This is a genomic window from Marilutibacter aestuarii, assembly GCF_006546775.1.
Taxonomy (GTDB): domain Bacteria; phylum Pseudomonadota; class Gammaproteobacteria; order Xanthomonadales; family Xanthomonadaceae; genus Marilutibacter; species Marilutibacter aestuarii.
The window spans coordinates 1-48,574 of sequence record NZ_VICE01000012.1 but is presented as its reverse complement, the minus strand read 5'-3'; the positions used below and the strand labels follow the sequence as shown (position 1 = coordinate 48,574).

Here is a 48,574-nt window from a genome sequence, read left to right as displayed (position 1 = left end):
GGCCGCGGCCAGTGCCGCCGCCGCCGCCGCCGCGGCTTCGCAGGTCGCCTACGGCGGCACGCTCGACGGCGCCGTGATCTACAACAACCTGTGCACCGGCTGCCACACCTCCGGTGCCGGCGGCGCCCCGACGCTGGACCACAGCCACTGGGACGCCCGCCTCGCCAAGGGCACCGACACGCTGCACAAGCACGCCATCGAAGGCTTCACCGGCGAAGCCGGCCTCATGCCGGCCAAGGGCGGCAACCCGGCCCTGACCGACGAGCAGGTCGTCGCGGCAGTGGACTGGATGCTGGACAACCTGAAGTAAGCCACTGCAAGCTGAATGCACGACGCCGCCTCCGGGCGGCGTTGTCGTTTCCGCGCCCCGGCTGTCGATAATGGGGTGATGTCGCCGAGGTACCGAATGCCCAACTCCCATCGCCGCAGCGCCGGCACGGCCCCGCTCCTCGCATGCGTGCTTGTACTTGCACTGGTGGCCTGCGACGGCCCCCCCGCCACGCAGGACGCCAGCCAGCCCAGGCCGAGCGACGCCAGCCTGCCCGAGTCGCTGATCGGCGAGCTGCAGGGCGAGCGTGGTCGCAGCCCGATGCTCGATCGCGAGGTGATCGTCAAGGGCGTGGTGACCGCGGACTTCAGCGACCACGAGGGGCTGGGGGGCGTCTACCTGCAGGACAGCGGGGACGGCGACCCGGGCACCTCCGATGCGATCTTCGTGCCGGTGGCGACCGCCGCGTCCTTTCGCGACGCCATGCGCCAGGGCGCGCGCCTGCGCATCCGTGGCCGGGTTGCCGAACTCGACGGCGGCGGGGGCGTGCGCCTGACCGCCCTCGTACCGGACGAGGTCGAGCAGCTCGGCCTGGGCGAGGTCGGCATCACCGAACTGCGCACCCCGCCGGTGGACTGGGAGCCCTTCGAAGGCATGTGGGTACGCATCGACGCACCACTGACCGTTGGCAGCGTCGCCGACCTCGGGCGGTACGGCGAGGTCCTGGCCAGTTTCGACGGTCGCATGTGGCAGCCCGCCGAGCGCGCCGAGCCCGGCAGTGACGCCGCGCGGGCCATCGCGGCCGACAACGCGCGTCGCCGCCTCGTGCTCGACGATGGCCGCAGCGGCGACGACCATCCGCTCGACAGCGGGGTCTGGCCGAAGGCCACGGCCCTGCTGCGCAGCGGCAGCCTCGTGGAATCGGCCGAAGGGATCCTCGACCATCGCCATGGCAGCTTCCGCCTGCAGCTGACCGTGCCGCCGGTGCTGGTGCCGCAGGCCCGTCCCGCGGCGCCCCGCGTGGCCGGCTCGTTGCGGGTGGCGTCGTTCAACCTGGAGAACCTGTTCAACGGCGACGGCAAGGGCGGTGGGTTCCCGACGCCGCGCGGCGCGCGCGATCCCCGGCAACTGGAGGTCCAGCTCGCCAAGCTGGTCGGCACGGTCCAGGCCCTGGACCCCGACATCGCCGCGCTCATGGAACTGGAAAACGACGGCTACGGGCCGACGTCGAGCATCGCTACCCTGGTCGATGCCCTCAACCGCGCGGGCCCGGGTGAGTGGCGCTTCGTCGACGCCTGCGACCGCACGTGCCGTCGCAGCGGCAAGGGGCCGGGTGACGACGAGATCCGCGTGGGGCTGGTCTACCGCAGCGACCGCGTGCGGCCGGCCGGCAAGCCGGCGACGCTGGCCGGAGGCCCGTTCGGCCCCCGCAGCCGGGTGCCGCTTGCCCAGGCCTTCACGCCCCTGAGCGGTGACCAGACCCCGCTCGTCGTGGTCGCCAACCACCTCAAGTCCAAGGGCTGCGGCGAGGCCGAGGGCGCCAACCGCGACAACGGCGCCGGCTGCTGGAACGCGGCGCGCAGCGATTCCGCGCGCCGGCTGGCGACCTGGCTGGAAACCGACCCGACCCGGTCCGGCAGCGATCTTGCGGTCATCGTCGGCGACATGAACGCCTATGCCGGCGAGGAGCCGCTGCGCATCCTGCAGGCCGCCGGTTGGCAGGATGCTTTCGCCGTGGCCGGCGCGGTGGCGCCTTACAGCTACGTCTACAAGGGCGAAGCCGGTCGTCTCGACCATGCCCTGCTCAGTCCCGCGCTCGCCGCTCGCCTGCGCGGCGCGGCGGAATGGCACAGCAACGCCGACGAACCGCGCGAGGCCGGCTACGCCGGTCGCCTGCACGACGCCGGTCCTTGGCGCAGTTCAGACCACGACCCGCTGCTGCTCGGCTTCGACTGGACCGTCTCCGTCGCACCAGATGGCGAGACGACTGCTCTTTCGACAGGGAATTAACACCGTTCCGTATCATGGCCGGATGACCCGATCCCGACATGCCGCCCTGCCGACCTTCCCGACCGATGCGTCCGCGACCCTGGTCCTGCCCGGGCCGGCCGGCGAGATCGAACTGATCGCCGAACCCGCGGAAGGCACGCCGCGCCGCGCCACGGCCGTGGTCTGCCATCCCCTGCCCACCGAGGGCGGGACGATGCACAACAAGGTCGTCACGATGGCCGCGCGCGCGTTGCGCGAGTCGGGGATCGCCACGGTGCGCTTCAACACGCGCGGCACCGGCGCTTCGGAAGGGCGCTTCGACGAAGGCCGGGGCGAGCGCGAGGACCTGCGCGCGGTGGTCGACTGGGTGCGCCAGCAGCGCCCCGCGCACAGTCTCTGGCTGGCCGGTTTCAGTTTCGGCGCCTACGTCTCGCTGTCGATGGCAGCCGAGCTGGAACCCGGCATGCTGATCTCGATCGCGCCGCCTGCCGGCCGCAACTGGGATTTCGAGGCCATTACGCCGCCGGACTGCCCGTGGCTGGTGATCCAGGGCGACGCCGACGAGGTGGTCGACCCGGACGCGGTCTATGCCTGGCTCGACGGTCTGGAGGGCCTGCGAAACCCGCCGGAAGTGGTTCGCATGCCCGATACCAGCCATTTCTTCCATCGCCGCCTGATGGACCTGCGCGGCGCGATCAAGAACGGCATCCGCCCCTACCTGCCCGCCGAGATCGCACCGCCCAATGGCTGAACCGACGATGCCGGACGCGACGGCGGCGGGGCTGCCGTCGCGTCGATACGCCGAGGGCGTGGCCCGCGGCGACTGGAACGACGATCCGGCCCAGCGCCGGGTGCTGGTCGAACTCGACCGCCTGCACGGCGCGCTGGTCGACCCGCCGCGGCGGGGGCTGTTCGACGCCCTGCGCGGCAAGCCGGTCGAAGCCCCGCCCGGGCTGTACCTGTGGGGTGGCGTCGGCCGCGGCAAGACCTTCCTGATCGACCTGTTCTACGACGGCCTGCCAATCCGCGAGAAGCGGCGCACCCATTTCCACCGGTTCATGCGCGAGATCCACGCCCGCCTGCGCGAGCACAAAGGCGAGTCCGACCCGTTGCGAACGATCGCGCGGCAGTGGCGCGACGACCTGCGCGTGCTGGTGCTGGACGAGTTCTTCGTCAACGACATCGGCGACGCGATGCTGCTCGGGCGCCTGCTCGAACGCCTGTTCGCCGAGGGGGTGGCGCTGGTCACGACCTCCAACATCGAGCCGGCCGGGCTGTTCAAGGATGGCCTGCAACGCGAGCGCTTCCTGCCGGCGATCGCGCTGATCCAGGCGCATTGCCACGTGCTGTACGTGGACAGTGCCACCGACTATCGGCTGCGCGCACTGACCCAGTCGCCGGTCTATCGCAGTCCACTGGACGCGGAGTCGGAGGCCTGGCTGGCCGAACGCTGGCGGACCCTGACCGCCGCCTGCCCGCACGACGAGGCGCGGCTGGTGATCGACGGCCGCGAAATCCCCGTGCGCGGGCTCGCCGAGGGGCACGCCTGGTTCGATTTCGCCGCCCTGTGCGAAGGACCGCGCGCGGCCGGTGACTACATCGAGATCGCCACCGAGCACCACACCGTGCTGGTCGGCGGCATCCCGCGCTTCGACGGCGACAACGACGACCCGGCGCGTCGCTTCGTCCACCTGATCGACGAGCTCTACGACCGCCACGTCAACCTGGTCTGCACCGCGGCCACCGACCCGGTCTCGCTGTACACCGGCCGCAAGCTCGCGCACGCGTTCGAGCGCACCAGTTCGCGCCTGATCGAGATGCAGAGCGCGGACTACCTGGCGCTCGAGCACCGGGGCTGATCGCGGCACTTCGTGCCTGCGCGGCGTCAGTCGCGTTGCCAGCCCTGCCATGCGCGGGCGGTACGATGTCGCCCCGCCATCGAGGTCCGATTCCCGCCATGCGCCACGCCTTCGATCCCGCCGAGCGCGCCGCCGTCTACCGGGCGATCCACGAGCGCCGCGACATGCGCCACTTCGTGCCCGGCAACGTCGATCCGGCCGTGCTGGCACGCCTGCTCGACGCCGCCCACCACGCGCCCAGCGTCGGCTACATGCAACCGTGGCGCGTGGTCCGCGTCACCTCGTCCCGCACCCGCGAGGCCCTGCGCGGGATCGTCGAGCGCGAGCGCCTGGCGACCGCCGATGCGCTCGGCGAGCGACGCGAGGATTTCATGAAGCTCAAGGTCGAGGGCATGCGCGATTGCGGCGAGTTGCTGGTCATGGCCTTGATGGACGGACGCGAGCGGCATGTGTTCGGGCGCCGCACGATGCCCGAGATGGACCTCGCTTCGGTCGCCTGTGCGATCCAGAACCTCTGGCTCGCCGCGCGTGCCGAAGGCCTGGGCATGGGCTGGGTGTCGCTGTTCGACGTCGACCAGGTCCGGCGCCTGCTGGGCATGCCCGGGGGCGCGCGGCCGGTGGCCATCCTCTGCCTGGGCCATGTCGAGGCCTTCTATCCGCGGCCCATGCTCGAGAGCGAAGGCTGGGCGGCGCGGCAGGCCCTGCACCTGTACGAGGACCGCTGGCCGGCGCAGCCGTCGGCCGATGCCAGAACCGCTTCGAGCGAACCGCCGGAGTGAGCGAGGGGGGACTCGGGCCGCGCCGTCGGAGGTGGCCGGTTGGCGGATGGTCGGATGCGGCGAGGGGGGATCCCCGCTAGGATCGACGGGTCCTGAACCGGAGCCTGCCATGCGCGCCACCCCCGTGATCCCGCTTGCCCTGTCCGTCGCCCTTGCCCTCGCCGTGGCGGCGCCGGCGCGGGCACAGTCCGCGGGCGAACGCCCGGAGGTCACCGCCGCCGCGAAGGCGGTCGACGCCAAGGTCGTCGCGTGGCGCCGCGACATCCACGCCCATCCCGAACTTGGCAACCGCGAAACCCGCACTTCGGCCCTGGTCGCCGACCACCTGCGCGCGCTGGGCCTGGAGCCCCGCACCGGCATCGCGACCACCGGCGTCACCGCGGTCCTGAAGGGCGGCAAGCCCGGGCCGCGCATCGCGCTGCGCGCGGACATGGACGCGCTGCCGGTCACCGAGCGCGCCGACGTGCCGTTCGCCTCCAAGGTCACCACCACCTTCAACGGCCAGGAGACCGGCGTGATGCACGCCTGCGGCCACGACGCCCACACCAGCGTGCTGATGGGCGTCGCCGAGGCCCTGGTGGCGATGCAGGACGATCTGCCGGGCGAGGTGATGTTCATCTTCCAGCCGGCGGAGGAGGGGCCGCCCGACGGCGAGGAAGGCGGCGCCGAGGAAATGCTGGCGCAGGGGATCTTCAAGGATTTCAAGCCCGACGCCGTGTTCGGCATGCACGTCTTCAGCACGCTCAATGCCGGCCAGATCGGCGTCCACGCCGGACCGACGATGGCGGCCTCCGACCGCTTCAACATCGTCGTGAAGGGGCGCCAGACGCACGGCTCGGCGCCCTGGGGCGGCATCGACCCGGTGGTGGCCGCGGCCGACATCATCGGCAGCGCGCAGACCATCGTCAGCCGCCGCCAGAACATCGCCAAGCAGCCGGTGGTGGTCAGTTTCGGGGCCATCCACGGCGGCATCCGCTACAACATCATCCCCGACCAGGTCGAGATGATCGGCACCATCCGCACCTTCGACGAGGGCATGCGCCAGGCGGTCTTCAGCGAACTCACGACCATCGCCGAGAAGGTCGCCCAGGCGCATGGCGCCACCGCGGTGGCGCAGGTGCCCGACACCAAGGGCAACCCGGTGACGGTCAACGACCCCGCGCTGACCGCGCGCATGCTGCCCAGCCTGGAAAAGGTCGTCGGCGCCGACAACGTGGTCGACCCGGGCCTGACCATGGGCGCGGAGGATTTCTCCTTCTATGCCCAGCAGGTGCCGGGCGTGTTCTTCTTCGTCGGCGCCACGCCGGAGGGACGCGATCCGCGCACCGCGCCCAGCAACCATTCGCCGGAGTTCTACCTCGACGAGTCGGCGCTGGACATCGGCGTGCGCGCGATGCTCCAGGTCGCCCTGGACTACCTCAACGATCCGCCCCGCGGCTGAACCCCCGCGCGGGCCCGGCGTGGCGCCCCGGGCCCGCTAGAATGGGCGCATGGACCCTGTTTCGAACCCGCCGTCCCTGCCGCTCGGCCGCCACGTCGACTACCCGCGCCATTACGACGCGGGCCTGCTGTTTCCCATCGCCCGCGCAACCGGTCGCCGCGCGATCGGCCTGGATGGCGATGCCCTGCCCTTCGTCGGCGTCGACCGCTGGCATGCCTACGAACTGAGCTGGCTGGACCCGCGCGGCAAGCCCTGCATGGCCACGGCGACATTCGAGGTTCCGGCCGACTCGCCCTGCCTGGTCGAATCGAAGTCGCTCAAGCTCTACCTCAACTCCTTCAACGCGACCGCGTTCGACGACGCCGAGTCGGTGCGCGAACGCATCGCCAGCGACCTTTCCGCGACGGCCGGGGCACCGGTCGCGGTGGCCTTCGGGCTGCCGCCGCTGGTGGCCGATGGCGAGGGCGAGGACATCGACGCGATCGAGGTCGAGGTCGATGCCTACGGCCCGCCGGAGGCCGGCCTGCTGCGCGCCGATGCCGGGCACGAGGTGGCCGAGACCCTGCGCAGTGGCCTGCTCAAGTCCAACTGCCCGGTCACCGGCCAACCCGACTGGGCGACCGTCGTCATCGCCTACCGCGGACCGCGCCTGGACCGTGCCGCGCTCTTGCGCTACCTGGTGTCCTTCCGCGACCACGCCGAATTCCACGAGCAGTGCGTGGAGCGCATCTTCGCCGACCTGCTGGCGCGGACCCGTCCGGCGAGCCTCTCGGTCGAAGCGCGCTACACCCGGCGCGGCGGGCTGGACATCAATCCCTGGCGTGCCACGCCGGGGCGCGAACGCCCGACTGCGACGCGCGACACACGCCAGTAGCGCGCTGCGTTCAGGTTCTCGCCGGGTTTCGCGCGGGCTTTTACACCGGCGCGATATTTCCTTAACAGGTGCCATGCGACCTTGGGTCCCACGAACCCGATCGCCGAGGATGGCCCTGGATGAGCACCGACAAGAAGCCTGATTTCTCCAATGTGCAGAGCTCGGTGAAGAGCACGGAGGAGATCGTCGAAAAGCCGGATTTCAGCAACGTGCAGTCCTCGGTGCAGTCCACCGAGGAAATCATCGAGCCCGATCCGGTCGAGCAGGCGTATACCGTCGAGAAGGGCGACACGCTGTCCGCTATCGCCCAGCGGTTCTATGGCAAGGCCAGCCGTTGGCACGCGATCTTCGAGGCCAATCGCGACCAGCTCGACGATCCCGATCGCATCCACCCGGGACAGGTGCTGCGCATCCCGGCGCTCCCGGACGACGCCAGCTGACAACGGCACGTTCGCATTGGCGCGTGCGCGCCGCCCCCATTCCATTTCGAACCACGCAAGATTCAAGGAGAACTGCATGATCCGTAACCGCACGACGTACGCCGTCGCCGCTGCCCTGGTCGCCACCCTGGCCGTGGCCGGTTGCAAGAAGGACGAGCCGGCGGCGCCCGAGGCCACCACGGCCCCGCCACCGCCGACGCTCGAGCCGTCCACCGAGGCCGCGCCGATGGCGGCCAGCGCGGAGGTCACCGGCGTGGAGCTGGGTACCGCGGTTGGCCCGGACATGCGCGTCGCCACGCCTGCGACGGCGTTCGCACCCGCGGACACGATCCACGCCTCGGTGTCGACGATGACCACCGATCCGGCGGCCACCGTGCCGGCCAAGCTGGGCGTGAAGTGGACCTTCGGTGGCGACACGGTGGTCCACGAAGAGACCCAGGACGTCAACCTCAGCGGCAAGGGCGTGACCGCCTTCCAGATCAGCAAGCCCGACGGCTGGCCGGCAGGCAGCTACAAGCTGGACGTGATGCTCGACGGCAATGTCGTCCAGAGCCGCGATTTCGAAGTCAAGTAAACCCGCGCCGGCCTGCAAGGCGGCTCGCGTCATGCGTTGACGGAAGCTCGCGCGGCAGGCATCCACTTCTCTCCCTGGATGCCTGTCGCGCCCGCTCCGGATCGACTCTCTCCACCCTTTGGGTGGGCAAGCCCCGGCGCGACGGAAGTCGCGCCTTTTTTTTTCGTCCGCGTCTCCGCGGTCGCCCCGAATCACGAGGACGTAGGGTGGGGTTCGGCTGCAGCGTCGTCGTAGGGTGGGTCCGAGCCGAAGGCGAAACCCACCGTGGCGTGTTCGCATGGATGTTGAATGATGGGTTTTGCTTCGCGCTACCCATCCTACGGTGCTGGATCTGTAGCCAAGTACAAGTCAAAGGCTTTCGCCCGCTGCGCGTGCGAGTCCCTCTTGTCTTGTCAAAAGGAACCAAAACCGCGGGTGCCATCGGCCGCCGGTCCGGCTTCGCCGAACCGGTCCCCTGTGCTTCTCGGCCGTGGCGGCACGGCGCCCAAACTCGCTTCGCTCAAACAAGGGCGCCTCTCCGGCCGCCACGGCCTGCGGTGCTCGGCGGCCTCAAAGTCGCGAAGGTCAAGGTCAAGGTCAACAGCAACAGCAACAGCAACAGCCTCGTAGGGTGGGTAGAGCCGAAGGCGAAACCCACCGTGGCTCGCGGCCCGGGTCGGCCGTGCGCCATTCTCCCCTCGGTTGGGAGAAGCCCCTTTTTTTCCGTTTGCGTGCCGGGAGTCTCCAGCGCCGGGACGGCGGGCCTCAGGCGTCGTCGCAGTCCAGCGACGTGCCCGATGCGGACTGGCCGACCAGGACGAAGCCGGCGTCGGTCATCTCGTAGAAGCGGGTCGTGAACCCCGGGGGCTTGTCGGCCACGTCCGGCGCGATCGGGTCGAGCACCAGCAGGCGGCTGTCGAGCCGGTAGCAGGCGCCGTTGCGCGCCACGCCGTCGGCGGGCAGGTAGGTTGCGCCGGTCTCCACGTCGATCGCCGCGACTTGCTGGCAGGCCGTGCCGCAGCCATTGATCGCCAGCACGTAACGGCCGGCGAAGTCGGCAGGCCGCCCCACGGCGCGGTCGAGGAAGGGACTGTGTTCGGCGGCCGGCGGCACGACCCGCTGCAGGCTGCCGGTGGCGTACGTGGCGGCCGGGAAATCCTCGAAGGCCGGCTCGGCGGCCAGGCATGGGCCGGCCAGCAACAGGCCCAGGGCGGCGATGGCAAAGCTGCGGACAGGCATGGCGTTTCCCCCTCGAGCCATGGATGCCGCGGCTCGGGTCGCGACGGATCCATGGTGGCGCGCACGGCCCGTGGCGTCCAGCGCCGCCCGTGTCGCGCTCAGCCGGACGGAAACCGGCCGTCGACGTACAGCCAGTCGCCATCCATGCACTGGAAGCGGCTGATCTCGTGCAGCCGCACCGCGCGCTCGCCACCCACGCGGTAGCGCGCCACGAACTCGACGACCGCCGTGGTGCCGTCGCCCGGTGCATGCCGCTTCACGTCCAGGCCAAGCCAGCGCACGCCGGGGTCGAATTCCAGCGTCGTGGGGCGGGTATCGGGATGCCAAGTGGCGAGCAGGTAGGCCGCGTCGCCGCGCACGTAGGCGGTGTAGCGCGAACGCATCAGCGCCTCGGCATCCGGGGCGCTGCGCTCGCCCGCCAGCAGCGGGCCGCAGCACGTGGTGAAGTCGCGGAGAGGATCGCAGGGACAGGGCGTGGGCATGCGCGTATTGTCGGCGCGTTGCGGCCCGACGGGCTACCATGCGCGTCCCGACTCCGCGTGCCCCCACCATGACCGCTCCCGCCTATCTCGACGATGCCCGGATCGAACAGCTGGCCGAACTGCTCGAGCAGCGCGCCGTGCCGTTCAAGGGTTTCAACCTCGAAGCCCTCGACGGCTACCTCTCGGCCCTGGCCGTGGGGCCGGAGGACGTGCCCGCCAGCGAATGGATGCCCGCGGTGTGGGGCACGCCGCCGCGTTGGGCCGACGAGGCCGAGCGCGAGGCGGTGGAGTCGTTGTTGCTGGGCCACCGCAACATGGCCGCCGCCCGCGTGCGCCACGGCGGCGACGACCTGCCCGACCACCTGGCGCCGCTGCTGTGGCTGCCCGAGGATCCCGAGGAAGGCCTGCCCGAGGACATCGAGGACGACGAACTCGACGTCGGCTGCGACTGGGCGCTGGGCTTCTTCCGCGGCGTCGAGCTGCGCGAGGCCGCGTGGGAGCGCTGGCTCGACGAGAACGACTGGATCGACGAGATCTTCGTGCTCTTCGACCGGCTCGCCAGTGGCGAAGTGGTTGGCGACGACCCGACGGCGCCGGGCACGCCGGTGAGCTACCGCGAGCGCCTGGAGGTGATCGCCGGGCTCCCCGACATGCTGGCCGACCTGCATCACCACCGGATCGAGGCCCTCACGCCGCGCGAGCCGCTGCGGCGCGCGGACGTGCCCGAGCGCAATGCACCCTGTCCCTGCGGCAGCGGCAGGAAATACAAGAAGTGCTGCGGCGCCGCCGCGAACGACGACTGAGGGCCACGCCTCCCCCGATGTGCGACCATGCCGAGCGGCTGCCCCGGGCAGCCGCCGACGCAGGGAATGGAAGAAGGGGAGAGGGGATGGGAATCAAATGCACGCTGGCGGCGGGCCTGCTGGGCCTGGTCGCCGCCGCGAACGTCCAGGCGGGCGACTACCAGCAACGCCTGGGCGAGTGCCTGGTGGCCTCGTCCACCGAAGCCGACAAGCAGGCGCTGGTCCGCTGGATCTTCTACGCCATGTCGCGCCACCCCGGCGTGGCCGACCTGGTCGACATCGACGATGTCCACGGCGAGCGGCTGACGCGCGAGGCCGCCGCGGTGTTCGAGGACCTCATCGCCCAGCGCTGCGCGGCGCAAAGCCGCCAAGCGATCCTCAAGGAGGGCATGGCCGCTTTCCAGAGCGCATTCGGCACCCTCGGCGAGGTCGCCATGGGCGGCATCATCACCGCGCCGGAAGTGGCGCACGTGGTGGGCGGCCTGGCCCGTCATGCCGACGAGGAGCGGATCCTCAGGGCGCTGATGGGCGACGAAAAGCTCCGCAAGGACTGAGCAGCCGCTCCGGACTCAGGGCCGGTCAGGCCGGGTCAGGCGTTCCAGCTCCGCAAGCCCGGCCAAGGCCGACGCACGGTCGTCGCCGCACATGGACGGCGAGGGTCGCAAGGACGCGCAGAACGCCGGGCGCTCGGGCCGCCCGAACAGGCGACAGCGCAGGCGGTCGTCCAGTTGCACGCAGGGCATGCCGGCGGGCTTGCCATGCGGCATGCCGGGGATGGGCGAATGGATCGAGGGCGCGATGCAGCACGCCCCGCAGCCGCTCCGGCATTCCATCGGCGTGGCGTGAGCCCGGCCGGACTCAGTCGCCGGTCCGCAGTGACGTGTACGACTCGCGCAGCGCTGCGTAGACCGCGCTGGTGTCCGGGCGGACGCCGTGCCAGCGCTGGAAGGCTTCGGCGGCCTGTTCGACGAGCATGCCGAGACCGTCGACGACGACGTCGGCACCGGCGGCGCGTGCCCAGGCCAGGAAGGGGATCGCGACCTCGCCGTAGCTCAAGTCGACCGCATCGGCACGCGGCGCGACGAGCGAACTGGGCAGGAACGGCAGCGCGGCCTCGCGCGCGGCCGAGGTGGCGTTGACGATCAGGTCGAAGCCGCCGAGGTTGCCCAGGTCCTCGAAGTTGCGCGGGTGCACGCGGTCGGGCTCGCCCAGCACGTCGGCCAGGGCGTCGGTGCGGGCCGGGGTGCGGTTGACGATGAAGAGCGACTTGATGCCGGCGTCGAGCAGGGCGGGCGCGACGCCGCGGGCGGCACCGCCGGCACCGATCAGCAGCACCTTGCGGCCGCGCAGGTCCTGACCGTGGCGCTCGGTGAGGTCGCGCACCAGGCCCAGGCCGTCGGTGTTGTCGCCCAGCCAGCCGGTGTCGGTACGGATCAGCGTGTTGGCGGCGCCGCAGCGCTGGGCGCGCTCGGTCAGCGATTCGCAGACCGTGGCTGCGTACTGCTTGTGCGGCAGGGTGATGTTGGCGCCGGTGCCGCCCCCGGCGGCGAAGGCCGCGAGCGCGGCGTCGAACTGCTCGGGCGTGGCGTCGATGGCCGTGTACTCGAGCGCGATGCCCCGTTGCTTGCCGAACGCGGCGTGGATGCGCGGCGACAGGGAGTGCGCCACCGGGTGTCCGATGACGGCAAAGCGCTTGATGACGGTTTCGCTCATGGGGGCCTCGCTTAGACTGTTGGAAATCGTCCGGAGAACTCAGGATGCGCTCCTTCGTCGCCGTACTGGCGTTCAGTCTACTCCCGTGGCCGTCAATGGCGGGTGCCCAGGGCCTGTCGGAATACGGCATCGAAGGCATGCACGTGGTGTCCACCGCGGCGGGCGAAGGCCATGCCAGCGTCAGTGCCGATGGCCAGCGCATCGTCTGGGGTGCGATCGATCGCGAGGGCGGTGCCGGCGGCAAGGACCTGTGGCACGCGCGCTTGCGCGACGGCCGCTGGCAGGACGCCGCGCCGCTGGCGCTCAATACCCGGGCCGACGAGTTCGATCCGATGTTGAGCCCGGACGGTCGTTGGCTGTACTTCCGGTCGAACCGGCGCGGCGGCCACGGCGGCGACGATCTCTATCGTGCGCCCGCGCTGGCCGACGGCGGCTTCGGCAAGCCGGTCAACCTCGGCGCCGGCGTCAACACCGACGGTGACGAGTGGGCGCCCATGCCCGGACCGGACGGCGACAGCCTGCTGTTCTCGAGCGACGGACACGGCGGCCAGGGCCGCCACGATATTTTCGTCGCGCACTGGGACGGCGTCGCCTTCAGTGCGCCGACGCCGTTGCCCGGGGCGATCAACACGCCCGACGACGAGTTCGACGCCGCCTGGCTGGGCGACGGCGCGACCCTGGTCTTCGCGCGCGGCTCGCGCGCGAACGAGGCGCCGGTCCGGGTGTTCGTCGCGCAATGCGATGGCCAGGCCTACGCCCTGGCCGAGCCGATGGCCCTGTCGTTCAATACCGCCGACCAGGTGACCTTCGCTCCGGCGCCCGACTGGAGCAAGCCGACCGAACTGCTGGTCAGCGGCATCGCGCGGTCGCCGCGCGCAGGCAAGCTCGACATCTACCGCACCGTCTCGCCGAAGGTGACGGGGAAAGCGGGATGCCTGCGGGCATCTGTCGCGCCTCCCCCGCGCTGAGGCCGGCATCCTGCGGCGAATGCGGGGATCCCGACCGTGTCGCGGCCCCGGCTTCGAAGCGCGGGCGACGTGCGTGTGCCGCACGGCCACGCGCCGGCATGCCCTAGCGGCGCGCCGGGGGTTTGCAGCGCGCAATGCCGCCCAAGGACGCGATGAGCTTGCCCGATTCGACCCGTACGCTGGGTGTCGGGTCCCGGGTGAGGTCGTAGCCCGTGGGGCACTCCTTCGCAGCCGCCGCTTCGAGCATGGGGCCGAGCTTGAGGCTCGCCGGGCTCGCATCCGTGGGGGCGTCCGTGCTGCCGGTGACGCGCAGCTCGATCGAGCCGTCCGGGAGGGCCTTGGCGATGTACTTGCCTTCAGGACTGCTACCTGGCGAGGCGGTGGCGGTGGCGGTGGCGGCCAGCAGGAGCCAACCAAGCGCAGTGGCATTCATGCCGATGATCTCCCGGGTCGAGGCGCCCGCGCCGGGCGCCGGAGCCTCAAGCCTCGCGCATCCAGCGCGCCGCGTCCAGCGCGAAATAGGTGAGCACGCCGTCGGCGCCGGCGCGCTTCATCGACACCAGGGCCTCCAGCGCGCAGGCGCGCTCGTCGAGCCAGCCATGGCCGGCGGCGGCCTTGAGCATCGCGTACTCGCCGCTCACCTGGTAGACGAAGGTCGGCGCGCCGAAGCTGTCCTTCACCCGGCGCACGATGTCCAGATAGGGCAGGCCCGGCTTGACCATGACCATGTCGGCGCCTTCGTCGAGGTCCAGGCCGACTTCGCGCAGGGCCTCGTCCGAATTGGCCGGATCCATCTGGTAGGTCTTCTTGTCGGCCTTGCCGAGCGCGCCGGCGCTGCCGACCGCATCGCGGAAGGGCCCGTAGTAGGCGCTGGCGTACTTCGCGCTGTAGGCCATGATGCGCGTGTGGACGTGCCCGCCTGCCTCGAGCGCTTCGCGGATGGCGCCGATGCGGCCGTCCATCATGTCGCTCGGCGCGACCACATCGGCGCCGGCCGCGGCATGCGAAGCAGCCTGGCGCACCAGGGCCTCCACGGTGGCGTCGTTGACCACGTAGCCGCTGTCGTCGAGCAGGCCGTCCTGGCCGTGGCGGGTGTACGGGTCGAGGGCGACGTCGGTGATGACCCCGAGCTGCGGGAAGCGCTCTTTGAGCGCCCGCACCGCACGTTGCACCAGGCCGTCCTCCGCCCACGCGGCCTCGGCGGTCAGGGACTTGGCATCGGGGGCGGTGACGGGGAACAGCGCCAGCGCCGGCACGCGCAGCGCGCTCGCCTGGTCGGCCACGCGCAGGAGTTCCTCGATCGACAGGCGCTCCACGCCCGGCATCGACGGGACCGGTTCGCGGCCGTCGAGCTCATGCACGAAGACCGGATAGATCAGGTCGTCCGTCGTCAGGGTGTGCTCGCGCATGAGGCGGCGCGAGAAATCGTCGCGGCGCATGCGCCGCATGCGGATGTCGGGAAAGGCCATTCGCGCATTTTACGCCTTCCGGCCTTGCGGCGGGTGGCGGTCCGCCCCGTGTGGCGCGGGTGGCCACTGTGGGTAGCGCCTTCGGCTCGACCGACCCTACGGTGACGATGCGGCCAAACCCGTCCGGCAACCCAACAAACCGTCATTCCAGCGAACGCTGGAATCCAGCCTTTGCTTTCAAACGCTCGGTGGGTGCGCTTCGCTTACCCGGGCTACGTGGCAAGTCGCCTTTGCGGTTGCCTCGCGATCCCACGCCCCTCGTAGGATGGGTAGCGCGAAGCAAGACCCATCACTCGTCGGGCGTGCGAGAACACGACGGTGGGTTTCGCCTTCGGCTCGACCCGCCCTACGAGGCCAGGGCAGGGCAGCACCGTAGGATGGGTAGCGCGAAGCAGAACCCATCACTCGTCGGGCATGCGAGAACGCGATGGTGGGTTTCGCCTTCGGCTCTACCCACCCTTCGAGGCCGGGGCAGGGCAGCATCGTAGGGTGGGTAGCGCAAAGCAAAACCCATCACTCGTCGGGCATGCGAGAACGCGACGGTGGGTTTCGCCTTCGGCTCTACCCACCCTACGAGGCCAGGGCAGGGCAGCACCGTAGGATGGGAAGCGCGAAGCAAACCCATCACTCGTCGTGGATCCAGCATCGCGACGGTGGGTTTCGCCTTCGGCTCTACCCACCCTACGAGGCGGGGGATCCAGCCTTTCGCAAAGCTCGGGAGTTCTCCCCGGCCCAGCGCATCGCGCTGGGCGTTCGGCCGGTCCGCGCGGCCGTGACGCGCAAGCGGTCCGCCTCACCCCAGCGAGCGCTGGGATTCAACTCGCGCGAACCTCAGAGCAGGCCGCCGGTGCCGGTCAGGCCCAGGCGCGCGATGGCAACGACGATGACGATGCCATTGAGCACCAGGCCGGCCTTGGCGCGGCCATTGCGCTCGCTGCGGGTGAACAGCACGCCGATCGCGCCGATCACCGCGCCGATCGCCGCGAACGGGATCAGCAGCCAGTTGCTCAGGCTGATGATCGGCACGAGCGCGATCACCATCCATGCCATGGCCAGGATGCCCCAGAGCAGGCTGATCAGTCCCATCGTGCGTTCCTCCGTTTCGTGGTCGCGCGCAGCGCGCAGGTGGCAAGCGTGCCCCAGGCCGGGCCCCGGCGCGAGGCCCCAAAGTCATGCCGCCGGACCGTGGGCTCAGCCGCCATGGACCCCGTCGATCTCCATGCGCAGGTCGCGGCGGCAGATCGCCGCGTGCAGCACCACGAAGGGCACCTCGGGACCGAGCCGGTCGACGAGCAGGCGCTCGACCTCGTCCAGCTCGTCGGCCTCGCGGACATAGACCTTCAGGCGCGACCGGGGATCGAAGTGCGGCGGGAGCCCCGGGTGCCGTTCGCGTGCGACGGCGAGCAGGCTGTCGAAATTGGCCAGGGTTTCGTCGAGCTGGCCGGCGGTGGACTCGGCATGGCGGGTCTCGTGGCCGACCACCGCCGCGGTGCCGGACAGGAACATCGGCATTTCGCTGCCGGGCGGCGGCAGCATGGCGCGGGCGAAGCTGGGCGGCTGCGGGCCGTACTGGCGCGGGTAGCGGTAGGCGCTGACCTGCCGGGGGTTTTCCAGCGGGGTGCCGGGCTCGCGCGCGGACAACCAGTAGACTTGCAGGCGGTGGACGCCGTCGGTGCGGCCGATCGCGGTGGCAGCGGGCAGGGTGCCGGGGCGGATGTCGCCAGTGGCGGCGCGGATGCCATTGGCGCGCCCCACGCAGAAGCGGCGATAGCGCTCGGCGTCCCCCTCGCCCCGGGTGATGTCGGCCAGGTAGTTCCAGGTCCGCAGCAAATGCGGGTAGCCGTGCTGGTGGATCGATGCCTCCATGCGGCGATAGGCATGTTCGGCGGCGCCCTCGATGTCGCCCGAAGCCGCCTCGATCGCCTGTTCGTCCACCTCGATCGCGCCGAACAGCAGCTGGCCGTTGCTGGCCCAGGCGACGTCGCCCTCCCGGCCACGGGCGACCGGGCCCGGGCTGGTCCAGACTTCGAAGCGGTCGGGCCGTCCGGCGGGCACCTCGGTGCCGACGCGCAGGTAGCGCGGATCCGGATCGAGCGGGGCCTGGCTGCCGAAACCGAACACCGCGAGCACGTCCGGGCCGGCCAGGAGCGCGTCGAGCGGGCCCGGGCGGTAGTCTACCGACAGGCGCGGCGCCTCGGCGAAGGCCGGATGCGCGCTCATCGGCCGGCCTCCACGGCCGAACCCCCGGCGGGCCCGCCAGCATCGACGCTGCCTTCTTCGCCGGACAGGGCGGAGGCGGGGTGCAGGGTGTCGGCCTCGAAGCGCACGCGGGCCTGGCGTCGTCGTTGCCACCACGCCCGCAGGGCCACGGGCGCCAACCCCAGTGCGGTGAGGGCGTAGATCAGCCGGAACACGTACAGCCGGCGGAGTACCGCGGGGTTGTCGAACACATCGCCGGCCAGCATCGAGATCACGGCCTGCTCGACCTGCCAGTTGTTGCGCGGATGGTTGAAGAGGTGTCGCATCACGGGCGTGTTGAAGTGGTAGATGAACCACTCGAAGTGGCCCAGCCCGCGCTTGAGCCGGCGCTGCATGGCCGCCTGCAGCGCGGCCTCGCGCGCAGGTTCGCGCAGCGCGGCCTCGACCACACCGGCGGCGCGCTCGCCGCTGTCCATGGCCAGGAAGACGCCCGAGGAGAACACCGGGTCGACGAAGGCATGGGCATCGCCGACCAGGAGCCAGCCCGGGCCGCCCATGCGCGTGCAGGCATAGGAATAGTTGCCGGTGACGTGCACGTCGCCGACGCGCTCGGCGCCCTGCATGCGCGCGGCGACCTGGGGCTGCGCCATCAACGTGTCGAGCAGGAAGCGTCCGGTGTCGCCCCGGCGCTGCTTGAGGTATTCGGGGAAGCACACCGCGCCCACGCTCATGACGTCGCCGGGCAGCGGGATCAGCCAGGTCCAGCCATGCGCGAAACGCTGCACGGTGATGTTGCCGGCATCGTCGCCTTCGCGGCGCGCCACGCCGCGGAAATGGCTGAAGATGGCCGCCGACTGGTGGGCGGTGTTCCTGCGCTTGAGGCCGAGCTGGCGGCCGAGGAGGGTGTCGCGGCCGCTGGCGTCGACGACGTAGCGCGGGGCGAACACCCGGGGCGTGCCATCGGCGTCGCGCGCGTGGACGCGGTCGGGGCGGCCCTCGGCAGCGAAGGCGACGCGCTCCACCTGGATCCCTTCGCGCGCGTCCACGCCCTCGCGCCGCGCGTGCGCGAACAGCAGCGCGTCGAAGTCGGCCCGATTGACATGGAAGGCGTGGTCGGCGCGCGGGTCGAGGGCGCGCTCGAAGTGGAAGGTACTGTAGTGGTGCGCACGTTCCGGCTCGCCGACCACCGGGAAATCCGCGCCGCGCTTGTGCACCCCGATCGCGCGCACCTGCTCCAGCACGCCCAGGCGCTCGAGGATCGGCAGGTTCATCGGCAGCAGCGATTCGCCGATGTGGAAGCGCGGGTGGCGGTCCTTCTCCAGCATGACCACGCGGTGGCCGCTGCGGGCGAGCAGGGTGGCCGCGGTGCAGCCGGCGGGGCCGCCGCCGATGACCAGCACGTCACAGGACAGGGCATCGCCCTTCGGTACGGGGGTCGCGTGGTCGAGGTGGCCGGCGCGGCGCGGCGCCGCGGGTGCTTCGTCGGTCATGCCGCCATGATACCGGGACGGCCCGCCCGCGAGCGGATTATCCGCCGGCGCGGGCCGATCCGGGCCGATCCGGCTTGCGTCGGCGCGCGGGATGCCGGATCGTGGCGCTCTTGTCCGCCCTTTCCAGTGAAGTCCCGATGTCCGAACAGAGTCCCGCCGAGCACGAACTGGCCCAATTGCTGGTCGAAAGCCTGAACCTGGAAGAGGTCGACGCCGCGTCGATCGACCCCGAAGACGCCCTGTTCGGCGAGGGCCTGGGCCTGGACTCGATCGATGCGCTCGAGCTGGCGCTGGCGATCTCCAAGCGCTACGGTTTCCAGCTGCGCTCGGACAGCGACGAGAACCGCCGGATCTTTGCCTCGCTGCGTTCGCTCTCGGCGCATATCGAAGCCCACAAGGCGGTCTGACGCCGCGCCGGCGGCCGCGCCCGTCGTGGACAGCTTCCTCCTCCGCCTGCTGCTGGCGCTCGCCTACCCGTGGCTGGCGCACTGGGCCGCGCATGGCGGCGGGGCGCTGGCCGCGGTGGTCGCCCTGCTCGACCTGGCGCTGGTCATCCTCGTCGACGGACTCGTGCAGCGGCGGCCCGGGGCCTGGCTCCTCCTGGCCGCCGTGGCCGCGCTGCTGGTCGCACTGGCCGGGACGGTGGTGCCACGCCTGCTCCTGCTGGCGCCCCCGATGCTGTTCACCGGCCTTGCCGCGTGGATGTTCGCGCGCAGCCTGCGCGATCCGCGCGGCGCGCTGATCACGCGGATCGTCGGCGAGATGGAGCGATGCGGGGTCGCCGGGCTGGCGCCCGGGCTGCGGCGCTACACCCGCCGCCTGAGCATCGCATGGGCAGGGGTGCTGGGCCTGCTGTGCGCGATCAACGGCGTGCTGGCGCTGATCGCGGTGCCCGACGGCGCGCTGGCGTTGCTGGGCGTGGAGGCGCCGCTGACGATCACCCGCGAGCAGTGGTCGCTGTTCGCCAACCTGCTCAACTACGGCCTGGTCGGCGTGTTCTTCGTCGCCGAATACGCGCTGCGGCGGCGCTACTTCCCGGACCGGCCGTATCGGAACTTCCTCGACTTCCTGCGCATGATGGGGCGGCTGGGGCCGCCCTTCTGGCGGGACCTGTTCAGCCGCCCGCCGGCATCGCCGGGGCGAAGCTGAACGCCGATACCGCCGGTCACGGCTATCCTGTGCCGCAGTCCCGGCCCCGATGCCCGAATCCGCCATGCAGTTCTCCGTTCCGTCCGACCACCCCTGCCTGCCCGGTCATTTCCCCGGGCACCCGCTGGTGCCCGGCGTGCTGATCCTCGATCACGTGGTCGAGGCCGCAGAACGCGCCGGTGCGCCGGTCGACGCCGCATGGGCGTGGCCGCAACTGAAGTTCCTGCAGCCCCTGTTGCCCGGTGAGCAGGCATGCATCGCGCTGGAGCGGCTGGACGACGGCCTCGCCGGCGCAGCGGGCCGCTGGCGCTTCCGTGTCCATCGCGGCGACGCCCTGCTCGCCACCGGCGAACTCAGGACCGGCGGCGCATGAGCGTCACCCATCCCGTCGGCGGCGAGCACGGTGGCGACTGGACCCGTCGCCCCGAAGGCGGTGGGCGCTTCGCGATCTGGCTGATCCAGGTCATCGCGCGCCGCCTCGGCCGCGCCCCGGCCCGCGCGCTGCTGTACCCGATCACCCTGTACTTCCTGATCATGCGCGGACCGGAGCGTCGCGCCTCGCGCGCCTACCTGGGGCGCGTGCTCGGGCGACCGGCGGGCCTGCTGGACGTCGCCCGGCACATCCACACCTTCGCCTCCACCATCCTCGACCGCGTGTTCCTGCTGGGCGGCCGCATGGACAGCTTCGACATCCGCACCCACGGACTGGACGCGTTGCACGAGGTGCTCGACCGCGGCCGCGGCGTGCTGCTGTTCGGCTCCCACCTGGGCAGCTTCGACGGCCTGCGCGCCCTGGCCACCCAGCGTCCCAACGTGCCGGTGCGGGTGGTGCTCGACAAACAGCACAATCCCGCGATCACCCAGTTGCTCGATGCCCTCAATCCCACCCTCGCGCGCAACATCATCGATGCCGCCCAGGACGGCCCCTCGATCGTGCTGGCGATCCAGCAGGCCGCCTCGGAGGGCGCGATCGTGGCCATCCTGGCCGACCGCGCGCGACCGGGCGAGCCGACGGTATCGGTGCCGTTCATCGACGCCCCGGCACCGTTCCCGACGGCACCATGGCTGATCGCCGCGGTGCTCGAACTGCCGGTGGTGCTGGCATTCGGCCTTTATCGCGGGGGACGCCACTACGACCTGGTGTTCGAAGCCTTCAGCGAAGGCCTTGCGGCGCCACGGCGGCAGCGTGCCGAGGCGATGCCGGCGTGGATCGCCCGGTACGCCCTGCGCCTGGAACACCACGCCCGCCAAGCGCCCTACAACTGGTTCAACTTCTATGATTTCTGGCAAGTCGATGATGCGAAATCCGCTTCGAACGCCCGGCCGGTTCCCCCGGCTCGCTAGCGCCACCCTGGTCATGCTGGCTGCTTGCGCGGGCGCGCTGCCGCTGGCCGCGGCCCAGCGCGTGGACGCCCCGGCCGACGTGGACTGGGTGCTGGCGCGGATCGTCCGGCCGGCGCCGGCACGCACCCCCTTCCTCGAGCTGCGCGGGTCCGCGCTGCTCAAGGCGCCCTTGCGCATCACCGGCGAGTATCGCCGCCCGGACGGCGACACCCTCGTACGCGAGGTGCAGGCGCCTTATCGCGAGACCACCACCATCGCCAGGGGCGAGATCGTCATCGAGCGCGAGGGCCGCGGGCCCCGGCGCTTCTCGATGTCGCGCGCGCCCGAGCTGGCCGGTCTCCAGTCGGGCTTCGGCGCCCTGCTGGGCGGCGACCGCCTGGAGCTTGAACGTCACTACCGGGTCACGGTCGATGGCAGTCGCCGGAACTGGACGCTGCGCCTGGTGCCGCGCGACGCCGCCGTCGCCGCACGCCTGAGCGACGTGCGCCTGCGCGGACGCGGTGCCGAGCTCCGCTGCATCGAAAGCCAACCCGTCGGTGGCGACGCCCAGCGCACCCTGCTCGCCGGCGCGGTCGTGGAGGCGCAGGACATCGACGATGGCGCCGCGCTGCGCGCGATGTGCGACGGCGCGACCGCCCCGGGCATGGACGCCACGGCGCGATGACCCTGGCGCGACGCCTCGGCCTGGCCGTGCTCTGGCTGGCCGTGCTCGGCCTCGCCGGGGCCTGGATTGCGCGCCACCTGGAAGTCAGCGGCGACCTGCGCCATTTCATGCCCACTGCGCGCACGCCTTCCCAGAAGCTCCTGATCGAGGAACTCGGGGAGGGGCCGGGCGCGCGCCTGCTGCTGGTGGCCCTGTCGGGCGACGCGCCGGGTGAACTGGCGCGGCAGTCGCTGGCCATGCGCGATGCGCTGGACGGCGACCCGCGCTTCAGCGTGGTCGCCAACGGCCACGACGGCGGCCTGGATGCCATCCCGGAAGCGCTGCGGCCCTACCGGTACATGCTGTCGCCGACCGTCGATGGCCAGCGCTTCGACCGCGCCTGGTTGCAGGAGGAACTCGACCAGCGCGTACAGGATCTCGGCTCGCCCGCGGCGGCCCAGCTCGAGGCGCTGCTGCCGCGCGACCCGACCCTGGAAACCCTGCGCCTGGCCGACGCCTGGACCCCGGCCACCGCGCCCGAGTTGTGGCATGGGGTCTGGTTCACGCCCGCGCCGGCTGCCGACCTCGCCGAGGCGACGCACGCCGCGCCCACGGCTGATCCGGCACCGGCCACGGAGGCATCGCCCCGGCGTGGCGCCGGCGACCGCGAGGCGCTCATGTTGCTGGAAACCCGCGCCGCGGGCTTCGATCCGCAGGGCCAGCAGGCCGCGCTGGCTGCCGTCCGCGCGGCCTTCGATGAGGTCCGCGGCGAGAGTCCGGCGCGCTTGAGCATCACCGGCCCCGGCGCGTTCTCGGTGGAGATCGGCGAGCGCACGCGCCGCGAAGCCACCCTGTTCGGCACCCTGGGGGGCGTCGGCTTCGGCCTGATGTTGCTGGTCGCGTACCGGCGTTGGCAGGTTCCGCTGCAGGCCGCGCTGCCGGTGGCCACCGCCGGCCTGGCCGGCCTGGCCGCCGTCGCCCTGGTCTTCAGCGAACAGGTGCACGGCATCACCTTGGCGTTCGGTTTCACCCTCATCGGCATCGCCGCCGACTATCCGATCCACCTGCTCAGCCACCAGCGGCCCGGTCGCAGCGCCTACGAGAGCGCACGGACCATCTGGAAGACCCTGGCCACCGGCGTCGCCTCCACCTGCCTGGCCTACCTGACCTTCTTCGTCTCGGGCGTCGACGGCCTGCGCCAGCTGGCGGTGTTCACCGTCGCCGGCCTGGCGACCGCCGCGCTGAGCACCCGCTTCCTGCTGCCGGCGGTGCTGGATCCGGTACCGCGCGACGTCGCCGACCTGTCTTTGACGCATGCCCTGCTGGAACGCGTCGAGCGCCTGCCACGCATGAACTCGACGTTCTCGCTCGGCCTGGCCGGTATCGCCGCCGCCGCGGTCGTCTTCGTGCCCGGGGCGTTCTGGGAGAACGACCTCGCGCGCCTGACGCCGGTGCCCGAAGCGGCGCTCGCGCGCGACCTGCAGCTGCGCCACGCGCTGGGCGCGCCGGACGTGCGCTACATGATCGCGGTGGAGGGCGCGGATGCCGACGCGGTGCTGGCGCACACCGAGCGCATGCGCCCGGCCCTGGACGCGCTGCGCGCACAGGGCGCCGTGGCCGACTACGACATGGCGGCGCGCTACCTGCCCAGCCTCGCCACCCAGCGCGCGCGGCAAGATCGCCTGCCGACCCGCGAGGCCCTGCAGGCCGAACTCGATGCCGCGGTCGCAGGCACGCCGTTCCGGCCCGATGCATTCGGTGGCTTCATCGATGACGTGGAGACCGCGCGCACGGCCCGGCCGTTGTCGGCCGGCGATGTCGCCGGCACGCCACTGGAAACGCGGATCGGCGGACTTCTCCTGCAGTCCCGGGACCGCGCCACCGCCCTGGTCACCCTGACCGGCCTGGTCGATCCGGCCGCGGTGGCGCACGTGGCAAAGGCGGAAGGGGCGACCCTGCTCGACCTGAAGGGCGCGTCCGAATCGCTGGTCGCCGAGTACCGAGAACGCGTGCTGTGGGCGCTCGGCCTGGCCGTGGTGCTGCTGGCGCTGGGCGTCGGCGCGGTACTGCGCCACGTACGCCGCACCATGCGGGTGATGGCGCCGATGCTCTTGAGCACCGTGCTGGTGGTGGCCGTGCTGCGCATGGCCGGCGTGGAACTGAACCTCTTCCACCTGGTCGCACTGATGCTCGCCGCCGGCCTGGGCCTGGACTACGCCCTGTTCTTCGACCATGCCGGCCATGATCGCGCCGAACAGCGCCGCACCCTGCACGCGCTGATCGTCTGCGCGATCTCGACCCTGTTGGTGTTCGCGCTGCTGGGCCTGTCCTCGATCCCGGTGCTGCGCGCGATCGGCAGCACGGTGGCGCTGGGCGTGCTGTTCAACCTCAGCCTCGCGGTGCTCGTCACGCGCCGGCGCGAGGGCATGGCATGACCGCCAACTCGATCCTCGACCGCGCCGGCATCCTCGCGCGCGTGCCCCACCAGGGCACGATGTGCCTGTGGGATGCGGTCATGGACTGGGACGCCACGTCGATCCGCTTGCGCGCGGACAATCATCGCGACCCCGCGCATCCGCTCCGCCGACGCGGTCGCCTGGCGGCGGTGCACCTGTGCGAATACGGCGCGCAGGCGATGGCGGTGCACGGTGGACTGCTCGGCGAGGATGGCGGCGCACCGCCCCGAGCGGGCATGCTCGTCGCGCTGCGCGCCGTGCGCCTGCACGTGGCCTGCATCGACACGCTGCCGGGTCCGCTGGAGGGGTCGGCGACCCTGTTGTTGGCGGGCCCGTCCAGCCAGCAATACGCCTTCGCGATCCACCATGCCGGCGAGCTGCTCGCCGAGGGTCGGGCCATGGTCGCCTTCGCCGACCCGGACCCGACGGCCGCTCAGAACTTGTAGCCCAGCGAGCTGCTCAGCGACCAGTCGTTCTGCTCGGCGTCGTCGTTCGGCGGCTGGTTGTCCTGGCTGCGGATGTAGCTGAGCTCGAAGTACAGGTCCTTGACCAGTTCATAGCGCGCCTTCAGCGAGAGTTCGCTGCGCACCCGGCCGCTCACCGTGAGGCTGGGGAACAGCGTCACCTGGCCCGACAGGTCGACATCGGGATTGTCGAAGTGGAAGAACTCGTACCGCGCCTGCAGTATGGCTTCGACGTTCTCCTGCCGCTGTTCGCCCTCGAACTCTTCGTTGGTGAAGACCAGCCCGCCGAGGGTGGAGAAGGCGTGGTTGGAGGACTGCAGCCAGTAGCGTCCCAGCCCCGCGCCGATCAGGCTGCGCAGGTTGAGGTCGAGCTCGTCGTTGGTCGTCAGGCCGGCGGTGGCGGCCCAGTACCAGCGCTCGCTGCGGAACCAGCGGTGGATGCCATTGAGGTCCTGGCGCTCGGACACCGGATTGTTGGCCGACTCCGTGCGCGCGGCCTCGTAGGTCATCGTCCAGCTGCGCCGGGGCGCCTTGTAGGTCATGTCGGCGGACACCGTGACCTGCCGGTCCTCGTTGGCCGAGGCCGCGCTCAGCCCCAGGCTGGCATGGCCGTCGATGTGGTCGAGCCAGCTGCCTTCGGAGATCGGCGTGATCCGCACGATGCTTTCCATCTGCAACGGTGCCTGCGTGTCGGTACTGTCCTCGGCGCCGAGCACGACGCTGCCCTCGGCCGCCGGGTCGGTGGCATGCCCGTAGCTGCGGTTGCCGTCGGTCTGCTCGACCTCGAGGTATTGCGCGGTCTCGATGCGCGCGACATGCGGCCACTCGATCGACAGCGTCCCCATGGCATCGGTCTTGAAGCTCAGGATGCCGCGGTCCAGGCCCTTGATCTCGCCGGTGATGCGGTCGCCGTTGCGCAGCACCACCACGTCGGTCTTCGGCGCGCCCATTGCCGGCGTGCAGGCGATGGAAAGCGCCAGCGCGATGCCGGCAAGGGGCACCGCGCGGTGGCCTTCGCGAAGGGGCGGGCTGGTGGCGCGACGCCCGGCCATCGGCTTACTGCGGCGGGAAGCCTTCGAACATCTCGGCGAGGCCCGCCTGCACCGCGGTCGCGTTCTTCTGAGGGTCCTTGGAAACGGTACCGGTGGCCGTGCCGCGCCAGATCGCCCGCTTGCTGGCGGTATCGAACATGTCCACCACCAGCGTGCCCTCGGTGTAGTTGCGCACCGTGGTGGTCGGGTAGCCCGGACCGTACATCCAGGAGTTGCGCCAGCCCCAGCCGCCCCACATGGGCTGTTCGTAGTAGGTGTCGACGTCCTGCTTGGCTTCGGTGGAGGCGCGCACGACGACGGTCACGTCGCCGCCCTCGGCGGCCCGTCGCCAGCCCTTGGCCTGCAACTGCGCATCGATGGCCGCGACCACGCGCTCCTGCACCAGCGGCGACATGCCCTGCAGGTCGGGCGACCAGGTGTAGCTGTCGTACTGGCTGAAGTCGGCCGTCGGACTGTGGTCGGTGTAGACGGTGGGCGTGCTGGCGCAGGCGGCCAGGCAGGCGACGAGGACGGACGCGAGGACGTGCTTCGCTTTCATGGCAGGCTCCGGAAAGGTGCGGATGCGTGAACAGGGGCAGGATACGCCCACGCGCGGTGGCGGCCGCGTGAAGGTTGTGTGTAGTCAAAACCACCGCCGTCGGGATAGCGTGGGCCATCGCCGGGCCGAGGTCGTCGTGCGCAATGCCTGCATTCCTGCGTGAGCCGCTGGTCCATTTCCTCCTGCTGGGCGGTCTGCTGTTCGTCCTGTATGGCGCCCTCAATCGCGACGCCCTGCGCGCGCCCGACGAGATCGTGGTCGACCAGGCGCGGGTGGATGCGTTGCAAGAGGTCTTCGAGCGCACCTGGCAACGCCCGCCCAACGCGGTCGAGCTCCGGAACCTGGTCGACGGCTGGGTCCGCGAGGAAATCCTCTACCGCGAGGGCGTGGCGGCCGGCCTCGACGAGGACGACACCGTGGTGCGCCGGCGCGTGGTGCAGAAGATGCAGTTCATGTCGGAGGGCATGGCCGCGGCCGCCGCCCCCTCGGACGCCGAGCTCGAGGCCTGGCTGCAGGCGCACGCGGACGCCTACCGCATGCCGCCGCGCTACACCCTGCAGCAGGTCTTCTTCGAACCACGGGGCGACGTAAAGGCGCGTCGCGCCCGCATCGCTGCCGGTCTGGCCGCGTTGCGAGAGGGGCGGGCCGACGGCGTCGGGGACACCACCCTGTTGCCGGGGCGGCTGGAGGACGCGAGCGCGAACGAGTACGCGCGGATCTTCGGCGAGGCCTTCGTCGAAGGCCTGGCGACCTTGCCCGAGGGCAGATGGTCCGGCCCGGTCGAGTCGGGCTATGGCCAGCACCTGGTGCGGATCGAATCGCGCACGCCGGGGCGCATGCCGGACCTGGCCGAGGTCAGGGCCCAGGTGGAGCGCGACCTGACACGGGCCCGCGGCGACGAAGTCGCCGAGTCGCTCTACCAGGGCCTGCGCACGCGCTACAAGGTCGTGTTCGACGACGGCGTCGCCTTGCCGGCGCCTGCGGCGACCGATGCGTCCCCCGCGGGTGACAGTGCCCGCGCGCCCTCGGGTACGGCCGGGCCATGAACCGTCGTCCTGAGCGGATGGGTCCGGCGCGACGCATCGCCCCCTGGCTCGGCCTGCTGCTGCTCCTGCTGGCGGGCTTCGCCCAGGCCGACGTGTTCCGGCCGGCCTATCTGGAACTGCGCGAAGCGGGCAGCGATACCTACGACGTCACCTGGAAGGTGCCCGCGCAGGACGAGACCACGCGCCTGGCCCTTTACGTGGTGCTGCCCGAGGGCACCGAGAATGTCACCGAGCCGCGCGCGGTCTTCGTCGACGGCGCGGTGCTCGAACGCTGGCGCATCCGCAGGCCTGGCGGGCTGGTCGGGCAGCGCATCCGCATCGAGGGACGTGCCACCACGGTCAGCGACGTGATCGCGCGGGTGGAACGCGCCGACGGCACCAGCCAGGTCGAGCGGCTGAAGGTCGACGACCCCCACTTCACCGTGGCCGCACCCGCCGGGACGGGCGAGGTCGCCTGGGCCTACCTCGTCCTCGGCATCGAGCACATCCTGGCCGGCATCGACCACCTGCTGTTCGTCCTCGCGCTGTTGCTGGTGGTGCGTGGCGCGCGGCGCATCGTCGCCACCGTCACCGCGTTCACCGTCGCCCACAGCATCACCCTGGTCGCCGCGACGCTGGGCTGGGTCCACGTGCCGGGGCCGCCGGTGGAGGCGATCATCGCGTTGAGCATCGTCTTCGTCGCCGCCGAGGTCGTGCACGGTCTGCGCGGCAAGCCGGGCCTGACCGCCCGCGCGCCCTGGCTGGTCGCCTTCAGCTTCGGCCTGCTGCATGGCCTGGGCTTCGCGGGTGCCTTGGCCGAGGTCGGCCTGCCGCAGGTGGCGATCCCTGTGGCCCTGCTGATGTTCAACGTGGGGGTCGAAGTGGGCCAGTTGCTCTTCGTCGCCGCCGTGCTGGCCTTGGGTGCGCTGCTGCGGCGCCTGCCATGGCGCCCGCCGGCGCGCCTGCAGTATGCCGCGCCCTACGCGATCGGTACCGTCGCGATGTTCTGGGTGTTCGAGCGCGTCGCCTCGTTCTGGGGTTGAGGCGACGCGTGGCGCCGAGGCTGCAGCCGGTCAGCGTCCGGCCGTGGCCGTGGCGCCCTGCGGGGCTGCCGGGGTGTACCAGATCGGCGAGGAGAACGCGCGCTCCTGGTGCACCATCGGCACCTTGTCATCCATCTCCACGCCGAAGCGCTTCACGTCATGCGCGGTCCAGCGCGGCGTCGGGATCTCCAGCACGCGGACGTAGTAGACCGCCTTCTGCGTGGGGTCGAACTCGGGATCGACGAAGCGGGCGACCAGCTCGCCGGCGCCGATCGAGTTCTCGTAGGTGGCGTTCGCCACGTCGACCGTGTTGCCGATCGGCGGCAGCTTGCCGTCGGCACCAACGGAGCGCTCGCCGGCCCACTTCACCTCGAATACCTTCTCGTGCATCTGGCCGTTCGCATCGACCCAGCCCTTGATGATCTGCACGCGATCGAGGTTCGCGCCTTCCGGGTCCTTCATCGCCGCGACCAGGAAGGTGGCCGACTGGCCTTCCGGCGCGGGCGCCAGGTCGCCGCCCATCGGCACGCCGCGCGAGTAACCGGCCTTGGCAAGGTCGCCGGCGAGGTCCTCGTCGGTGAAGTCGTATCCGCCGAAGAAGCGCACTTTCATGCGGGGCCCGGTGGTGGCGAAGGTCTCCTTGCGCTTCATCGCGTCCCAGATCGCGGCGCGGGTGTTCTCGACCGCCCACACGCCGGTCACCCCGGTGGCCGACGACTCCCAGCCCCAGTAGGTGTCGGACGGTCCATCCAGCAGCGGGAAGTCCCAGCGGCCCGCACTGGGCTCCAGTGTCTTGAACTTGCCCCAGAAGTTGTCCTCCTCCGCCGTGGAAAGTCCCGTATGGGTGTCGGTGCCGGCGTTGGCGCCGTACTTGAACGGATTGGTCCCGCCGAGTGAATCCTGCAGGCGCAGCCCGGACTTCAGTGCCTCGCGCCAGTACTCGTAGCGGTAGTCGTCCTTGCTGTCCTTGGGCTTGAGGATCAGGTTGCCGCGGTCCCACAGGTCCCAGGACGCGAACTCGTCGTTGGGCGAGAGGTAGGGGTGCGACTCGCTCTGGCCCTTGAACTGGGTCAGTTCGTAGAGCGGTTCGTACTTCGCGCGCATGGCGGCCCATTCGGCGGTCATCGGCGAGCCATCGAACTGCTGCTCCTCGAACATGCGGCCATTGGACATGTTGCCGTTGTGCGGGATCGCCAGCAGCTGGCCACCGGTCTTCTGCTCGTAAGCGGCCATCCACTGCCACAGCTTGTAGGGATCCATGGTCTCGAACGTGGTCAGCGGCAGCACCTGTTTGGCGCGGTCACCGCCGTCGCGGAAGATCACGTTGCGGTGCAGGTTGTCGCCGCCGTCGGAATTCACCGTCCATTCGTAGGCGATGAAGGTGGTGAAGCTGCCGGGTGCGTTGTACTTCTCGGCCGCCTCGATGGTCTTTTCCCAGGCGGAGACCATCCATTTGGGGTCCATGACAACCTCGGGCAGGTTGCCGGTCGACTGCGCGACGATCAGCTCGCTTTTGGCCTTGGCCGCGGCTTCGCCGCCTTCCTCGAGCGCGGTCTTCCATCCGGCCAGCATCTCGACCGCCATCATCTCCGGATTGCCGGCGACGATCTCGTTGATCGTGCCCATGCCGTCGGAGTGGTCGGTGACCATGAACCAGTCGTAGGGCCGCCGCAGCTTCGCCTTCTGCCCGGTGTTGGTGCTGACTTCGTGGCCGAGCGCGAAGCGGTAGGCGTCCTCGGGCGTCAGTATCGCGCCGTCCATGCCGGCATCCGCGGACCAGCCGGTGTGCACGTGGGTGTCGCCGAAGTATGCCTGCGTCGGGTAGTCGGCCACCGCGGCATCGGCGGTGGCGTCGTCGGCCCCGGGTAGTGCCGCCGCCGTGTCCGTTGCCGGGGACGAGGGAGTGTCGTCCCGCTGGCAGCCGGCCAGCGGCAGCGACAGGGCGAGGGCGGAGGCGAGGACGGCGAGGTTGAGCTGTCGCATGGCATGGCTCCCGGTCAGGGACGGGGCGATGGACCTACGCGGATGCGCGTCGCTGTTCCCGGGCGGCAAGCCGCGACCAAAAGCAAGGCAGACAGCGACGATAGCAAGCGGATGTAAGCCGTGCGTGAAACGCTGCCGCCAACCGGCTGCCCTCCGGCGCTGTTCAGAACGCCTCGCCGATGGAGAAGTAGACCGCGTCGCCGTCCTTTCCGCGCGCATAGTCGACGCGGACGTTGACGTCGTACGCGGTCGAGGCCTTGAAGCGCAGGCCCACGCCCGCCGAGGGGAGCAGGTCGTCGACGCGGTAGTCGCCGAACGAGGGCGCCACGTCGCCCACGCCGGCGAAGGCCACCGCGCCCCAGCGTCGGGCGAACTGCCAGCGGTATTCGCCCTGCACCGCCACCAGGGTGCTGTCGCGATACTGCCCGCCTTCGTAGCCGCGCAGGTCGGCCTGTGAGCCGAACAGGCAGAGGTCGAAGAAAGGCGCGTTGTCGCCCGCCGAGCAGGCGTAGGCACGCAGGGCCAGCACGCCCTTGGGGCCCCACGTGCTGTAGTGGTTGAGTGCCGCCGTCACATTGGCGTACTCGCGGTCGGAGCCCCAGCCCGACACGTACCACTGCGCGTGGGCGTTGAAGTAGGTCCCCTGCGAGGGCCCGGTCTCGGAGTCGCGCGTGTCGTATTCGTAGAGCAGGCCCGGTCCGGCCAGGGCCACGTCCAGCTGCGGGCTGGGGATGTCGAGGTCGGGGAAAGCCGGGGCATCCAGCGGCACGCGCGTCGTCACGTCGACCTTCTGCAGGCGAAGGCCCAGGTATTGCGATGGCGCGACCTTGCGCAGGGCGTCGAAGCGGTAGAAGGTCGGCGACTGCTCGATGCGGATGAAGCGCCCGCGTTCGGCCGCGCCCTCGCCGATGCCGTAGAACTTCAGGTGCAGCTCGGCGTCGGCGGCGATCGCGGTCACGCGCCAGCGGTCGCCACCCAGGTAGGCCTTCTGGAACAGCGCCGCGCCGCGGCTGCCGTTGTCGGTCCACAGCGCGCCGCCGCCGGTCATCCACGGCCGAGCGCTGCCCTCGGGCTGGTAGTAGAGGACGGCCGCCAGGACCGCGCCGTTCCCCAGCGTGGGGCTGGACTGCGGGATCGGCAGCACGACGAAGCTGCGGCCATCGTCCTCGCGGCCCGCATGCAGCTGCTCGGCCTCCTCCTGGCCGGGCGCGCTGCCCGTGGCGATGTCGGTCGCCAGGGCGGCCGGCGCGAATCCGGTCGCCATGCCGGCCAGCAGGCCGAGGCGGACGGCCAGGGGGCGGGTTGCTAGAGCGCCCATGCCGCGCGCCGTGGCCGGAACATGCCGAGCGCCATCACTTCGGGTAAAGCAGCGTGAAGGTGAAGCGCAGGCCCCAGTCGGGCCCGCCGTCGGGCTTGTCGAGATAGGCGCGCACGCCGCCCTGGTAGCTGACCAGCTGGCTGCCGATCTTCGAGATCTTCGAGTAGCCGATGTTCAGCGGCACCGTCCACTGCTCCGCTTCCCAGTCGTAGGTCGACTCCAGGTTCACCGCCACGGTGCGGCCGCCGCTGAAGCCACGGGAAACGAAGGGCTGCAGGAAGGTCGAGTTGATGTCCACGCGGCGGCTGCCGCCGACGTCGACCAGGTGGTTGAACAGGCCGCCGTAGGTCCAGCCGTTCTTCTGCCACAGGAACACGCCGGTGGGTCCCAGCGCCCAGGTGTCGGCGCCGAGGTCGTCGGTGCCCGTCGGGATCAGCGCCGCCGGTCCCACGCCCCAGACCAGGCCGCCGTCGGTGGGCGCCTTGGGCGAGAAGAAGAGGCTCTGCACCGTATCCCCGAAGCCGGCCTGGTCGGTGCCCGGTCGCACGTCCTTCTGGTAGGTGATCGGGATGATCGTGCGCGAGATCAGGTTCCAGTCCTCGGAGATCGATATCGGGATCACCGGCTGCACGTTGAGCGTGTAGCGGTAGCCATCGTCGCCGAAGGTCTCGTCGTAATTGAACTGCATCGGCACGCTGATCAGCGCCGCGACGGGGTTCGAGAGCTGCTTGGCAAGTTCGTCCGCGCTCTGTTGCGCGAGAGCACTGGTGGGCGCAAGCAGCAGGACGAGGGCAGAAGCTCGTGATGCGCACATGGGGCGTTCCTTCAGGGCAGAGGGAGAAACTGAGGACTCTCTGGCGCGATGGTTCCCCGGCATGCTCGTCAAGGGGGCGTGCATCAAGTGTGAAGGCGGCTTTCACGGGGCGATCGAGGCTGGATGCACCACCATTGGACTCCGCGTCCCTCGCTCTGGGCGCGTGCCCGCCAGCGGGCGGCGGCGAGCAATAGGCAGAGCGCACCCTGCGCTGGACTTCCACGTCGACGGTGTTCGCCAAGCGTGATGCTTCACGCATCCTTGAGCTCGGTGCGTCCACGCTTCCCCGGGGCGCATTGCCCGGCGTGGATCGCGCCGACGCGATGGATCGCCTTCCCCCGACTCCGGAGCGGATTGACATGCGAAGCCTGCGCCTGCTGTTGATGTCGGCCGCCCTGGCCGCCCCCCTGCTTCCCTGCACAGCCCGCGCCGCGGGAGCATCCAACGACTACGAGAGCGACGACGGTGCCTGGCACTATCGCGTGGCCCCCTACCTGTGGGGCACCGGCATGTCCGGCGACATCGGCCTGGGCGACGCCGGGCCGGTCGGCAGCATCGATGCATCGTTCTCAGACATCCTGGCGAACCTCGACATCGCGGGAATGGCCTTCGTGGACGCACGTCGCGATCGTTGGGGCATCGCCGCCGATTTCTTCTACGCCAAGCTCTCCAACGACACCAATGCTTTCGTCGACCAGGGCTACGGCAAGGTCGAAGGCGAGACGAAGAACAAGATCGTGCACCTGGGTGCCACTTATCGGGTCACCCGTACCGGCACGAGTCATCTCGATCTCATCGGCGGCATCCGCTATACGGACGCCAACACGACGATCAAGGTCGGCGCGGGTCCTTCGCTGCCGGGCGGCGCCCGGGCCACCGATTCACAGAACTGGGTAGACGGCTTCGTCGGCCTTCGCGGCGCGGCCCAGGTGTCCGAGCGTTGGGGCCTGTTCGGCCAGCTTGACGCCGGCGCGGGTGGCACCGACCTGTCATGGCAGGCAGTCGCGGGCGCGCGCTGGTTCCTGCAATCGGGCAACAGCGTCGACGTCGGCTATCGCTACCTGTCCCAGGACTACGCGTCGAACGACTTCACATACGATCTCCGCATGGGCGGGCCCTTCCTTGGCATGTCGTTCCGATTCTGATCCGGAGCCGTCCGCTCAGAAGCGATACGCCACGCCCACGCGCACGCCCTCTTCGCGGAAGTCGAAGTTGCCGCGGAAATCGTCTTTCTTCAGGTCGGCGTCGATCCTGTTCGCGGTGACGTCGACCCAGAAGCCCCAGTTGTCCCAGGGGAACCACTCCACCCCGGCGCGCGCGTAGGTCACGTTGGCGTCGACGTCACTGATGTCGGCGCTGAAATAGCCCAGGTCGGCGGAAATGCGCCAATCGTCCGCAGGGGTCCAGCGCCAGCCGCCGCCGATCGCCGGAGCGGGCACGTCACCGTTGGCATCGCGGTCGAAACCCGCGCCGCTGCCAACCGGATTGCCGTTCGCGTCGACGGTCAGGTCGATGCCGAAGTCGAGGTTGTACCAGACCAGGCCCAGGCGCGGTCCCAGGGCCCAGTTCTCGTGCGAGGCCGCCCACCACACGTAGTACGCCTCGTAGGTATCGAGGTTGCGCTCGGCCCTCACCGTGGTGTCGGTCTCGTAGGTCACGCCGTCGAACACGATGTCGCGCTGCAGGACCTTGGTCGCGCTGACGTCGTCCTGGTAATAGTTCAGCCCGAATTCGTGATGCTCGAACGGCCGCCAGGAAATGCCCACTAGGCCGATGGTGCTGTCCTGGTCGAGATTGAGGTCGCGGTCCAGGTCGATCTCGGTGCCTTCCAGATTGCCGCCGTCGACCGAGAGTTGGGTGTCGAATCGACTGGCGTAGCCCCCCAGCTTGATGCTGAAGGTGTCGAGGGGTTCGACCGCGTGGACAGGCACGGCGACCGACGCAAGCAACAGGAGGCTGAGGGCAATGGAGAGGGGGCGATGCATGCGAGCGAGCGGCATTGCGGACATGACAGCTTCCTGAACTGGGATGTGTCCGGAAATCCTACGCCCGGTCTCGTGTGGCCTCGTGAAGGCGGTGTATGGGGCCGGTTTCATCGCTTCGTCATGTCGGCGGGGTGTTGAAGCCTAGGCTTGACCGGCAATCCCGAAAGGAGCGCGGCCCCCGTTTTCCCGTGCTGGACGGGCCGGGCGAACGGTTCGGGGCGATCGACGCCGCCGCCGCGTGCGACCCGGCAGGGCGCGGGGAGTATCCATCCGCCAACTGGAATTCACCCAGGCTAGACGATGGATAAGCCACTGTTCAGCTTCGGCGCATGTGTTCGACCGGCGTGGCGACAACGGTACAGCCACCGGTGCCCTGGCGGTCGACGCCAAACAGGGCTGGAAGGGGCCCGGGGAGCACGTCGCCACCGTGCCGCATATCTTCGATATCCGGCAGGATCCGCAAGAGCGCTACGACATCTTCATGAACGATTTCAGCGAGCGGACCTGCATGGTGGTGGCGATCAACATTGCGATCCAGGACACGATGAAGACGTACGTCGACCATCCGCCGCGCACGCTGCAGAGCGAGGATCATGCCGGCCCACCTTGACCCGGTACCAGGAACTGAATGATTACACCCGCGACAACCTCAACGAAGAAGGCTTCAACATCCCGATGCCGACCGGCAACTGATGCAACCCGGCGCGCCGCCTCGTAGCCACGACGCGGTGCGTTACGCTTTCATGGAGAACGGAGCATGAATACGGCATTCAAGAAGCGGCGGCTGGCGCTGGCCGCCACGCTGGTGCTCGCGACCGGCGCGGCGCATGCGGCGGAACCGCTGTCGTCCTGGAACGACGGTTTGGCAAAGAAGGCGATCGTCGATTTCGTCGAGCGCGTCAGCCAGGAAGGCGGGGCGGACTACGTGCACCCGTCCGAGCGGATCGCGGTGTTCGACAACGACGGCACCCTGTGGTCCGAGCAGCCGATGTACGTGCAGTTGGCCTTCATCCTCGACCGGATCAAGGCGATGGCGCCTGGACATCCGGAGTGGAAGGACACCCAGCCCTACAAGGCGGTGCTGGAGAACGATGTCGCGGCGCTCGCGGCCTCGGGCGAAAAGGGCCTGATGGAGCTGCTGGTGGCGACCCACGCCGGCATGTCGACGGCGGAGTTCGAGAGTACCGCGAACCAGTGGATACGCACCGCCCGGCACCCCAAGACCGGTGAGCTCTACACCGGCATGGTGTTCCAGCCGATGCTCGAGTTGTTGCAGTACCTGCGCGAGAACCGCTTCAAGACCTTCATCGTCTCCGGCGGCGGCGTGGAGTTCATGCGACCGTGGAGCTACGAGGTCTACGGCATCCCGCCGGAGCAGGTGGTGGGCAGCCAGATCAAGGTCAAGTACGAGGTCAGGGACGGCGTGCCGACCCTTGCGCGCGAGCCGGGCATCAACCTGGTGGACGACAAGGCGGGCAAGCCGGTCGGCATCCACTACCACATCGGCCGCCGACCGATCGCCGCTTTCGGCAACTCCGACGGCGACTACCAGATGCTCGAATGGACGACCTCCGGGCCGGGTCCGCGCTTCGGCATGATCGTCCACCACGACGATGCCGGGCGCGAAGCCGCATACGACCGGGAGTCCCACTTCGGCAAGCTCGACAAGGGCCTCGACGACGCGGCGGGCAAGGGCTGGATCGTGGTCAGCGTGAAGGACGACTGGAGCTGCGTGTTCCGCTACGCCTGCGCACCCTGACGCATCCAGGTGCAGGCCGCGCGGTATCCCGTGCGACCTGCGCCGGATCGCGTGGGCCCAGGCGCACCCGCAGGTCCGGGCGGACTCGTCGCCGACCAGGCCTTCACCTCGTGGTTCGCGGGGCTTTCACGAGCGCGCGGCACGGGCGTTCCTGTTGGCATGTATCCCAGCCCGTGGAGGGCGACATGCCGGTCAGCATCGAATTGATGGAGGCGATGAACTACGCCGAGGGCGGCCAGTTCGGCCATCGCATCCAGCTCCAGCTCAGCGTGCCCAACCGTGGCGCGGCCCGGCTCAACTGGCTGGAGCGGACCCACAAGCCCTATGTCGAAGGCATGCCGGTCGATGCCTGGGTGGACATGTACCGCCTGCAGCCCGGCTCCGCGGTTTTCGCGCCCTGGGTGGACAGCGAAGGCGAGGAGGGCCAGGTGACGGTGATGCTCTCGGATCCGCCTTCCATCCGCCAGGTGGCCAATGCCCAGCGGACCCTGGATTTCTGGATCGTGGTGCTCGACGGTGTCGACGGCGAGGGCGGCGGTGGCGATGCCTGGGGCCTGTTCCAGGCGCGGCAGACCCTTCGATGCGATGCCCACGGCGCGATCGTCGAGCAGGTCTTCGTCATCACCGGCGACCAGGCCGGCAGCGACAGCGACCCGCCGTACCCGCGGGGCTGGCGCCCGTACTGAATCAGGGGCCCGCGCTTGCGCCTGCGGGCGCGATCGCGACAATCGGTGGATCGCCGGCCGAGTCCGGCCTGCACCGAGCCGTCCATGCCCGATACCGACCGACCGACCCGCCGCGCCCTCGTCACCGGCGGCAGCGGCGACCTCGGCGACGCGATCTGCCGTCGCCTCGCCGCCGACGGATGCGATGTCATCGTCCACGCCAACCGCAACCTCGATGCCGCCGAGGCGACCGTCGCCGCGATCCTGGCCGCTGGCGGTCAGGCACGGGCCGTGGCGTTCGATGTCGCCGAGGCCGACGCGTCGGCACGGGCGATCGAGTCGCTGCTCGCCGATGGGCCCATCCAGGTCGTGGTCAACAACGCCGGCATCCACGATGACGCCCCGATGGCCGGGATGGGCCAGGCACAATGGAAGCGCGTGATCGACGTGTCGCTGCATGGCTTCTTCCATGTCACCCAACCGCTGCTCTTGCCGATGGCGCGCACGCGGTGGGGCCGGGTGGTCAGCGTCTCCTCCGTCGCCGCGGTGCTCGGCAACCGCGGGCAGACCAATTACGCCGCCGCCAAGTCGGCCCTGCATGGCGCGACCCGCTCGCTGGCGCGCGAGATGGCCAGCCGTGGCATCACCGCCAACGTGGTCGCCCCGGGCGTGATCGAGGGGCGGATGGCCCAGTCGTCCTTCCCGCCCGAAGCGATCCGGCAGATGGTGCCGGCCGGTCGTGCCGGACGCCCCGGCGAAGTCGCCGACCTGGTCGGTTTCCTCTGCTCGGACGCCGCTGCCTACATCAACGGGCAGGTCATCGGGATCAATGGCGGCATGGGTTGATCCGACGGCGACGGGGTTCAGGCATCGCCGACGCGGGCGGGCGCATACTGACGCCATCTCGAACGAAAGCGAAAGGAGGCCTGTGATGGTCCGGGCAATGCTTGCAATGGGAATGGCGCTGCTGCTGGCGTCCTGCGCCACGTCGTCGATGCTGGTCGGGCAACCGCGCCCCCCGATCGATCCCTCCCAGGTGCGGATCTACAACGCGCCGCCGCCGGGTGGCTTCGAGGAGATCGCGGTGATCGAGACCGCCAGCGGCCCGGTCACCTACGGTGAGCAGAACAAGCTCAATGCCGTGCTGCAGAACCTGCGCGAGGAAGCGGCCAAGGTCGGCGCCAATGGCGTGTTGCTGCAGGGCACGGCCAATGGCTACGGCGGTACCAGCGTCGGCGTCGGCGCCGGGGGCGGCAGTTACCGCGGCAGCGGCTTCAGCAGCGGTGGCATCGGCGTGAGCATCAGCCCGCGCACCAAGTACGCCACCGGCACCGCGATCTACGTGGCCAACCCGCCGCCGCAGAACTGGCAGCCGATGCTGCCGGACGCGACCGGACCGGCCGTCGCGCCGGAGACCGAGCCCACCGGCGACTGAGCGCAGGGCCGCCCCGTCCGGCGGTGACGCGCATGCCGCCGGCGCTGCTCAGGCCAGGGCGTACCAGGCGTCGTCCAGCTGGCGGTCGGGCGTGGCGCCGGGCGGCGCCAGGTGCTCGTCAAGACCGTGGTCGTCGATCCGGGGGCAGGCCTGCCGCGCACGCGCCAGCACCTCTCGGGCGAGCGCCTCCATGCGGTCGCCATTGGCCGCGATGCGGTCGACGAAGGCCTCGTCGTCCAGCGGGTCGTCCAGCGCACCGTTCATGTCGCGGAACCAGTCGATGCGGTACTGGTCGAGGAATCGGCCGGGCGCCGGATCGGTGACGCCGCTTCGCGCGTTGGCCTCGCCCCAGTCGTGCAGCAGCGCCTGCACGGCGCGGTTCAGTTCGCTCGCCTGCTGCATCCGCGGGCGGATCCTGCCCAGGCAGTCGGGGTCGGCCAGGCGTTCGCCGAACATCAGCGGCGCGAGCATCGCCCAGTAGAAGGTGTAGTCCCAGATGAGCTTCACCGGCAGCACCTGGGCGTCGCCGAGCAGTCCGTACTGACCCCGGTAGATCGGCAGCATGTTGTCGTAGAACGACTGGAACACCTGCTCGTAGAGCGCGGCGTGCGCGGCGATCGAGCCGCCGCCGAGGTCCCGCTCGACGAGGGCGGTGATGTAGGTGTTGGCGATCGCGATGAAGTCGCTGCCGGGCGAATAGAACGGGTCCAGGAACGGTCCGGCCTCGCCGGTCAGGGCCCAGCGATCGGCGGAGAACACCTGGCGGCAGCCGTGCGAGTAGCCGCGCAGGAAGGCGAAGTCCTGGACCGCGTGCGATGGATCGTCGAGCGCGCGCGCCAGGCGCGGCTGGTGCTCGTGCAGCCAGGCCATCGCCTTGGCGTGGCTGTTCATCGTCGCCAGCGGATGGGTGGCGGCATCGCAGACGATGCCCAGCGAATGCGAGCCGGAGGCCAGCGGGATCATCCAGGCCCAGTACCCGGGGCCGCAGAGGTGGTTGGTCGAGCGCCAGCGGTCCGGCGGGTCGCAGCGCCCGCGCCAGGCCGCGTCGCCCGACCAGTCGTTGGGGTCGAGGTGGCCCTCGACCCGCCACCACACCGCGTTGGCGTCGTGGCCGTTGTCGAGGGTCAGGTCGAACTTGCGGCGCAACAGCCCGGCGCGCCCGGCCGCGTCGACCAGCCATCGCGCATCCAGCGATCGCGCCTCGCCCTCGCAGGTGTAGTCGACGCGGTGGGACGCGCCCTCCTGGCCCATCTCGATGCGCCGCACCGTGCAGCCGGTGCGCAGGTCGATGCCCTCGGCGCGCACGCGCTCGGCGAGCATGTTCTCGAAGCGGCCGCGGTCGATCTGCCAGGACGGCGTGGGCAGCAACTGGCTGACGCCCAGTTCGGTGCATGCATCGATGTCGTCGCGGCCGTCGCTGAAGAAGAAGCGGAACCCGAATTTGCGCAGCTGCGCGCCGTCCAGGTGGGGCTGGAGGCCGAGCACCCTGGCGAAGTAGTACGCGCCGATCTCGACCGTGGACTCGCCGACCTTGAAGGCGGCCTCGGGCACGGGGTGGGTGCGCCGCTCCAGCACGACGATGCGGGCCGACGGCAGGGCCCGGCGCAGCTGCAGGGCCAGGCACAGGCCCGCGAGGCCACCGCCGGCGATGGCGACATCGGTCGAGGGCGCGGCTGCGCTCATCTCGGCGAAGACCCGGCCGGGTCCAGGCAGGCTCCGGCGAACGCACTTTCCGCGTCGTCGATGCGGGGCGGATGGGCACGGGTGCGACGGTACTCCTCGAGTACGTTGCCATGGCGCCAGACCTGGGCGACCACGTGCGAGGTGATGCGATAGAGGTCGCGCAGCGGCCGGAAGTGGCTGTGCCTGAAGGCCGGGCATGCCGTCGTACCATGCGGGCCGGGACCGTAGCGCGATTCCACCGGCACCGAGACCACGCCGCTGCCGAGTCGTCGCGCCGCGGAGATCAGGATCTGTGCCTCGTACACGAAGTCCTCGCCCGGCACCGCGTCCAGCGCGCAGACCGCGGCGGGGTAGTAGCGCTGGCCGCTCTGGGTGTCGGCGATCCGGTAACCGCACCCCCAGGCGATGCCCCAGTCGCCGAACTCGTTGGCCAGGCGGCGGTAGCCGGGCTGGCAGGCGCGCTTGCGCAGGCGCGCGCCAATGATGATGTCGCCGGGGTTGCGGTCCGCGGCCGCGAGCAGGCGGGGGATGTCGGCGGCATCGTGCTGGCCGTCGCCGTCCATGCTGAGCACGCCGTCCAGGCCCAGGCGCAGGGCCTCGGCGAAGCCGGTGCGCAGCGCCGCGCCCTTGCCCATGCGCCGCGGGTGCCGCAACAGGGTCACCGGCAGGTCTTCGATGCGGGCGACGGTGTCGTCGTCGGAGCCGTCGTCGACCACGATCACGTTCGGGCACTGCGCGAGCGCGGCCTCGACCACGCCCCGGATGCGCAGGGCTTCGTTGAGGGCCGGCACGACGACGGCGATGCGCTTGACATCAGGCATCGATCGACTCCATCGCGGTCGCGCCGGTACGCAGCGCGATCGCCAGCCGCTGGCCGCCGCCCGCGTCGAGCATCACGCGCGAAGGGGCACCGGCGGCGAGGGCCTCGAAGAACGGCAGCATCGGCGCCATCGCGTTCCCCGACGCGTGCGCGTGCAGGCGCCCGCCCTCGACGGTCGCCGCGCCCGCTTCCAGCGTCACCTGCAGCACCGGTCCGGTCTCCCGGCTTTCGTGGGAGAGCACCAGCCCGGCGCCGAGCAGGCCCTGGCTGCGCGCGTGCTCGCCCAGCGGGCCGCTGGCGCTGCCGTCGTAGGCCACCAGCAACACGGAGTCCTCGCCGCTGGCCAGCTGCACCATGGCCTCCAGCAGGCCCTGGGCGAAACTTGCCTGCATGGCGCTGATCGCGGTGGCCGGCTGCATGGCGCCGGTGCCGATGGTCCAGTAGCCGGCGGCGGCGTTGTGCACGGAGTTGTGGAAGCGCGTCGGCGACAGTGCGCGGGGCGTGCTGGCCAGGGTGGTGCAGGTGTAGTCGGTGATGCCGAGCTCGCCATGGGTGGAGGTGAACACCGACGGCAGCGAGGCGGGGTCGCGACCGGCCGCGGTGCAGGCCGCCAGGCCAACCTCCAGCGCGATCGCCACGGTCTGCGGTGCGCGCCGGCGTTCGTTCGGCGCGAGCAGCTGCGGCGAGGGGCGTGCGGGCGCCGACCCGGGCAGCGTGCCGTCGAGGCAGAAGCGCCGGGCCGCGTCCCAGGAAGGGATTCCGTCGGTCCAGAAGCCGACGCCTTCGATGCGGGCGGAGAACGTGCTCATGCGCGCCCGAACACGAGCGAGGCGTTGTTGCCGCCGAACCCGAAGGAGTTGTTCATCGCGAAGCGGATGGGGCGGTCCACGTTGTCGAAGCGGATCTGCGGGCCGCAGGCGGGGTCGTGCTGGTCGCTGTTGAGGATGCCCGGCAGGTGGCCGTTCTCCAGGGCGAGCAGGGCGATCACCGACTCGACGATGCCGGCCGCGCCGAGGGTGTGGCCGGTCCAGCCCTTGGTCGAACTGGCGTGCAGGGTGTCGGGGAACAGCGCGGCCACGGCCGCCGCTTCGATGGCGTCGTTGGCCGGGGTCGCGGTGCCGTGCAGGTTCAGGTACCCCACTTCACCGGCATCGACGCCTGCGCGCGCCAGCGCGTCGGCCATCGCCAGGCGGGCGCCCAGGCCCTCCGGGTGCGGCGCCGACATGTGGTGCGCGTCGCTGGACTCGCCATAGCCGCGCAGCTGCAGACCGCCCTCGCCCGCCGTCGCGCGCTCGAGCAGCGCGTAGCCGCCGGCCTCGCCGAGCGACAGGCCGACGCGGCGGGCGTCGAAGGGCCGGCAGGGTTCGGGCGAGACCAGTTGCAGCGCGTTGAAGCCGAACAGGACGCTGCCGCACAGGGTGTCGATGCCGCCGACGAGCGCGGCGTCGACCACGCCGGCGTGGATCAGTCGCGCGGCCTGCGCGAACACCTTGGCGCTCGAGGAGCAGGCCGTCGCCACGGTCACGCAGGGGCCGGCGATGCCGGTCGCGTCCTGCAGGAAGGCGCCCAGCGAATGCGGGGTGTGGATCTCGTCGCGGGCCAGGTCGGCCGGGAAATGCTGGCCGCCGTCGGCACCCTCGTCCAGGCGCGCGTAGGCCTCCTCGCTGGCGCCGATGCTGGAGGTGGACGTCCCCACCACCAGGGCGACGCGTCCGGCGCCGTGCCGGTCGATCATGGCCTCGATGGCCGCCGCCATCCCGTCCTGCTGCAAGGCGAGCCAGGCGAGCCGGTTGTTGCGGCACTCCCAGCGCGCCAGGCGCTCGGGCAGCGGCGATGCCTCCAGGCCCTCGACGCGGCCGATCCAGCAATCCAGCGGCGCTTCGCCGGCGGCGGTGGTCGGGAAGTCATTGCGGCGCAATCCGCTGCGGCGCTCGGCAAGGGCCTGGGCCTGGGCCGCGCGACCGCGGCCAAGCGCGGTGGTGGCGGTGTGGGCGCGGATGGCCAGCGGTTCGATGGGACGGGGCAGGGTTCGCAAAGGACGGCAATAGGCGGACGACAGGTCCCGAGTATAGCCAGAGCCCGGGACCGACCGGCGGCCGGTCCCGGCTTTGCTCCGTTCAGCGTTCGCGCTGCGAGGGGATGAACGCCTCGTTCACCGCCTGTGCCAGCAGGTCCGGTGGCAGCAGGCCCTGGTCGAGCAGGAAGTTGTTGAAGGCCAGGCGGTCGAAACGGTCGCCCAGGGCAAGCTCGGTGGCCATGCGCAGTTCGAGGATGCGGCTGTACCCGTAGAAGTACGCGCCGGCCTGGCCGGGGGCGTTGAAGGTGTAGCGGTCCAGTTCCTGCTTGGTCATCGCCTCGGACATGCCGACCTTCTCGCGCAGCACCCGGCCGGCGCTTTCGCGGTCGGTCAGGCCCAGGTTGAGCATCGGGTCCAGGATCGCGCGGGCGGCGCGCAGCAGGCGGAACTGCAGGGCGATCAGCTGGCCGTCGACCGGCTCGTACGGGACCATTTCGGCCTCCGCGTAGAGGGCCCAGCCCTCCACGTTGACCGAGTTGAACGCGAACATGGTGCGGGCCAGCGAGACCCCGCGCTCGACCATCGCGGTGAACTGCAGCTCGTGGCCGGGGCGGCCCTCGTGCGCGGACAGGGTCCAGCGCACGGCATCGAAGTTGAAATCGTCGTACTGCAGGGCGTCGCCATCGGCCTGGGGCACCGCCACCGGCAGCACGAACTGACCCTGCTGGCCGGTGTTGCCGACCAGCGGCGCGGGCTTGAAGTGGGGCGCGGGCTGCGCGGCCGACTCGGCCTCGGTGCCCAGTCGCATCACCATCGGCCGGTTCGGCACGTCGACGATGCGCGCCTCGCGGATGATGGGGTCGATGCGGTCGATCACCGTGCGGTAGCGGGCCTCGAGTGCGTCGTTGGGGATCGTGTCGCGCTTGAGCGCCTGGATCACCTCGACGTAGTCGTTGGGATCCTTGACCGACAGGCCCTTCTCGGCGACCACCCGCGGTGCCAGCGCCTGCATCGCGGCGCGTGTTTCCATGAACTCGAGCTGGGCGCGCTGGACCAGCACCTTCGGGTCGATGTCGATGCCCACCTGCTTGAGCGAAAGCGCGTACAGGGCGGGCGGCAGCACGGTGTCGGTGCGCGCGTCGGGCAACACGGAGCCGCGCGCCCAGTCGGCGTAGGCATGCAGCTGCGCGTCCATCGCGTCGAGCGCTTCGTCGGCGCCGGCGACCTGGTACTTGGCGAACAGCTTGCGGATGCCTTCCACGTAGGTATCCACGTTGCCCAGCGCCTGCTCCACCTCGAGCCGGGTCGGGCGCAGCAGCGCAGCGTCGCCGGCGCGCTCGGTGTAGCGGGCCATCGCCTGCTCGGTGAGCGGCGCGTGCGTGCCGTCCATGCCGACGTAGGCCTTCAGGCGGTCGAGCGCGCGGGCGCGGCGCTCCGGCTGCACCTGGTCGGACAGCAGGCTCTGGATGCCGCTGAAGACCAGCTGGGGGGCGTCGACCCAGGGCAGGGTGAGGCGCTCGTAGGTCTCCGAGCTCTCGATGCTGTCGTTGGCCGAGGCGATCAGCAGCTCGAGGTCCTGGCGGACCTGCGGATCGCGCTCGACGGCAAGCTTCGCCTTGAGTGCGTCGCGTGCGCGCGCTGTCGCTTCGCGCCCGCGCTTGCCGGCATCGGGGCCGAAGTCGGACACCTTGTCGTCGTAGCCGGGGATGCCGAGGAAGGAAAAGCCCTCCGGCGAGAACTCCGCCTGCGCCTCGACCAGGATGCCGGCCAGTTCGTTGCTGCGCGCGACCCACGCGGGGCTGGCGGCCTGCGCCGTCCCGGCCGCGGCTTCCTGGGCGAGCGTCGGCAGGGGAGCGGCCAGGGCGAGGACGATGGCGAGGACGAGCGGTCTGGTCATGGCGGTTCCCGTTGGCTGGAAGAAAGGCAGCATCCACGACGCGCGACGCCCGGCCATGCGCCGAAGGTCACGCCCAGCCCGCGTCCCGTGTCAGGACGCAGGCTTCAGGCAGCGCGCGAAGAAGCCCTCGGTGATGCGCAGGCGATGCAGCAGGTCGGCACCCTTGAGGCCGTGCTTGGCCCCGGGGTAGGTCATCAGGTCGAAGGGCTGGCCACGCTTCTGCAGGGCGCTCATGAGCGCGGTGGAGTTTGAGAACAGCACGTTGTCGTCGGCCATGCCGTGGATCAGCAGCAGCGGCGAGGTCAGGCCGTCGATGTGTTCGACCACGCGGGCCTCGCGGTAGCCGTCCGGATTGGCGGCGGGCAGGTTCATGTAGCGCTCGGTGTAGTGGGTGTCGTACAGCCCCCAGTCGGTCACCGGCGCGCCGGCGACGCCGCAGGCGTACTGGTCGGAGGCCTTGGCCAGCAGCATCAGGGTCATGTAGCCGCCATTGGACCAGCCGTACACGCCGATGTGGTCGCCATCGACCCATGGCTGCGACTTCAGCCATTCCACGCCCTTGAGCTGGTCGGCCACTTCCACCGTGCCCTGGCGGCCGTACAGTGCGCCGCCGAAGGCTTCGCCGCGGCGCGGCGTGCCGCGGTTGTCCAACGAGAACACCACGTAGCCATGCTGGGCGAGGTACTGGTTGAAGTCCGGCGCCCAGGCCTGCTTGACCGTCTGCGCGGCGGGTCCGCCATACACGTACACGACCACCGGATAGCGCCGCGACGGGTCGAAGCCGGCCGGCTTGAGCAGGCTGTAGTGCAGTGGGGTCTCGCCGTCGGCGGCGGTGAGCGTGCCGTACTCGATCGGGCGGTGCGCCTCGCGATAGGGCGCGTAGGGATGGCCGGCGTCGTCGAGGTCGTTCTCGACCAGGTCGGCGATCGCGCTGCCGTCATTGCGGAACAGGGTCAGCTGCGGCGGCGTCGCCGGGTTGGACCAGTTGTCGACGTAGACGCTGGCGTTGCGCGCGAACGTCGCCGAATGGGTGCCAGCCACCTTCGACAGGCGTTCGATCGCGCCGCCGGCCAGCGGCACGCGATAGACCGCGCTTTCCAGTGGCGACTCCCGGCCGGCCGCGAAGTAGACCTGGCCCTCGGCCTCGTCGACCGCCAGCACGCTGTCGACCGGCCACTCACCGCGGGTCAGCGCGGTGCTCTTGCCCTCGCCGTCGATCACGTAGAGATGCTCGAAGCCGCTGCGTTCGCTGGACCACAGCAGGCGGCCGTCGTCGAGGAAACGCAGGTTGTCGTGCAGCGGCACCCAGGTCCTGGAGGTCTCGGTGACCAGCACCTGCTGGCGGCCGCTGTTGAGGTCGGTCTCGACCAGTTCGAGCGTCTTCTGGTCGCGCGACTGGCGCTGGAAGGTCAGGTGGCGCGCATCGCGCCAGTCCACACGGGCCAGGTAGATGTCCTCTTCGCTGCCCAGGTCGATCCAGCGCGGGGCGACCCCGGCCTTGGGCGCAACCACCGCCAGCTGCACGCGCACGTTGTCGTCGCCGGCGGCGGGATAGCGCTGCTCGACCACTTCGGTGCGGTCGGGGTAGACCTCGTAGCGCTTCTGCACCGGCACGGGCGATTCGTCGATCCGGGCGAAGGCGATGGCCGAGTCGTCGGGCGCCCACCAGTAGCCGGTGTGGCGCGCCATCTCCTCGTCGGCGACGAATTCGGCGACGCCGTTGCCGATCACGTCGCTGCCGTCGCGGGTGAGCTGGGCCGGCTTGCCGGTGGCCAGGTCGATCACCCACAGGTTGCGGTCGCGGATGAAGCTCACGAAGCCGCCCCTGGGCGACAGCTTGGGGTCGGTGGCGAAGCCTTCGCCGTCGGTCAGCTTGCGCACCGCCCCCGTGCCGCTTTCGGCGAGGTCGTAGAGATACAGCTCGCCGCCGAGCGGAAACAGCAGCTGGCTCCCGTCCGGCGACCACTGGTAGTCGACGATGCCGCTCAGGCCGGCGATGCGCTGGCGCTCACGCCGGGCCTTCTCCTCGTCGCTCAGCACTTCCTGCCCTGGCGGCAGCACGTCGTCGGCGTCGACCAGGCGTTCGGTCCGGCCACTGGCCACGTCGTAGGCCCACAGGTCGAGGCGGTTGCGGTCGTGCTCCTTGCCGCGCAGGAAGGTCACCTTCGAGCCGTCCGGCGCGATCTTCGGCTTGGTCAGGCTGGGTCCGGACAGCGGCGCATCGCCGGCCAGGGCTTCCAGCGTGAGTCCTTGCGTCCGGGCGGCCCCGTCCTGGGCGGTGGCGAGGGGGAGGGAGGCGGTCAGGGTCATGGCAAGCAGGCAGCGCGCGAGCGTCTTGTTCATGTCGGGTCGATGGGTCGTCTTATACGGGGCGGTCGATGGGCGAGGCGTGATGGGCGGGCGCGCCGCTCAGGCGGTGCCGGAGGGCGTCCCGAACAGGTTGCGGCGCATCTCCTCGGTCATCTCCCGCTGCACCCGGTGCTGTTCGGCCACGGCGTAGGCGCGGACGGTCGCGGGGCGGGCGGCGATCGCCTCGCGCCAGCGGCGCAGGTGGGGCAGGCCGGACAGGTCCATCGGCGCCTTGTCGTACGGATCGATCCACGGGTAGCAGGCCATGTCGGCGATGCTGTAGTGGACGCCGGCGACGAACTCGCGGTCGGCCAGGCGCTTGTCGAGCACGCCGAGCAGGCGCGCGGCCTCGCGCGCGTAGCGGTCGCGGGCATAGGGGATCGGCTCGGGCGCGTAGACATGGAAATGGCCGTACTGGCCGGTCATCGGGCCCAGCCCGGCCATCTGCCAGTTCAGCCACTGGCTGACCTCGATGCGGCCACGCAGGTCGTCGGCGAAGAAGCGGCCGGTCTTGTTGGCCAGGTACAGCAGGATCGCGCCGGACTCGAACACGCTGATCGGTGGGCCGCCATCGGCGGGCGCGTCGTCGACGATCGCCGGCATCTTGTTGTTCGGGGAGATCGCCAGGAACTCCGGCTTGAACTGGTCGCCCGCGCCGATGTCGACCGGGTGGACGCGGTATTCCAGGCCGGCCTCCTCGAGGAACAGGGTGATCTTGTGGCCGTTGGGGGTCGGCCAGTAATGCAGGTCGATCATGCGAGGCACTCCCGGGTCGTGGGGACGGCCAGTGTACGCGCTGGCCCGGGCGGCCTCGACCGCGCCGGCCGGCGCCATCGCGCGCCAAGCCGCCCGCGCCGGTACTTGAGCGGGCGCGGGGCGCTGGCTACCCTGCGCGATTCCCAACCGAAGCCAATCCCATGCCGACATCGCAGACGCCGCGCCTTGGTCCCCTGCCGTACCTGATCTTCAGCTCGCGCTGGCTGCAGCTGCCCCTGTACCTGGGCCTGATCGTGGCGCAGGGCGTCTACGTGTTCCTCTTCATGAAGGAACTGTGGCACCTGATCCACGGCGCGGCGAGCTTCAGCGAACAGGACATCATGCTGCTGGTGCTGGGCCTGATCGACGTGGTCATGATCTCCAACCTGCTGGTGATGGTGATCGTCGGTGGCTACGAGACCTTCGTCTCGCGCCTGAACCTGCAGGGCCACCCCGACCAGCCGGAGTGGCTGAGCCACGTCAATGCCAGCGTGCTCAAGGTGAAGCTGGCGATGGCGATCATCGGCATCTCCTCGATCCACCTGCTGAAGACCTTCATCGCCATCGGCAACCTCGGTGGCGAGGGCGCGACCTACACCACCGAGGGCGTGATGTGGCAGACGATCATCCACTGCGTCTTCATCCTGTCGGCGATCGGCATCGCCTACACCGACCGCCTGATGGCCCAGGTCACCAAGCCCGCCAAGCCCGCGGCGCACTGAGGTGTCGCGGCGGCGCGGGCCCCGTCAGCGGGCCGCGTCGCCGCCCATGATCGCGGCCCGCGCCTCGCCCCCGGCCGCTTCGAAGACCAGC

50 protein-coding genes are annotated in these 48,574 nt (G+C 70.5%); 28 read left to right on the top strand and 22 right to left on the bottom strand.

The annotated features are described in order from the left end of the window. The 9 genes from FKV25_RS01695 to FKV25_RS01655 all read left to right on the top strand — a co-directional run. On the top strand, positions 1 to 310 hold a 310-nt coding region (locus tag FKV25_RS01695; protein WP_141517057.1), incomplete at its 5' end, for a c-type cytochrome. Between the two features lie 96 nt (positions 311 to 406). Beyond that, entirely contained in the window at positions 407 to 2,278 is a 1,872-nt protein-coding gene (locus FKV25_RS01690) for an ExeM/NucH family extracellular endonuclease (protein ID WP_170218467.1), read from the top strand. Positions 2,279 to 2,300: 22 nt separating this feature from the next. Beyond that, a complete protein-coding gene (locus FKV25_RS01685; protein ID WP_141517055.1) occupies positions 2,301 to 3,008 on the top strand; it encodes an alpha/beta hydrolase in 708 nt (235 codons plus the stop codon). Then, positions 3,001 to 4,116 (top strand): cell division protein ZapE, encoded by a 1,116-nt coding sequence (zapE, locus tag FKV25_RS01680; RefSeq protein WP_246071829.1) that lies wholly within the window; start codon positions 3,001 to 3,003, stop codon positions 4,114 to 4,116. Before FKV25_RS01685 ends, zapE begins: the two co-directional genes overlap by 8 nt. A gap of 98 nt (positions 4,117 to 4,214) precedes the next feature. Beyond that, positions 4,215 to 4,895: a 5,6-dimethylbenzimidazole synthase gene (bluB, locus tag FKV25_RS01675; RefSeq protein ID WP_141517054.1), complete on the top strand. Its 681-nt coding sequence runs from the start codon at positions 4,215 to 4,217 to the stop codon at positions 4,893 to 4,895. A 109-nt stretch (positions 4,896 to 5,004) separates the two neighbouring features. Continuing rightward, the gene (locus tag FKV25_RS01670) at positions 5,005 to 6,336 is read left to right on the top strand and encodes an amidohydrolase (protein ID WP_141517053.1); all 1,332 of its coding nucleotides are present in this window, start codon (positions 5,005 to 5,007) and stop codon (positions 6,334 to 6,336) included. 49 nt (positions 6,337 to 6,385) lie between these two features. Continuing rightward, entirely contained in the window at positions 6,386 to 7,210 is an 825-nt protein-coding gene (gene queF, locus FKV25_RS01665; protein ID WP_141517052.1) for an NADPH-dependent 7-cyano-7-deazaguanine reductase QueF, read from the top strand. 119 nt (positions 7,211 to 7,329) lie between these two features. Beyond that, positions 7,330 to 7,650, top strand: coding sequence for a LysM peptidoglycan-binding domain-containing protein (locus FKV25_RS01660; protein WP_141517051.1), 321 nt, complete (start codon positions 7,330 to 7,332; stop codon positions 7,648 to 7,650). 76 nt (positions 7,651 to 7,726) lie between these two features. Next, the gene (locus FKV25_RS01655; RefSeq protein ID WP_141517050.1) at positions 7,727 to 8,224 is read left to right on the top strand and encodes a hypothetical protein; all 498 of its coding nucleotides are present in this window, start codon (positions 7,727 to 7,729) and stop codon (positions 8,222 to 8,224) included. A 744-nt stretch (positions 8,225 to 8,968) separates the two neighbouring features. Here FKV25_RS01655 and FKV25_RS01650 read toward each other — a convergent pair. Then, the gene (locus FKV25_RS01650; RefSeq protein ID WP_141517049.1) at positions 8,969 to 9,442 is read right to left on the bottom strand and encodes a hypothetical protein; all 474 of its coding nucleotides are present in this window, start codon (positions 9,440 to 9,442) and stop codon (positions 8,969 to 8,971) included. Positions 9,443 to 9,540: 98 nt separating this feature from the next. After that, a complete protein-coding gene (locus FKV25_RS01645; protein ID WP_141517048.1) occupies positions 9,541 to 9,924 on the bottom strand; it encodes a YchJ family protein in 384 nt (127 codons plus the stop codon). Between the two features lie 68 nt (positions 9,925 to 9,992). Between FKV25_RS01645 and FKV25_RS01640 the strand changes: the two genes are divergently transcribed. Continuing rightward, complete coding sequence (locus FKV25_RS01640) at positions 9,993 to 10,727, top strand: UPF0149 family protein (RefSeq protein WP_141517047.1); 735 nt, start codon at positions 9,993 to 9,995, stop codon at positions 10,725 to 10,727. 86 nt (positions 10,728 to 10,813) lie between these two features. Then, positions 10,814 to 11,281 carry a hypothetical protein gene (locus tag FKV25_RS01635; protein ID WP_141517046.1) on the top strand — a complete coding sequence of 156 codons (468 nt, stop codon included), beginning with the start codon at positions 10,814 to 10,816 and terminating at the stop codon, positions 11,279 to 11,281. A gap of 15 nt (positions 11,282 to 11,296) precedes the next feature. On the opposite strand, the gene FKV25_RS01630 is transcribed toward FKV25_RS01635, so the two are convergent. Both FKV25_RS01630 and aroE read right to left on the bottom strand, forming a co-directional pair. Next, positions 11,297 to 11,560, bottom strand: a complete 264-nt coding sequence (locus tag FKV25_RS01630; protein ID WP_141517045.1) for a YkgJ family cysteine cluster protein — start codon at positions 11,558 to 11,560, stop codon at positions 11,297 to 11,299. A 25-nt stretch (positions 11,561 to 11,585) separates the two neighbouring features. Then, positions 11,586 to 12,440, bottom strand: a complete 855-nt coding sequence (gene aroE / locus FKV25_RS01625) for a shikimate dehydrogenase (RefSeq protein ID WP_141517044.1) — start codon at positions 12,438 to 12,440, stop codon at positions 11,586 to 11,588. Between the two features lie 44 nt (positions 12,441 to 12,484). On the opposite strand from aroE, the gene FKV25_RS01620 reads away from it, so the two are divergent. Then, a complete protein-coding gene (locus FKV25_RS01620) occupies positions 12,485 to 13,408 on the top strand; it encodes a TolB family protein (protein ID WP_141517043.1) in 924 nt (307 codons plus the stop codon). A 103-nt stretch (positions 13,409 to 13,511) separates the two neighbouring features. Here the strand turns inward: FKV25_RS01620 and FKV25_RS01615 are convergent, their stop codons facing one another. From FKV25_RS01615 to FKV25_RS01595, 5 genes are all read right to left on the bottom strand, one after another. Then, on the bottom strand, positions 13,512 to 13,841 hold the full coding sequence (locus tag FKV25_RS01615; protein ID WP_141517042.1) for a hypothetical protein: 330 nt from the start codon (positions 13,839 to 13,841) through the stop codon (positions 13,512 to 13,514). Positions 13,842 to 13,887: 46 nt separating this feature from the next. Next, complete coding sequence (gene hemB, locus FKV25_RS01610) at positions 13,888 to 14,877, bottom strand: porphobilinogen synthase (protein ID WP_141517041.1); 990 nt, start codon at positions 14,875 to 14,877, stop codon at positions 13,888 to 13,890. An 831-nt stretch (positions 14,878 to 15,708) separates the two neighbouring features. Then, positions 15,709 to 15,963, bottom strand: coding sequence for a hypothetical protein (locus FKV25_RS01605; protein ID WP_141517040.1), 255 nt, complete (start codon positions 15,961 to 15,963; stop codon positions 15,709 to 15,711). A 105-nt stretch (positions 15,964 to 16,068) separates the two neighbouring features. Continuing rightward, positions 16,069 to 17,097, bottom strand: coding sequence for a chorismate transformation FkbO/Hyg5 family protein (locus tag FKV25_RS01600; RefSeq protein ID WP_246071827.1), 1,029 nt, complete (start codon positions 17,095 to 17,097; stop codon positions 16,069 to 16,071). Next, entirely contained in the window at positions 17,094 to 18,566 is a 1,473-nt protein-coding gene (locus FKV25_RS01595) for an NAD(P)/FAD-dependent oxidoreductase (protein WP_141517039.1), read from the bottom strand. The genes FKV25_RS01600 and FKV25_RS01595 overlap by 4 nt, the downstream gene beginning before the upstream one ends. A gap of 137 nt (positions 18,567 to 18,703) precedes the next feature. Here FKV25_RS01595 and FKV25_RS01590 point away from each other — a divergent pair, with 137 nt between their 5' ends. The 7 genes from FKV25_RS01590 (at position 18,704) to FKV25_RS01560 (ending at position 24,604) form a co-directional block, all read left to right on the top strand. Beyond that, the gene (locus tag FKV25_RS01590; protein WP_141517038.1) at positions 18,704 to 18,973 is read left to right on the top strand and encodes a phosphopantetheine-binding protein; all 270 of its coding nucleotides are present in this window, start codon (positions 18,704 to 18,706) and stop codon (positions 18,971 to 18,973) included. Between the two features lie 25 nt (positions 18,974 to 18,998). Next, a complete protein-coding gene (locus FKV25_RS01585) occupies positions 18,999 to 19,715 on the top strand; it encodes a COG4648 family protein (protein ID WP_246071826.1) in 717 nt (238 codons plus the stop codon). Positions 19,716 to 19,779: 64 nt separating this feature from the next. Continuing rightward, a complete protein-coding gene (locus FKV25_RS01580; protein WP_141517037.1) occupies positions 19,780 to 20,088 on the top strand; it encodes an ApeI family dehydratase in 309 nt (102 codons plus the stop codon). Beyond that, a complete protein-coding gene (locus FKV25_RS01575) occupies positions 20,085 to 21,059 on the top strand; it encodes a lysophospholipid acyltransferase family protein (RefSeq protein WP_141517036.1) in 975 nt (324 codons plus the stop codon). Before FKV25_RS01580 ends, FKV25_RS01575 begins: the two co-directional genes overlap by 4 nt. Before the next feature lie 13 nt (positions 21,060 to 21,072). Beyond that, positions 21,073 to 21,723: a LolA-related protein gene (locus FKV25_RS01570; RefSeq protein WP_141517035.1), complete on the top strand. Its 651-nt coding sequence runs from the start codon at positions 21,073 to 21,075 to the stop codon at positions 21,721 to 21,723. Then, on the top strand, positions 21,720 to 24,137 hold the full coding sequence (locus tag FKV25_RS01565) for an MMPL family transporter (RefSeq protein WP_141517034.1): 2,418 nt from the start codon (positions 21,720 to 21,722) through the stop codon (positions 24,135 to 24,137). The genes FKV25_RS01570 and FKV25_RS01565 overlap by 4 nt, the downstream gene beginning before the upstream one ends. After that, positions 24,134 to 24,604 carry a hotdog family protein gene (locus FKV25_RS01560; RefSeq protein WP_141517033.1) on the top strand — a complete coding sequence of 157 codons (471 nt, stop codon included), beginning with the start codon at positions 24,134 to 24,136 and terminating at the stop codon, positions 24,602 to 24,604. Before FKV25_RS01565 ends, FKV25_RS01560 begins: the two co-directional genes overlap by 4 nt. Here the strand turns inward: FKV25_RS01560 and FKV25_RS01555 are convergent. Next, positions 24,592 to 25,674: a DUF481 domain-containing protein gene (locus FKV25_RS01555; RefSeq protein WP_141517032.1), complete on the bottom strand. Its 1,083-nt coding sequence runs from the start codon at positions 25,672 to 25,674 to the stop codon at positions 24,592 to 24,594. The two genes, FKV25_RS01560 and FKV25_RS01555, sit on opposite strands and share 13 nt — an antisense overlap. Before the next feature lie 4 nt (positions 25,675 to 25,678). Then, positions 25,679 to 26,212 (bottom strand): DUF4136 domain-containing protein, encoded by a 534-nt coding sequence (locus FKV25_RS01550; RefSeq protein WP_141517031.1) that lies wholly within the window; start codon positions 26,210 to 26,212, stop codon positions 25,679 to 25,681. A 143-nt stretch (positions 26,213 to 26,355) separates the two neighbouring features. Here FKV25_RS01550 and FKV25_RS01545 point away from each other — a divergent pair, with 143 nt between their 5' ends. Together FKV25_RS01545 and FKV25_RS01540 are read left to right on the top strand one after the other, a co-directional pair. Next, positions 26,356 to 27,258 carry a peptidyl-prolyl cis-trans isomerase gene (locus tag FKV25_RS01545; protein WP_141517030.1) on the top strand — a complete coding sequence of 301 codons (903 nt, stop codon included), beginning with the start codon at positions 26,356 to 26,358 and terminating at the stop codon, positions 27,256 to 27,258. Next, positions 27,255 to 28,280, top strand: a complete 1,026-nt coding sequence (locus tag FKV25_RS01540) for a HupE/UreJ family protein (RefSeq protein ID WP_211345337.1) — start codon at positions 27,255 to 27,257, stop codon at positions 28,278 to 28,280. Before FKV25_RS01545 ends, FKV25_RS01540 begins: the two co-directional genes overlap by 4 nt. 30 nt (positions 28,281 to 28,310) lie before the next feature. Here FKV25_RS01540 and FKV25_RS01535 read toward each other — a convergent pair whose 3' ends face one another. The 3 genes from FKV25_RS01535 to FKV25_RS01525 all read right to left on the bottom strand — a co-directional run bounded on the left by FKV25_RS01535 (position 28,311) and on the right by FKV25_RS01525 (position 32,395). Beyond that, entirely contained in the window at positions 28,311 to 30,263 is a 1,953-nt protein-coding gene (locus tag FKV25_RS01535; RefSeq protein ID WP_141517029.1) for a DUF3604 domain-containing protein, read from the bottom strand. Positions 30,264 to 30,426: 163 nt separating this feature from the next. Continuing rightward, entirely contained in the window at positions 30,427 to 31,581 is a 1,155-nt protein-coding gene (locus FKV25_RS01530) for a BamA/TamA family outer membrane protein (protein ID WP_141517028.1), read from the bottom strand. Positions 31,582 to 31,615: 34 nt separating this feature from the next. Further along, positions 31,616 to 32,395 carry a transporter gene (locus tag FKV25_RS01525; RefSeq protein ID WP_141517027.1) on the bottom strand — a complete coding sequence of 260 codons (780 nt, stop codon included), beginning with the start codon at positions 32,393 to 32,395 and terminating at the stop codon, positions 31,616 to 31,618. 359 nt (positions 32,396 to 32,754) lie between these two features. On the opposite strand from FKV25_RS01525, the gene FKV25_RS01520 reads away from it, so the two are divergent. After that, positions 32,755 to 33,540: a porin family protein gene (locus FKV25_RS01520; protein ID WP_141517026.1), complete on the top strand. Its 786-nt coding sequence runs from the start codon at positions 32,755 to 32,757 to the stop codon at positions 33,538 to 33,540. Positions 33,541 to 33,555: 15 nt separating this feature from the next. Here the strand turns inward: FKV25_RS01520 and FKV25_RS01515 are convergent, their stop codons facing one another. Further along, the gene (locus tag FKV25_RS01515; protein WP_141517025.1) at positions 33,556 to 34,404 is read right to left on the bottom strand and encodes an outer membrane protein; all 849 of its coding nucleotides are present in this window, start codon (positions 34,402 to 34,404) and stop codon (positions 33,556 to 33,558) included. A 307-nt stretch (positions 34,405 to 34,711) separates the two neighbouring features. Here FKV25_RS01515 and FKV25_RS01510 point away from each other — a divergent pair, with 307 nt between their 5' ends. The 5 genes from FKV25_RS01510 (at position 34,712) to FKV25_RS01490 (ending at position 38,239) form a co-directional block, all read left to right on the top strand. After that, entirely contained in the window at positions 34,712 to 34,990 is a 279-nt protein-coding gene (locus FKV25_RS01510; protein WP_141517024.1) for a hypothetical protein, read from the top strand. A gap of 147 nt (positions 34,991 to 35,137) precedes the next feature. Continuing rightward, the gene (locus tag FKV25_RS01505; RefSeq protein WP_141517023.1) at positions 35,138 to 36,139 is read left to right on the top strand and encodes an HAD family hydrolase; all 1,002 of its coding nucleotides are present in this window, start codon (positions 35,138 to 35,140) and stop codon (positions 36,137 to 36,139) included. A gap of 185 nt (positions 36,140 to 36,324) precedes the next feature. Next, positions 36,325 to 36,825, top strand: a complete 501-nt coding sequence (locus FKV25_RS01500) for a hypothetical protein (protein WP_141517022.1) — start codon at positions 36,325 to 36,327, stop codon at positions 36,823 to 36,825. Positions 36,826 to 36,909: 84 nt separating this feature from the next. Continuing rightward, positions 36,910 to 37,650, top strand: coding sequence for a 3-oxoacyl-ACP reductase FabG (gene fabG / locus FKV25_RS01495; RefSeq protein ID WP_141517021.1), 741 nt, complete (start codon positions 36,910 to 36,912; stop codon positions 37,648 to 37,650). A 112-nt stretch (positions 37,651 to 37,762) separates the two neighbouring features. After that, positions 37,763 to 38,239 (top strand): hypothetical protein, encoded by a 477-nt coding sequence (locus FKV25_RS01490; RefSeq protein WP_141517020.1) that lies wholly within the window; start codon positions 37,763 to 37,765, stop codon positions 38,237 to 38,239. Positions 38,240 to 38,287: 48 nt separating this feature from the next. Here the strand turns inward: FKV25_RS01490 and FKV25_RS01485 are convergent, their stop codons facing one another. The 7 genes from FKV25_RS01485 to FKV25_RS01455 form a co-directional block, all read right to left on the bottom strand. Beyond that, positions 38,288 to 39,922, bottom strand: coding sequence for an NAD(P)/FAD-dependent oxidoreductase (locus FKV25_RS01485; RefSeq protein WP_141517019.1), 1,635 nt, complete (start codon positions 39,920 to 39,922; stop codon positions 38,288 to 38,290). Further along, positions 39,919 to 40,743: a glycosyltransferase family 2 protein gene (locus FKV25_RS01480; protein ID WP_141517018.1), complete on the bottom strand. Its 825-nt coding sequence runs from the start codon at positions 40,741 to 40,743 to the stop codon at positions 39,919 to 39,921. The genes FKV25_RS01485 and FKV25_RS01480 overlap by 4 nt, the downstream gene beginning before the upstream one ends. After that, positions 40,736 to 41,551: a beta-ketoacyl synthase chain length factor gene (locus FKV25_RS01475; RefSeq protein ID WP_141517017.1), complete on the bottom strand. Its 816-nt coding sequence runs from the start codon at positions 41,549 to 41,551 to the stop codon at positions 40,736 to 40,738. Before FKV25_RS01475 ends, FKV25_RS01480 begins: the two co-directional genes overlap by 8 nt. Then, a complete protein-coding gene (locus FKV25_RS01470) occupies positions 41,548 to 42,756 on the bottom strand; it encodes a beta-ketoacyl-[acyl-carrier-protein] synthase family protein (RefSeq protein ID WP_141517059.1) in 1,209 nt (402 codons plus the stop codon). Before FKV25_RS01470 ends, FKV25_RS01475 begins: the two co-directional genes overlap by 4 nt. Before the next feature lie 103 nt (positions 42,757 to 42,859). Continuing rightward, positions 42,860 to 44,656, bottom strand: coding sequence for a DUF885 domain-containing protein (locus tag FKV25_RS01465; RefSeq protein WP_141517016.1), 1,797 nt, complete (start codon positions 44,654 to 44,656; stop codon positions 42,860 to 42,862). A 90-nt stretch (positions 44,657 to 44,746) separates the two neighbouring features. After that, entirely contained in the window at positions 44,747 to 46,966 is a 2,220-nt protein-coding gene (locus FKV25_RS01460; RefSeq protein WP_141517058.1) for a S9 family peptidase, read from the bottom strand. Between the two features lie 99 nt (positions 46,967 to 47,065). After that, positions 47,066 to 47,761: a glutathione S-transferase N-terminal domain-containing protein gene (locus tag FKV25_RS01455; protein ID WP_141517015.1), complete on the bottom strand. Its 696-nt coding sequence runs from the start codon at positions 47,759 to 47,761 to the stop codon at positions 47,066 to 47,068. A gap of 161 nt (positions 47,762 to 47,922) precedes the next feature. Between FKV25_RS01455 and FKV25_RS01450 the strand changes: the two genes are divergently transcribed. Further along, on the top strand, positions 47,923 to 48,483 hold the full coding sequence (locus FKV25_RS01450; RefSeq protein WP_141517014.1) for a TIGR00645 family protein: 561 nt from the start codon (positions 47,923 to 47,925) through the stop codon (positions 48,481 to 48,483). Positions 48,484 to 48,574 lie beyond the last annotated feature (91 nt).

Bases quoted from the DNA above. Each gene is read 5' to 3' on its own strand.
- fabG (WP_141517021.1), top strand. From the start codon at position 36,910: ATGCCCGATACCGACCGACCGACCCGCCGCGCCCTCGTCACCGGCGGC.
- FKV25_RS01600 (WP_246071827.1), bottom strand. From the start codon at position 17,097: ATGAGCGCGCATCCGGCCTTCGCCGAGGCGCCGCGCCTGTCGGTAGAC.
- FKV25_RS01570 (WP_141517035.1), top strand. From the start codon at position 21,073: ATGCTGGCTGCTTGCGCGGGCGCGCTGCCGCTGGCCGCGGCCCAGCGC.
- FKV25_RS01455 (WP_141517015.1), bottom strand. From the start codon at position 47,761: ATGATCGACCTGCATTACTGGCCGACCCCCAACGGCCACAAGATCACC.
- aroE (WP_141517044.1), bottom strand. From the start codon at position 12,440: ATGAGCGAAACCGTCATCAAGCGCTTTGCCGTCATCGGACACCCGGTG.
- FKV25_RS01560 (WP_141517033.1), top strand. From the start codon at position 24,134: ATGACCGCCAACTCGATCCTCGACCGCGCCGGCATCCTCGCGCGCGTG.
- FKV25_RS01640 (WP_141517047.1), top strand. From the start codon at position 9,993: ATGACCGCTCCCGCCTATCTCGACGATGCCCGGATCGAACAGCTGGCC.
- FKV25_RS01645 (WP_141517048.1), bottom strand. From the start codon at position 9,924: ATGCCCACGCCCTGTCCCTGCGATCCTCTCCGCGACTTCACCACGTGC.
- FKV25_RS01475 (WP_141517017.1), bottom strand. From the start codon at position 41,551: ATGAGCACGTTCTCCGCCCGCATCGAAGGCGTCGGCTTCTGGACCGAC.
- hemB (WP_141517041.1), bottom strand. From the start codon at position 14,877: ATGGCCTTTCCCGACATCCGCATGCGGCGCATGCGCCGCGACGATTTC.
- FKV25_RS01650 (WP_141517049.1), bottom strand. From the start codon at position 9,442: ATGCCTGTCCGCAGCTTTGCCATCGCCGCCCTGGGCCTGTTGCTGGCC.
- FKV25_RS01465 (WP_141517016.1), bottom strand. From the start codon at position 44,656: ATGACCAGACCGCTCGTCCTCGCCATCGTCCTCGCCCTGGCCGCTCCC.
- FKV25_RS01515 (WP_141517025.1), bottom strand. From the start codon at position 34,404: ATGTCCGCAATGCCGCTCGCTCGCATGCATCGCCCCCTCTCCATTGCC.
- FKV25_RS01485 (WP_141517019.1), bottom strand. From the start codon at position 39,922: ATGAGCGCAGCCGCGCCCTCGACCGATGTCGCCATCGCCGGCGGTGGC.
- FKV25_RS01535 (WP_141517029.1), bottom strand. From the start codon at position 30,263: ATGCGACAGCTCAACCTCGCCGTCCTCGCCTCCGCCCTCGCCCTGTCG.
- FKV25_RS01490 (WP_141517020.1), top strand. From the start codon at position 37,763: ATGGCGCTGCTGCTGGCGTCCTGCGCCACGTCGTCGATGCTGGTCGGG.
- FKV25_RS01540 (WP_211345337.1), top strand. From the start codon at position 27,255: ATGAACCGTCGTCCTGAGCGGATGGGTCCGGCGCGACGCATCGCCCCC.
- FKV25_RS01605 (WP_141517040.1), bottom strand. From the start codon at position 15,963: ATGGGACTGATCAGCCTGCTCTGGGGCATCCTGGCCATGGCATGGATG.
- FKV25_RS01620 (WP_141517043.1), top strand. From the start codon at position 12,485: ATGCGCTCCTTCGTCGCCGTACTGGCGTTCAGTCTACTCCCGTGGCCG.
- FKV25_RS01545 (WP_141517030.1), top strand. From the start codon at position 26,356: ATGCCTGCATTCCTGCGTGAGCCGCTGGTCCATTTCCTCCTGCTGGGC.
- FKV25_RS01575 (WP_141517036.1), top strand. From the start codon at position 20,085: ATGAGCGTCACCCATCCCGTCGGCGGCGAGCACGGTGGCGACTGGACC.
- FKV25_RS01660 (WP_141517051.1), top strand. From the start codon at position 7,330: ATGAGCACCGACAAGAAGCCTGATTTCTCCAATGTGCAGAGCTCGGTG.
- FKV25_RS01505 (WP_141517023.1), top strand. From the start codon at position 35,138: ATGAATACGGCATTCAAGAAGCGGCGGCTGGCGCTGGCCGCCACGCTG.
- FKV25_RS01555 (WP_141517032.1), bottom strand. From the start codon at position 25,674: ATGGCCGGGCGTCGCGCCACCAGCCCGCCCCTTCGCGAAGGCCACCGC.
- FKV25_RS01615 (WP_141517042.1), bottom strand. From the start codon at position 13,841: ATGAATGCCACTGCGCTTGGTTGGCTCCTGCTGGCCGCCACCGCCACC.
- FKV25_RS01550 (WP_141517031.1), bottom strand. From the start codon at position 26,212: ATGAAAGCGAAGCACGTCCTCGCGTCCGTCCTCGTCGCCTGCCTGGCC.
- FKV25_RS01480 (WP_141517018.1), bottom strand. From the start codon at position 40,743: ATGCCTGATGTCAAGCGCATCGCCGTCGTCGTGCCGGCCCTCAACGAA.
- FKV25_RS01595 (WP_141517039.1), bottom strand. From the start codon at position 18,566: ATGACCGACGAAGCACCCGCGGCGCCGCGCCGCGCCGGCCACCTCGAC.
- FKV25_RS01530 (WP_141517028.1), bottom strand. From the start codon at position 31,581: ATGGGCGCTCTAGCAACCCGCCCCCTGGCCGTCCGCCTCGGCCTGCTG.
- FKV25_RS01655 (WP_141517050.1), top strand. From the start codon at position 7,727: ATGATCCGTAACCGCACGACGTACGCCGTCGCCGCTGCCCTGGTCGCC.
- FKV25_RS01590 (WP_141517038.1), top strand. From the start codon at position 18,704: ATGTCCGAACAGAGTCCCGCCGAGCACGAACTGGCCCAATTGCTGGTC.
- FKV25_RS01630 (WP_141517045.1), bottom strand. From the start codon at position 11,560: ATGGAATGCCGGAGCGGCTGCGGGGCGTGCTGCATCGCGCCCTCGATC.
- FKV25_RS01500 (WP_141517022.1), top strand. From the start codon at position 36,325: ATGCCGGTCAGCATCGAATTGATGGAGGCGATGAACTACGCCGAGGGC.
- FKV25_RS01520 (WP_141517026.1), top strand. From the start codon at position 32,755: ATGCGAAGCCTGCGCCTGCTGTTGATGTCGGCCGCCCTGGCCGCCCCC.
- FKV25_RS01670 (WP_141517053.1), top strand. From the start codon at position 5,005: ATGCGCGCCACCCCCGTGATCCCGCTTGCCCTGTCCGTCGCCCTTGCC.
- FKV25_RS01580 (WP_141517037.1), top strand. From the start codon at position 19,780: ATGCAGTTCTCCGTTCCGTCCGACCACCCCTGCCTGCCCGGTCATTTC.
- zapE (WP_246071829.1), top strand. From the start codon at position 3,001: ATGGCTGAACCGACGATGCCGGACGCGACGGCGGCGGGGCTGCCGTCG.
- FKV25_RS01525 (WP_141517027.1), bottom strand. From the start codon at position 32,395: ATGTGCGCATCACGAGCTTCTGCCCTCGTCCTGCTGCTTGCGCCCACC.
- FKV25_RS01690 (WP_170218467.1), top strand. From the start codon at position 407: ATGCCCAACTCCCATCGCCGCAGCGCCGGCACGGCCCCGCTCCTCGCA.
- FKV25_RS01460 (WP_141517058.1), bottom strand. From the start codon at position 46,966: ATGACCCTGACCGCCTCCCTCCCCCTCGCCACCGCCCAGGACGGGGCC.
- queF (WP_141517052.1), top strand. From the start codon at position 6,386: ATGGACCCTGTTTCGAACCCGCCGTCCCTGCCGCTCGGCCGCCACGTC.
- FKV25_RS01565 (WP_141517034.1), top strand. From the start codon at position 21,720: ATGACCCTGGCGCGACGCCTCGGCCTGGCCGTGCTCTGGCTGGCCGTG.
- FKV25_RS01635 (WP_141517046.1), top strand. From the start codon at position 10,814: ATGGGAATCAAATGCACGCTGGCGGCGGGCCTGCTGGGCCTGGTCGCC.
- bluB (WP_141517054.1), top strand. From the start codon at position 4,215: ATGCGCCACGCCTTCGATCCCGCCGAGCGCGCCGCCGTCTACCGGGCG.
- FKV25_RS01685 (WP_141517055.1), top strand. From the start codon at position 2,301: ATGACCCGATCCCGACATGCCGCCCTGCCGACCTTCCCGACCGATGCG.
- FKV25_RS01450 (WP_141517014.1), top strand. From the start codon at position 47,923: ATGCCGACATCGCAGACGCCGCGCCTTGGTCCCCTGCCGTACCTGATC.